The sequence below is a fragment of the uncultured Schumannella sp. genome (genome assembly GCF_905479755.1).
Classification (GTDB): Bacteria; Actinomycetota; Actinomycetes; order Actinomycetales; family Microbacteriaceae; genus DCRR01.
This window is the reverse complement of record NZ_CAJQNT010000023.1, coordinates 1-55,948: the sequence shown is the minus strand read 5'-3', so window position 1 is coordinate 55,948 and position 55,948 is coordinate 1. Positions and strand designations below refer to the sequence as shown.

At 68.4% G+C, this 55,948-nt stretch carries 55 protein-coding genes and 1 tRNA gene (1 of these 56 cut by a window edge); 16 read left to right on the top strand and 40 right to left on the bottom strand.

Features of this window, described 5'->3' with window-relative positions; genetic code table 11:
- From QZ258_RS07070 to QZ258_RS07060, 3 genes are all read right to left on the bottom strand, one after another.
- Positions 1 to 428, bottom strand: partial view of an MFS transporter gene (locus QZ258_RS07070; RefSeq protein ID WP_294180002.1) — the 5' portion only. It extends 958 nt beyond the left edge of the window; only the first 428 of its 1,386 coding nucleotides appear in the window; the start codon lies at positions 426 to 428; its stop codon lies off the left edge, out of view.
- Between the two features lie 47 nt (positions 429 to 475).
- The gene (locus QZ258_RS07065) at positions 476 to 1,510 is read right to left on the bottom strand and encodes an LLM class flavin-dependent oxidoreductase (RefSeq protein WP_294179980.1); all 1,035 of its coding nucleotides are present in this window, start codon (positions 1,508 to 1,510) and stop codon (positions 476 to 478) included.
- A gap of 104 nt (positions 1,511 to 1,614) precedes the next feature.
- Positions 1,615 to 1,812, bottom strand: a complete 198-nt coding sequence (locus QZ258_RS07060; protein WP_294179979.1) for a hypothetical protein — start codon at positions 1,810 to 1,812, stop codon at positions 1,615 to 1,617.
- Between the two features lie 103 nt (positions 1,813 to 1,915).
- Between QZ258_RS07060 and QZ258_RS07055 the strand changes: the two genes are divergently transcribed.
- Positions 1,916 to 2,941 carry an LLM class flavin-dependent oxidoreductase gene (locus QZ258_RS07055; RefSeq protein ID WP_294180001.1) on the top strand — a complete coding sequence of 342 codons (1,026 nt, stop codon included), beginning with the start codon at positions 1,916 to 1,918 and terminating at the stop codon, positions 2,939 to 2,941.
- Between the two features lie 18 nt (positions 2,942 to 2,959).
- Here the strand turns inward: QZ258_RS07055 and QZ258_RS07050 are convergent, their stop codons facing one another.
- From QZ258_RS07050 to QZ258_RS07040, 3 genes are read right to left on the bottom strand one after another with little or no spacing between them, the layout of a single operon-like run.
- The gene (locus QZ258_RS07050) at positions 2,960 to 3,616 is read right to left on the bottom strand and encodes an arsenate reductase ArsC (protein ID WP_294179978.1); all 657 of its coding nucleotides are present in this window, start codon (positions 3,614 to 3,616) and stop codon (positions 2,960 to 2,962) included.
- Positions 3,617 to 3,629: 13 nt separating this feature from the next.
- Positions 3,630 to 4,301, bottom strand: coding sequence for a MarR family transcriptional regulator (locus QZ258_RS07045; RefSeq protein WP_294179977.1), 672 nt, complete (start codon positions 4,299 to 4,301; stop codon positions 3,630 to 3,632).
- A 37-nt stretch (positions 4,302 to 4,338) separates the two neighbouring features.
- Positions 4,339 to 5,817 (bottom strand): carbohydrate-binding domain-containing protein, encoded by a 1,479-nt coding sequence (locus QZ258_RS07040; protein ID WP_294179976.1) that lies wholly within the window; start codon positions 5,815 to 5,817, stop codon positions 4,339 to 4,341.
- Positions 5,818 to 5,970: 153 nt separating this feature from the next.
- On the opposite strand from QZ258_RS07040, the gene QZ258_RS07035 reads away from it, so the two are divergent.
- Positions 5,971 to 6,930 carry a phosphodiester glycosidase family protein gene (locus tag QZ258_RS07035; RefSeq protein WP_294179975.1) on the top strand — a complete coding sequence of 320 codons (960 nt, stop codon included), beginning with the start codon at positions 5,971 to 5,973 and terminating at the stop codon, positions 6,928 to 6,930.
- Positions 6,930 to 8,012: a bifunctional glycosyltransferase family 2/GtrA family protein gene (locus tag QZ258_RS07030; protein WP_294179974.1), complete on the top strand. Its 1,083-nt coding sequence runs from the start codon at positions 6,930 to 6,932 to the stop codon at positions 8,010 to 8,012. The genes QZ258_RS07035 and QZ258_RS07030 overlap by 1 nt, the downstream gene beginning before the upstream one ends.
- A 314-nt stretch (positions 8,013 to 8,326) precedes the next feature.
- Here the strand turns inward: QZ258_RS07030 and QZ258_RS07025 are convergent, their stop codons facing one another.
- From QZ258_RS07025 to QZ258_RS07005, 5 genes are all read right to left on the bottom strand, one after another.
- Positions 8,327 to 8,941, bottom strand: a complete 615-nt coding sequence (locus QZ258_RS07025; protein ID WP_294179973.1) for a hypothetical protein — start codon at positions 8,939 to 8,941, stop codon at positions 8,327 to 8,329.
- A 341-nt stretch (positions 8,942 to 9,282) separates the two neighbouring features.
- Positions 9,283 to 10,242, bottom strand: coding sequence for a BsuBI/PstI family type II restriction endonuclease (locus QZ258_RS07020; protein ID WP_294179972.1), 960 nt, complete (start codon positions 10,240 to 10,242; stop codon positions 9,283 to 9,285).
- Positions 10,239 to 11,720, bottom strand: coding sequence for an Eco57I restriction-modification methylase domain-containing protein (locus QZ258_RS07015; protein WP_294179971.1), 1,482 nt, complete (start codon positions 11,718 to 11,720; stop codon positions 10,239 to 10,241). Before QZ258_RS07015 ends, QZ258_RS07020 begins: the two co-directional genes overlap by 4 nt.
- A 222-nt stretch (positions 11,721 to 11,942) precedes the next feature.
- Positions 11,943 to 12,167 carry a hypothetical protein gene (locus tag QZ258_RS07010; protein ID WP_294179970.1) on the bottom strand — a complete coding sequence of 75 codons (225 nt, stop codon included), beginning with the start codon at positions 12,165 to 12,167 and terminating at the stop codon, positions 11,943 to 11,945.
- Positions 12,168 to 12,242: 75 nt separating this feature from the next.
- Positions 12,243 to 12,315, bottom strand: a tRNA-Ala gene (locus QZ258_RS07005).
- A gap of 94 nt (positions 12,316 to 12,409) precedes the next feature.
- Here QZ258_RS07005 and QZ258_RS07000 point away from each other — a divergent pair.
- On the top strand, positions 12,410 to 12,967 hold the full coding sequence (locus tag QZ258_RS07000; protein ID WP_294179969.1) for an antibiotic biosynthesis monooxygenase: 558 nt from the start codon (positions 12,410 to 12,412) through the stop codon (positions 12,965 to 12,967).
- On the opposite strand, the gene rsfS is transcribed toward QZ258_RS07000, so the two are convergent.
- The 10 genes from rsfS to QZ258_RS06950 all read right to left on the bottom strand — a co-directional run bounded on the left by rsfS (position 12,927) and on the right by QZ258_RS06950 (position 20,713).
- Positions 12,927 to 13,313 (bottom strand): ribosome silencing factor, encoded by a 387-nt coding sequence (gene rsfS / locus QZ258_RS06995; RefSeq protein ID WP_294179968.1) that lies wholly within the window; start codon positions 13,311 to 13,313, stop codon positions 12,927 to 12,929. The genes QZ258_RS07000 and rsfS overlap by 41 nt on opposite strands.
- Positions 13,314 to 13,349: 36 nt before the next feature.
- Entirely contained in the window at positions 13,350 to 14,681 is a 1,332-nt protein-coding gene (locus tag QZ258_RS06990) for a hypothetical protein (protein WP_294179967.1), read from the bottom strand.
- Between the two features lie 152 nt (positions 14,682 to 14,833).
- Positions 14,834 to 15,448 (bottom strand): nicotinate-nucleotide adenylyltransferase, encoded by a 615-nt coding sequence (gene nadD / locus QZ258_RS06985; protein ID WP_294179966.1) that lies wholly within the window; start codon positions 15,446 to 15,448, stop codon positions 14,834 to 14,836.
- Positions 15,449 to 15,466: 18 nt separating this feature from the next.
- The gene (locus QZ258_RS06980) at positions 15,467 to 15,655 is read right to left on the bottom strand and encodes a hypothetical protein (RefSeq protein ID WP_294179965.1); all 189 of its coding nucleotides are present in this window, start codon (positions 15,653 to 15,655) and stop codon (positions 15,467 to 15,469) included.
- A 47-nt stretch (positions 15,656 to 15,702) separates the two neighbouring features.
- Complete coding sequence (locus QZ258_RS06975) at positions 15,703 to 17,022, bottom strand: glutamate-5-semialdehyde dehydrogenase (RefSeq protein WP_294180000.1); 1,320 nt, start codon at positions 17,020 to 17,022, stop codon at positions 15,703 to 15,705.
- A complete protein-coding gene (gene proB / locus QZ258_RS06970; RefSeq protein ID WP_294179964.1) occupies positions 17,019 to 17,804 on the bottom strand; it encodes a glutamate 5-kinase in 786 nt (261 codons plus the stop codon). Before proB ends, QZ258_RS06975 begins: the two co-directional genes overlap by 4 nt.
- On the bottom strand, positions 17,801 to 19,342 hold the full coding sequence (gene obgE, locus QZ258_RS06965; protein WP_294179963.1) for a GTPase ObgE: 1,542 nt from the start codon (positions 19,340 to 19,342) through the stop codon (positions 17,801 to 17,803). Before obgE ends, proB begins: the two co-directional genes overlap by 4 nt.
- Before the next feature lie 86 nt (positions 19,343 to 19,428).
- Positions 19,429 to 19,683, bottom strand: a complete 255-nt coding sequence (gene rpmA, locus QZ258_RS06960) for a 50S ribosomal protein L27 (protein WP_294179962.1) — start codon at positions 19,681 to 19,683, stop codon at positions 19,429 to 19,431.
- Between the two features lie 11 nt (positions 19,684 to 19,694).
- Positions 19,695 to 20,003 (bottom strand): 50S ribosomal protein L21, encoded by a 309-nt coding sequence (gene rplU / locus QZ258_RS06955; RefSeq protein WP_294179961.1) that lies wholly within the window; start codon positions 20,001 to 20,003, stop codon positions 19,695 to 19,697.
- A 131-nt stretch (positions 20,004 to 20,134) separates the two neighbouring features.
- Entirely contained in the window at positions 20,135 to 20,713 is a 579-nt protein-coding gene (locus QZ258_RS06950) for a hypothetical protein (protein ID WP_294179960.1), read from the bottom strand.
- Positions 20,714 to 20,758: 45 nt separating this feature from the next.
- Between QZ258_RS06950 and QZ258_RS06945 the strand changes: the two genes are divergently transcribed.
- The gene (locus QZ258_RS06945; RefSeq protein WP_294179959.1) at positions 20,759 to 21,043 is read left to right on the top strand and encodes a DUF4031 domain-containing protein; all 285 of its coding nucleotides are present in this window, start codon (positions 20,759 to 20,761) and stop codon (positions 21,041 to 21,043) included.
- 21 nt (positions 21,044 to 21,064) lie between these two features.
- On the opposite strand, the gene QZ258_RS06940 is transcribed toward QZ258_RS06945, so the two are convergent.
- The 4 genes from QZ258_RS06940 to QZ258_RS06925 form a co-directional block, all read right to left on the bottom strand.
- Positions 21,065 to 22,432 carry a hypothetical protein gene (locus QZ258_RS06940; protein WP_294179958.1) on the bottom strand — a complete coding sequence of 456 codons (1,368 nt, stop codon included), beginning with the start codon at positions 22,430 to 22,432 and terminating at the stop codon, positions 21,065 to 21,067.
- A complete protein-coding gene (locus tag QZ258_RS06935; RefSeq protein WP_294179957.1) occupies positions 22,404 to 23,222 on the bottom strand; it encodes a TIGR03943 family putative permease subunit in 819 nt (272 codons plus the stop codon). Before QZ258_RS06935 ends, QZ258_RS06940 begins: the two co-directional genes overlap by 29 nt.
- A gap of 19 nt (positions 23,223 to 23,241) precedes the next feature.
- Complete coding sequence (locus QZ258_RS06930) at positions 23,242 to 24,276, bottom strand: permease (RefSeq protein WP_294179956.1); 1,035 nt, start codon at positions 24,274 to 24,276, stop codon at positions 23,242 to 23,244.
- A 153-nt stretch (positions 24,277 to 24,429) separates the two neighbouring features.
- Entirely contained in the window at positions 24,430 to 26,814 is a 2,385-nt protein-coding gene (locus QZ258_RS06925; protein ID WP_294179955.1) for an Rne/Rng family ribonuclease, read from the bottom strand.
- 335 nt (positions 26,815 to 27,149) lie between these two features.
- Here QZ258_RS06925 and QZ258_RS06920 point away from each other — a divergent pair, with 335 nt between their 5' ends.
- The 3 genes from QZ258_RS06920 (at position 27,150) to QZ258_RS06910 (ending at position 29,460) form a co-directional block, all read left to right on the top strand.
- Positions 27,150 to 27,737: a vitamin K epoxide reductase family protein gene (locus tag QZ258_RS06920; protein WP_294179999.1), complete on the top strand. Its 588-nt coding sequence runs from the start codon at positions 27,150 to 27,152 to the stop codon at positions 27,735 to 27,737.
- Between the two features lie 86 nt (positions 27,738 to 27,823).
- Positions 27,824 to 28,693: a thioredoxin domain-containing protein gene (locus tag QZ258_RS06915; RefSeq protein ID WP_294179954.1), complete on the top strand. Its 870-nt coding sequence runs from the start codon at positions 27,824 to 27,826 to the stop codon at positions 28,691 to 28,693.
- Positions 28,693 to 29,460 carry a thioredoxin domain-containing protein gene (locus QZ258_RS06910; protein ID WP_294179953.1) on the top strand — a complete coding sequence of 256 codons (768 nt, stop codon included), beginning with the start codon at positions 28,693 to 28,695 and terminating at the stop codon, positions 29,458 to 29,460. The genes QZ258_RS06915 and QZ258_RS06910 overlap by 1 nt, the downstream gene beginning before the upstream one ends.
- A 19-nt stretch (positions 29,461 to 29,479) precedes the next feature.
- On the opposite strand, the gene ndk is transcribed toward QZ258_RS06910, so the two are convergent.
- The 4 genes from ndk to ileS form a co-directional block, all read right to left on the bottom strand.
- Positions 29,480 to 29,905, bottom strand: coding sequence for a nucleoside-diphosphate kinase (ndk, locus tag QZ258_RS06905; RefSeq protein WP_294179952.1), 426 nt, complete (start codon positions 29,903 to 29,905; stop codon positions 29,480 to 29,482).
- Entirely contained in the window at positions 29,902 to 30,270 is a 369-nt protein-coding gene (locus QZ258_RS06900) for a DUF4233 domain-containing protein (RefSeq protein WP_294179951.1), read from the bottom strand. Before QZ258_RS06900 ends, ndk begins: the two co-directional genes overlap by 4 nt.
- Before the next feature lie 110 nt (positions 30,271 to 30,380).
- Positions 30,381 to 31,685 carry a folylpolyglutamate synthase/dihydrofolate synthase family protein gene (locus tag QZ258_RS06895; RefSeq protein ID WP_294179998.1) on the bottom strand — a complete coding sequence of 435 codons (1,305 nt, stop codon included), beginning with the start codon at positions 31,683 to 31,685 and terminating at the stop codon, positions 30,381 to 30,383.
- 83 nt (positions 31,686 to 31,768) lie between these two features.
- Positions 31,769 to 34,948 (bottom strand): isoleucine--tRNA ligase, encoded by a 3,180-nt coding sequence (gene ileS / locus QZ258_RS06890; protein WP_294179950.1) that lies wholly within the window; start codon positions 34,946 to 34,948, stop codon positions 31,769 to 31,771.
- A 362-nt stretch (positions 34,949 to 35,310) separates the two neighbouring features.
- Between ileS and QZ258_RS06885 the strand changes: the two genes are divergently transcribed.
- Both QZ258_RS06885 and QZ258_RS06880 read left to right on the top strand, forming a co-directional pair.
- Positions 35,311 to 36,522 carry a phosphotransferase gene (locus QZ258_RS06885; protein WP_294179949.1) on the top strand — a complete coding sequence of 404 codons (1,212 nt, stop codon included), beginning with the start codon at positions 35,311 to 35,313 and terminating at the stop codon, positions 36,520 to 36,522.
- A gap of 55 nt (positions 36,523 to 36,577) precedes the next feature.
- Positions 36,578 to 36,967, top strand: coding sequence for a hypothetical protein (locus QZ258_RS06880; RefSeq protein WP_294179948.1), 390 nt, complete (start codon positions 36,578 to 36,580; stop codon positions 36,965 to 36,967).
- Between the two features lie 58 nt (positions 36,968 to 37,025).
- On the opposite strand, the gene QZ258_RS06875 is transcribed toward QZ258_RS06880, so the two are convergent.
- The 4 genes from QZ258_RS06875 to QZ258_RS06860 form a co-directional block, all read right to left on the bottom strand.
- On the bottom strand, positions 37,026 to 37,682 hold the full coding sequence (locus QZ258_RS06875; RefSeq protein WP_294179947.1) for a response regulator transcription factor: 657 nt from the start codon (positions 37,680 to 37,682) through the stop codon (positions 37,026 to 37,028).
- The gene (locus tag QZ258_RS06870) at positions 37,679 to 39,139 is read right to left on the bottom strand and encodes a HAMP domain-containing sensor histidine kinase (RefSeq protein WP_294179946.1); all 1,461 of its coding nucleotides are present in this window, start codon (positions 39,137 to 39,139) and stop codon (positions 37,679 to 37,681) included. The genes QZ258_RS06875 and QZ258_RS06870 overlap by 4 nt, the downstream gene beginning before the upstream one ends.
- A gap of 111 nt (positions 39,140 to 39,250) precedes the next feature.
- Complete coding sequence (locus QZ258_RS06865) at positions 39,251 to 40,237, bottom strand: DUF1648 domain-containing protein (protein ID WP_294179945.1); 987 nt, start codon at positions 40,235 to 40,237, stop codon at positions 39,251 to 39,253.
- A complete protein-coding gene (locus tag QZ258_RS06860; protein ID WP_294179944.1) occupies positions 40,234 to 40,587 on the bottom strand; it encodes a GntR family transcriptional regulator in 354 nt (117 codons plus the stop codon). Before QZ258_RS06860 ends, QZ258_RS06865 begins: the two co-directional genes overlap by 4 nt.
- A 155-nt stretch (positions 40,588 to 40,742) precedes the next feature.
- On the opposite strand from QZ258_RS06860, the gene QZ258_RS06855 reads away from it, so the two are divergent.
- Positions 40,743 to 42,038 (top strand): MFS transporter, encoded by a 1,296-nt coding sequence (locus QZ258_RS06855; RefSeq protein ID WP_294179943.1) that lies wholly within the window; start codon positions 40,743 to 40,745, stop codon positions 42,036 to 42,038.
- 94 nt (positions 42,039 to 42,132) lie between these two features.
- Positions 42,133 to 42,654, top strand: a complete 522-nt coding sequence (locus tag QZ258_RS06850; RefSeq protein ID WP_294179942.1) for a hypothetical protein — start codon at positions 42,133 to 42,135, stop codon at positions 42,652 to 42,654.
- A gap of 4 nt (positions 42,655 to 42,658) precedes the next feature.
- On the opposite strand, the gene QZ258_RS06845 is transcribed toward QZ258_RS06850, so the two are convergent.
- Positions 42,659 to 43,384: a flavodoxin family protein gene (locus QZ258_RS06845; RefSeq protein ID WP_294179941.1), complete on the bottom strand. Its 726-nt coding sequence runs from the start codon at positions 43,382 to 43,384 to the stop codon at positions 42,659 to 42,661.
- A 117-nt stretch (positions 43,385 to 43,501) separates the two neighbouring features.
- Here QZ258_RS06845 and valS point away from each other — a divergent pair, with 117 nt between their 5' ends.
- Genes valS through QZ258_RS06830 form a run of 3 tightly spaced genes read left to right on the top strand, consistent with a single transcriptional unit; the run spans position 43,502 to position 46,784 of the window.
- A complete protein-coding gene (gene valS, locus QZ258_RS06840; protein WP_294179940.1) occupies positions 43,502 to 46,108 on the top strand; it encodes a valine--tRNA ligase in 2,607 nt (868 codons plus the stop codon).
- Entirely contained in the window at positions 46,108 to 46,554 is a 447-nt protein-coding gene (locus tag QZ258_RS06835) for a GNAT family N-acetyltransferase (protein ID WP_294179939.1), read from the top strand. The genes valS and QZ258_RS06835 overlap by 1 nt, the downstream gene beginning before the upstream one ends.
- A complete protein-coding gene (locus QZ258_RS06830) occupies positions 46,554 to 46,784 on the top strand; it encodes a hypothetical protein (protein WP_294179938.1) in 231 nt (76 codons plus the stop codon). The genes QZ258_RS06835 and QZ258_RS06830 overlap by 1 nt, the downstream gene beginning before the upstream one ends.
- On the opposite strand, the gene QZ258_RS06825 is transcribed toward QZ258_RS06830, so the two are convergent.
- The 3 genes from QZ258_RS06825 to QZ258_RS06815 are packed head-to-tail and all read right to left on the bottom strand — an operon-like array spanning position 46,739 to position 48,881.
- Positions 46,739 to 47,983, bottom strand: a complete 1,245-nt coding sequence (locus QZ258_RS06825; protein WP_294179937.1) for a benzoate/H(+) symporter BenE family transporter — start codon at positions 47,981 to 47,983, stop codon at positions 46,739 to 46,741. The genes QZ258_RS06830 and QZ258_RS06825 overlap by 46 nt on opposite strands.
- Positions 47,984 to 48,012: 29 nt before the next feature.
- Positions 48,013 to 48,249, bottom strand: a complete 237-nt coding sequence (locus QZ258_RS06820; RefSeq protein WP_294179936.1) for a hypothetical protein — start codon at positions 48,247 to 48,249, stop codon at positions 48,013 to 48,015.
- A complete protein-coding gene (locus tag QZ258_RS06815; RefSeq protein WP_294179935.1) occupies positions 48,246 to 48,881 on the bottom strand; it encodes a transcriptional regulator in 636 nt (211 codons plus the stop codon). Before QZ258_RS06815 ends, QZ258_RS06820 begins: the two co-directional genes overlap by 4 nt.
- Before the next feature lie 97 nt (positions 48,882 to 48,978).
- On the opposite strand from QZ258_RS06815, the gene QZ258_RS06810 reads away from it, so the two are divergent.
- Entirely contained in the window at positions 48,979 to 50,979 is a 2,001-nt protein-coding gene (locus QZ258_RS06810) for a M3 family metallopeptidase (RefSeq protein ID WP_294179997.1), read from the top strand.
- On the opposite strand, the gene QZ258_RS06805 is transcribed toward QZ258_RS06810, so the two are convergent.
- The 3 genes from QZ258_RS06805 to QZ258_RS06795 all read right to left on the bottom strand — a co-directional run bounded on the left by QZ258_RS06805 (position 50,980) and on the right by QZ258_RS06795 (position 55,802).
- Positions 50,980 to 53,187: a TIM-barrel domain-containing protein gene (locus QZ258_RS06805; protein ID WP_294179934.1), complete on the bottom strand. Its 2,208-nt coding sequence runs from the start codon at positions 53,185 to 53,187 to the stop codon at positions 50,980 to 50,982.
- A complete protein-coding gene (locus tag QZ258_RS06800; protein WP_294179933.1) occupies positions 53,184 to 54,308 on the bottom strand; it encodes a glycoside hydrolase family 15 protein in 1,125 nt (374 codons plus the stop codon). The genes QZ258_RS06805 and QZ258_RS06800 overlap by 4 nt, the downstream gene beginning before the upstream one ends.
- A 255-nt stretch (positions 54,309 to 54,563) precedes the next feature.
- Complete coding sequence (locus QZ258_RS06795) at positions 54,564 to 55,802, bottom strand: sugar ABC transporter substrate-binding protein (protein WP_294179932.1); 1,239 nt, start codon at positions 55,800 to 55,802, stop codon at positions 54,564 to 54,566.
- Positions 55,803 to 55,948 lie beyond the last annotated feature (146 nt).

Here is a 55,948-nt window from a genome sequence, read left to right as displayed (position 1 = left end):
GCGCCGCTCGTCATCGCCGTCCAGACCCCGATCGCCCGACCTTGCGCCGCACCCCGGAAATTCGAGGTGATGAGCGCGAGTGAACTCGGCACGAGCAGCGCGCCGGCGACCCCCTGAAGGGCGCGGGCCACGATCAGCAGTTCCGCCGTGGGCGCCGCCGCGATCGCGACCGAGGTGACCCCGAATCCGATCAGGCCGATGCGGATGACGTGCAGCCGCCCGTAGAGATCGCTGATCGAGCCGGCGACCAGGATGAGGGCGCCGAGCGTGATCAGGTAGGCATCCACGACCCACTGCTGCGTCGCGATCCCGCCGCCGAGTTCGCGCACGATCGCGGGGAGCGCGACGTTCACGATCGTGCCGTCGAGGAACGCGACGAAACTGGCCAGGACGGCGATCGTGAGCACCAGGCGCTGCTCGCGGGTCATGGCGGTCACGCGCTCAGGCTAGCCCGTGCTCGAGTGCGATGCCGGGCTCAGTCATCGGCCAGCAGCGCGCGCACGCGCGGGATGACCTCGCGCCCATACAACTCGATGGCGGTCATCATGTGCTCGTGCGGCAGTGTGCCCGCCGAGTACTTGAGGTCGAAACGCTGGACGCCGAGCGTGCGCACGGTGCGCGCGATCTTTTGCGCCACCGTCTCGGGCGAGCCGAGGTGCAGGGCGCCGTCGACGATCTCGGCGTCGAAGCGGTCACGCGTGGTGGGCGGCCAGCCGCGTTCGGCCCCGATGCGGTCGACCATCACCTTGTGGTGGTCGTAGTACAGGTCGGCGGCCTCCTGATCGGTGGCGGCGATGAATCCGGGCGAGTGCACGGCGACGGGAAGCGTCTCGTGCCCGAACTGGGCGACCGCGCGATGGAAGAGATCCACGTAGGGGGCGAAACGCTCGGGTGCCCCGCCGATGATCGCCAGGGTCAGCGGGAGGCCGTGGCGTGCGGCTCGCACCACCGACTCGGGACTTCCCCCCACCCCGACCGAGGTGCGGATGCGCCCCGACTCGGTCTTCGGGTAGACCTGCTGGTGGATGAGCGGCGCGCGCGTCGTGCCGTTCCACGACACCTCTCCCTCGTCGAGCAGCTTGACCAGCAGCTCGAGCTTCTCTTCGAAGAGCACCTCGTACTGCGCGAGATCGAATCCGAACAGCGGGAACGACTCGGTGAACGAACCGCGACCGGCGATGATTTCGGCGCGGCCGTTCGAGATCGCGTCGAGGGTGGCGAACTTCTCGAACACGCGCACCGGGTCGTCGGAGCTCAGCACGGTGACCGCGGTGCCGAGCCGGATGCGTTCGGTGCGCGCCGCGATGGCGGCGAGCACGAGCTCGGGGGCCGAGATCGCGAAATCGTCGCGGTGGTGCTCCCCCACCCCGAAGAAGTCGACGCCGACCTGGTCGGCGAGCACACCCTGCTCGACGACGTTGCGGACGGCGACGGCGTCGTGCACCCGCGCGCCGTCGAGGTCGACCGTCACGTCACCGAAGGTGTCGAGTCCGAATTCCACGTCGTTCATGTCTCTGATCCCGCCCGAGTCGCCCACGTCGATGCACATGCATCGTTATGCCCAACGGTGACCAGGCTCGGAACATTCCCGAGCGATCGCCGCATCCGCCCCAGTCAGGCACCGATCTCGGTGAGCACCCAGAAGATCACGTACACCGGCCAGACGATCGCCTGGAGCAGGCCCAAGATCACACCCCAGAAGCTGCCGTTCGACTCGGAGACGAAGTAGATCGCGGCGCCGATGTAGGCCAGGAAGAAGACGAAGCCCCAGGGACCCGCCTGCTCGACCACTCGGCCTCGATTGCTGGCCACACTGCCCTCCTTCGGAGTTGGTGCTCCCAGGGTAGGCCCGAACGTCGGACGGTGGGGAGCACGATCGGGAATGCGAGTGCGCCCCGCGCGGGTTGTGTCTGACGTGAAGAGCATCGGATTCCTCTCGTTCGGGCACTGGTCGGCCTCCGCCGGATCGTTCGCGCGCAGCGCCGCGGACGTGCTGCATCAGTCGATCGACCTGGCGGTCGCGGCCGAGGAGCTGGGCGCCGATGGCGCCTACTTCCGGGTGCACCACTTCGCGCAGCAACTCGCCTCCCCGTTTCCGTTGCTCGCCGCGATCGGGGCACGCACCTCCCGGATCGAGATCGGCACCGGGGTCATCGATATGCGGTACGAGAACCCGTCGTACATGGCCGAGGATGCGGGCGCCGCCGACCTGATCTCGAACGGCCGCCTGCAGCTCGGGGTGAGCCGAGGCTCCCCCGAGCAGGTGATCGACGGCTCGCGCTACTTCGGCTACGCCGCCCCCGAGGGGTCGACCATGGCGGATGTGGCACGCGACAACACCGAGGTGTTCCTCAAGGTGATCGACGGGGCCCGCTTCGCCGAACCGAATCCGCGGCCGATGTTCCCCAACCCTCACCCCGGCCCGCTCGGCCTCGAACCCCAGTCCCCCGGCCTCCGGGATCGGATCTGGTGGGGCGCCGCCTCGGATTCCACCGCGATCTGGGCGGCGAAGCTCGGCATGAACCTGATGAGCTCCACTCTCAAGGAGGACGAATCGGGCGAGCCGCTGCACGTGCAGCAGCGCAAGCAGATCGAGGCCTACCGCGCGGCGTGGGCGGATGCCGGCCACGATCGCGAGCCGCGTGTCTCAGTGAGCCGCTCGATCTTCGCGCTTACCACCGACGAAGACCGCCGGTACTTCGTCGGCGGCGACCGCGACGCCGGCGACACCTTCGCGAATCTCGACGGGTTCAAAGCGGTGTTCGGGCGCAGCTACGCCGACGAACCGGACAAGCTCGTCGAGCAGCTCCGCGCCGACGAAGCGATCGCCGCCGCGGACACGCTCCTGCTCACGGTGCCGAACCAGTTGGGCGTCGACTACAACGCCCACGTACTCGAGTCAATCCTCACCGACGTGGCGCCGGGACTCGGCTGGCGCTGAGACGCTCGCGTCGACCACTCAGCGCACGAGCGTGATGGAAAGCTCGGAAAGCAGGTTGAGGACGCGACGCTCGATCTCGTCGCGCACCGGACGCACCTCCTCGGTGGACCAGCCGGCCGGGTCCGACAGCACCCACTCCTCGTAACGCTTGCCCGGGAAGATCGGACAGGCGTCCCCGCATCCCATCGTGATCACGACGTCGGCGGCACGCACGACCTCGTCGGTCCACGGCTTCGGGTACTCCCCGGAGATGTCGATGCCCTTCTCAGCCATCACCTCGATGGCGACCGGGTTCACGTTCTCGCCAGGCTCCGAACCACCCGACCAGCCGATGCCGCCCGCACCCGCGTAGTGCTCGAAGAACCCGAGCGCCATCTGGGAGCGTCCCGCGTTGTGCACGCAGAGGAACAGCACCGTCGGCGTGCCGTCGACGACGAGACCGTCGGCGCGGGCGAGGGCCCGTAGCCGTTGGCGGGCGAACTTCTCAGCCAGCACGGGCAGGTAGTTGGGTACCGTCGCCGTTTCGGCGAGCCGCTCGTGCGAACTGTGCAGGAACCGATCGATCGTCTCGAGGCCGAATGTGCCCTCAAACTCGCGCGCCAGACGCGTGGCCGAGCTCGTGAGCGCGGCATGCTGGTCGATGGTGACGGTCGCCCGCGGGTGCTGGATGGTCATGGTAGCTCTTTCTTCAGGCGGCAGTAAGCCGGGGCGCGAGGTCGCGGATGCGGCTCGCAAGATCGTCGAAGGCGTTGTCGAAGGCTTGGTCAGTTCCCACCCGCACGGGGTCCGGCACCGACCAATGCAGGGCCGGGATTCCGCTGAGTTCTTCATGCGCGTCGTCGCAGACAGCGATGACGAAGTCGTCGGGTGCGAGCACGTCGTCCACTGATCGCGGCGGGGTTGCGCCGATGGCGAGCCCGCGGCGCTCTCCCGCCGACACCGCGCGCGGGGCGACCCGGTCGGCCGGGTGTGTGCCCGCCGACGCGACCGGAATCTCGCTCGCCGAGTGCCACAATGCAGCCGCCAACTGCGAGCGGGCCGAGTTTCCGCGGCAGACGAACACCACACGCCGCACCGAGCGGTATTCGGTCGGCCCGAGGTTCTCGAGCGCACCCGGGACGAGTCGCACGTAGCTGCGCCGCCCGTCCGCCTCCGACTTGGAGCGGCGCACGATCCCCTCCTGCTCGAGCAGGTTCAGGTGGTGCGCGAGGAGGCTCGATGACAGCCCGAGGGCCGACTGGAGTTCGGTCGGTGACTGATCACCAAGGGTGAGCAGGTCGACAATGTGGAGCCGGTTGACGTCCGACAGTGCCGCGTGGCGGGCCGCGCGGCGCTGGAGGTCATTTCGCTCAGTTTTCATTGACTCAATGATGACTGAGGTATCGCGAGACGTCAAGTCACGGGCGCTGCCCGCCCCCGCCGCGGCTGTCGTCGAACTCGAGAATCTCATCGCCGACGACGGTGACCGCCACTGAGCCCGCCACCGTGACCGTGTAACTGACGCCGGCCTCGATGTGCGGTGAGGCGACGAAGATCGAGGCCGTCTCCTGCACGGTCGTGTACTCGACGACCACGGTGCCGTCGTCGGCGACCACCTGCACGATGTCTCCCACCTGCGCGGCAACGTTCGTCCAGACGAAGCTGCTGCCCGAGAAGTCGCCGGAGGTGTCCATGGCCGCCTCGGGCCCGGTGAAGGGCGAGGTTGCGATGACGGTGCCACCGGTCACCGCGGCATCGCCGTTGGAGTCGATCCCGTCCCCGCCCGCGAACACCGTGACGACTCCTCCGGAGATCAGGATCGCCGAGCCGTCGCCCTCACGCGCGCCGGCCGAGTCGCTCACCGAACCGTTGAGTCCGTCATCGGATGAGACGACGTCGACGGTGCCGCCCGCGATCGTGAGCGCGGCGCTCTCGAGTCCCTCGTAAGAATCGACCACATCGATGACCCCCTCGGCGACGAACAGGATCGTCTCGGCGTTCAGACCGTCACCGGCGGCGTCGATCGTAATCTCGCCACCCGTCACGACGATGTCGGTCGTCGCGTCGACGCCGTCATCTCCCGCCACGAGCTCGAGTGTGCCGCCGGCGAGCTGGATGTACCCGCGCAACTCCTCGTCCTCGTTGTCGCTTGTCAGTGCGTCGCCGCCCGCCGCGACGGAGAGGGTGCCGCCCTCGATCACGAGAGCGTCCTTTCCGCGCACCCCGTCCTCCACGGCGTCGATCGTCAGGTTGCCGCTGAGGATGACCAGGTCGTCCTCGCTCGTGATGCCGTCGTTGCCGTTGCCGGCGACGGTCAACGAGCCTTCGCCGGTGATCGTGAGGTCTGCCTCGCTGAAGAGGGCCGCGTTCACGTCGGCGTCGCTGGCGTAGGAGTCGGTATCGCTGAGGTAGTTGTCGCCGAGGAGCGAAATGACCACATCGTCCGCGCTCGCGACGGTGATCGCCGCGCTCGTGGTCGATGAGATCGTGGCGTCGTCGAGGATGATCGCGACGACCGCGTCGTCGGGTGCGGCGACGACGAGCTGGCCGTCCAACGCGCCGGTGACCAGGTAAGTGCCCGCGGTCGTGATCGTCACTGTGTCGCCGTCGGCCGTCGCCCCGGAGCCGTCCACCGCGGCGGAGTCGCCCTGCAGCGTGATCGTGGTCCCCGCCTCGGGATCCCACTCATCCGGGTTCACCGTCGTGGCGTTCTCGTTGGCGGCGAGGATCTCCTCGGCCGCCGCCACTGCGGCCGTCAGGACGGTCTCGGAGTTCGTCTCCTCGATCTCGACCGTGGTTGAGGTCGCCGTGTCGGCGACGGTGCAGCCGGTCAGCACGACCGCGCTCAAAAGAAGCGTGGATGCTGCGGCGGGGAGAAGGAAGCGTCGTGTGCGCATCGTCAATCCTTTCGATCGAGTACGCCCATCCAGCCCTCTCCTGCTATGCGATTCCTATGCCTTGGCTACGCGCTCGCTCACAGGCATCCACGCCTCGGGAGTTGCCCAGGCCTCGCATTCGGCGCTCATAGGGTCGGCGCCCACGGTGGCGTCATGAACCGAACGCGAACCCCCCGACGCCGCGTCCGCACGGCGGTCATCGCCTCCACAAGCGCTGTGGCGCTCGTCATCGGCGGTGGCTCCTGGTGGGCACTCGACCGTTTCGTGATTCCCCACGTCGAGATCGCGAGCGTCTCGGTGTACGAGGCCGAGAATTCCACCGTCGCCACCGCGTCGACCGACGACTCCGACGCCGTCACCACCGCGACGACGTTCACCTCCGACTACGCCGACATCGAGATCAGCGCGGTGACCACCGGGAGCGGCGATGAGACCGTGACCTACTACGTCGCGGATGTGGTGCTGAGCGACGCGACGGTGCTGCGGTCCGCGTTCGCCGAGGACACCTTCGGGGAGAACATCACCGAAACCACCTCGGGAATCGCGGAGGCCAACGACGCCATCTTCGCCATCAACGGCGACTACTACGGCTTCCGCGACACCGGGATCGTGATCCGCAACGAGGTCGCCTACCGCGATGAGGGGGCCCGCGATGGCCTCGCGTTCTCCCTCGACGGCAGCGTCGAGGTCTACGACGAAACGACCATCTCCGCCGAGGAGCTGCTCGCCGACGGCGTCTGGAACACGCTGAGCTTCGGCCCGGCGCTCGTGCAGGACGGCGCGATCCTCGACGGCATCGACGACGTCGAGGTCGACACCAACTTCGGCAACCACTCGATCCAGGGCGATCAGCCGCGCACCGCGATCGGTGTGATCGACGACAACCACCTCGTCTTCGTCGTGGTCGACGGCCGTCAGACCGGCTACAGCGCCGGCGTCGACATGATCGAGCTCGCCGAGATCATGCTCGAGCTCGGTGCGGAGACGGCCTACAACCTCGACGGCGGCGGGTCGTCGACCCTGTACTTCAACGGAGAGGTCGTGAACTCGCCGTCGAACGGCGGCGAACGCGGCACCTCCGACATCCTCTACATCGAAGGATCGGTGAACTGATGATCGTCCTCATTCCGGCCCTCGAACCAGACGCGCGACTGACCGAGCTCGTGCGGGAACTCGGCACCACCGCTCCCGACGTCCGGGTCGTGGTCGTCGACGACGGCAGCGGTCCTGCGTACACCGCGGTGTTCGAGTCGGTGCTCGACCTAGGCGCGGAGCTGCTCGCCTTCCCGCAGAACCGGGGGAAGGGCGTCACCCTCAAGGCGGGGCTGCGGCACGTGCTGGCCTTCCACCGCGGCCACGACGTGGTCACGGCGGATTCCGACGGCCAGCACACGGTCGAGGACATCCTGCGCGTGGCCTTCCGGCTCCGCGCGGAGAGCGACGCGCTGGTGCTCGGCGCGCGCGACTTCCACGGCGAGGTTCCGGCCCGCAGTCGGTTCGGCAATGCGGTCTCGGCCGCGGCATTCAAGGTGGCGGCCGGCTATGCCGTCACCGACACCCAGACCGGCCTGCGCGGACTCCCCGCGAGCGCGCTCGAGTGGCTTGCCCGGGTGCCCGGTGACCGTTTCGAGTACGAGCTCGAGGTGCTGCTCGGTGCCCGCGAGGCCGGCGTCCGGGTCGTCGAGGAACCGATCGCCACGATCTACCTCGAACACAACGCGTCATCGCACTTCCGTCCGATCCGGGACTCGGCCCGCGTACTGCGGCCGGTGCTGCGGTTCGGCGCCTCGTCGCTCGTCGCGTTCGCGATCGACACGGCCCTTCTCGCCCTCGTGTTCTGGCTCTCGGACTCGTTGATCGCCGCGGTGATCGTGGCGCGGCTGGTCAGCGGGACCGTCAATTTCGCGCTCAACCGCCGCGCGTTCAGCGCCCACCAGGTGCCGCTGCGCCATGCGGTGCCCCGGTACGTCGCGCTCGCGCTCGTGCTGCTCGCCGCGAACTACGTCTGGTTGGCCACACTCGTCGGCGCGGGACTGCCGCTGCTGGTCTCGAAGATCATCACGGAGGTGTCGCTCTACATCGTGAGCTTCGCCGTGCAGCGCTCGATCGTGTTCGCCCGGCGCGGGAGCGCCCCGTACGACAACGGCGCGCCGATTGTCGCCGCGGCTCTGATCTCGCCGCGGCGCGCCACATGAACAGCGGCCCGGCGACGGGGAGAAAAACTGAACTGGGGGCACTCCATCGAACGTTATGCGAAGAGGCGGCTGCGGGTCGAGCGGCTGGTTCACGCGTGGGATCAAGGGTCCGGCGGGGCCGTGGAGCCTGCGGGTAAGCCGGACGACCCGCTCATCGCAGCGTCGGTAGAGCCAAGGAGACGCACTCGAACAGCGCTGGCGAGTGAGGAGGTGGACGATATGCGCACAGCCGGAGCCGCCGGTATGAGCGTGACCGCACCGGCGCGCCGCGTCGGCGTTCACCGCGGCACGATCTGAGCGACGACGCGATCCAACTAATGGGGTTTCGGGACGAGGTGTCTGAGATGAAGATATCCAAGCGCGTAGTCTTGCATCTGCCGCGGGTACAGCGTCGCATCGTGATCCGGCGCGATTCGTGCATGGCCGAGGCGGTCCGCTGGCGTCGCAGCAAGAAGCTCATTGAGGAGAGGCATGCCCTCGGCCTTCAAAAGACTCACGGCAGTTCCAGGTCGTAAGAAGAGCCAGTCCGGTCCTGCAAGATCAATGCCAACGAACTTCGTCCAGCCCGCAGCGGTGAATGTGTCGATGATCTCTCGGTGCCCATTCGACTCGAGCCCCAGGATCACCTTGGTGTGAACTGGGTCTCCTTGGCGGGGCGCTGAAGTACCGACGTCTGGCATGCGCCTATGAATGGTGTTCCGGAAAGCCCGAATTGCCTGGAAGTAAAGATCGCCAGGTGTCCCGTCGTCCATGAGCTCCACTGCACGGGGTGCGATGAGACGGACTGAATCACGGAAGTCCCTGCGCTGCCACGCCATTGCCGGATAGCTGGTCTGGCCGTTGAGAAGCCCGTTGACGATCGCAATGGCGTCGAACGCTCCGACCATCTGGATGTACGTGAGGGTCGTTGCGTCGAGGAGTTCGTCCAATCGCTCAAGCGAGAAGTCGCTGTCCTCAGTTAGCCGCGCAAGCCGAGTGCTCCACACAATAACTCGGGCAACTCGTCGCAAGATCGAACTCGCCAGATTCGCAATCTCACTCTGTGCAGTGTTGTGGTGGTCAAGTCGGTGCCACAGACTCGTCCAATCCGGGATGATCGCGCGCGCGGCCGCGGCCGCAAGCCGCTCGTCACTCAGCGTTCGCAGGTCGAGTCCGTAGAGGGGATGCCCTTCTGACAGGTTCTCTAGTCGTTGTGGGTAAGGAGAGTGCAGGAACATCTCATCCCCGGCCTGGGTAGCTGAGTAGAATCGGTGCCCCTGCAATCGACATGTCAGTCGTATGGTCCGAGGAAGCGTTCGCCGTTGTAATGGATCATGTGGGTCGGGTGATCGGCACACCAGACTTCGGACTCCCAAGCGATCTTGTCGACGTACTTGCGGAACTCCGCACGATCGGGGAAGCAGGAGACGTAGACGAGTCCGGCCGTTGTCTCCGCGAACAGCTCAGCAAGTTCGGCTTGCCGTTTGGAGTCGACGGGGCCGTGGGAACTGGCGGCTTCGAGGAGCACAAGCCAGTTGCGGTCTGGCAGGTAGATGACGAGATCGGGCATCTTGCCGTGCTGGTCGACCGTCACGTTGAGCAATGCGAGGGTGTCACGTTCGAAGAGTGCCCACTTGTCGCCTGCATCGCCGATGTACAGCACGTGTCCACCTGGGGTGAAGCGAGGGCAGAAATCCTCAACCATCGCCTTCAGCAGGACGTTCTGGCCGCCCGGCGTCAGCGTGAACACCGACCCATCAGGGAGGGTAAGCGGGACACGGTTCATCTCGCGCGCCGCCGCGTACCGGGCCTTGAGCCCCGGCAACTCAGCGAGATACCGATCGACCGCGGACGGCCACTCGTCGGTGTCGTAGGCGCGCAGCACATCCAGCGCTTCAGCCGTGACCTGGTAGTTCCACTTCGGTGAATTGACGGGGCGCTGCGGCTGGTCTGGGTTCTGAACGACGAGCTGTGCTTCCACGAACTGATGCAACGTGAATCGCCGAACCGTCTCACGCGTGTTCGGCGCGTAGTCCTTGCCGTACTCGTCGCGGATAAAGTCCATGACCGCGCGCGTGCCTAGCATCGGGTTGGCGACTTCGGTCCAGGACTCGGACGGCGTAAGCCCGACGAGCGCCAACAGCACGAGCGCGGATCGCTCGTTGCTACGCTCGGCGTCCATGCCGAGTGACTCAAGAATTATCCGAGAATCCTCGACGCGCTCATGTGCCGCGCGGTTCAACTCGCTCATGCGGCGGTCAATTCCTTGACCAACGAGTCGACCTCGATCTGGGAGACGACCGGGTTGCGTCCGAGCTCGCGCAATACTGCGACGGCTGGAAACCGAAGGGTTCGCAGGTCAGTGGCATTGACTTGGGTGTGACCGGAGAAGGTGCGGAAGAATTTGTCGATGACTGACGAGTTGAGCCATACGGCGATTCCTCTGGCAAGGTCCTCGTCCATGCCGTGACTGCTGATGTGGAAGACATTTAGGTGATTTTCGAACGCTACCTTGCCCGGGATGTCCAATGGCGACCAGACCGATGCAACGATTCGTCGGCGTTCTTCCTTCGCGCTGAACCGCTTGACGACTGCGTACCAGCCCTCGGGCAGGAGCATCCCACGATCCTTGTCGTCGACCGGATGAAACCATTGTGGCTTGCGAATTTCTCGCGGCCAGACGACACTGCCGTCTCGGAGGTTGCCTGGGTAGATCAACGGCACAGCGTCGGGCTGCTCGACAGAACTGAGCGCATGGCGTGACCGGAAGTCGACCACGCGGCCGGTTGAGACCTGCACGCCGAGATCGTTCAGGGAACAAGGCTGGGAAAGCACAACCTCGGCGATGGCCGTGTCTTCGGCGTCGGTTGCAAGGCGGATGAATCGGTTCGGATCGTTGGGGAAGACGACCTGCTCGTATGCGACGGGACGGGTTGAGACATCGTCGGTGTGGTCACGGCTGACGGAGAGCTCCACAACGCCCGGGGTCGCGCCGCGCGTTCCAGCGAAGATCACGTTCTCCTGGAGGACGCCGGTTTCGGCGAATACCGTGGAACGGGAGTCGAAGACGTGTACTCGGTCGAGCGCGATGGAGTCGAGCAAGTGAGCACGAAACGCGCCAAAATACGGGCCGTTGAAGAACGAGCGGGGAGTGATCGCCACAACTTGCCCGCCGATCCTGAGCGCGGCGACAGACAAGGAGAGGAACGCCGCGTACAGGTTCGGCGCATCGACCCCGGCGGCACGCATGGCCGTCCGATGCACACTCGGTACCGCAAGCTTCCCGTACGGAGGGTTCTCGATCACGAGATCGAACTGGCCGTCGAGGTGAAGCGAAGCATCCAAGCCGACGGAGTCGAGAATGAAATCCGCTTCGACTGCCTTGGCGTGGACTCGGCCACGACCCGCTTGCTCACACGCCATCAGCGTCGCCCGGAGGCTCGGTAGGACGAGAGGGTCGCGCTCGACCGCGACGACCTCAATCGACAGCTCCGGCTGTTCTGCGAGGGCACGGCTGACGAGCGCGGCGGTAAGAACACCTGAGCCTGCACCCGGGTCGAGCACACGCAACGTCCCGCCTTCGGGAAGACGGGGAATTGAAGCGATCAGCTGGGCAGCGACGGCGGGCGTGAAGAACTGCCCGAGTTCGCTCTGGGTGCGCGCATCAAGCCCGCCGAGGGCGGCGACCCGCTCACTCTCGGCGACACTCAGCAGGTCCGCCATCAACATCGCCCCATCGTATCTGGGGCCACTGACGCGCCACGGAGAACACGCAGACCACGCGAGCAGTCCTACGATTGATCGCTGACCATGCGGTGTTCGAGCGCCTCATACAGACTGGTGGATTGTTGGCATAGCCTCTCGAACTTCTGCTGGCCCGAATCGTACTCCTTGCGGCTGTGGTCTTGCGCAAGGGCAGCGAATGTCGAGATCGTCCGGATCATTGCGTCCTCAGATGAACACCACGCAGGGGCGCGGGCGTTCCTCCACGACTCCCTGCGGCTGCGCACCGACGCCCACCACGCCTACGCGCACTCCGACGTCGCGAACCGGAGGCTCGCAAATCAGGCATTCCACACGCAACTGGAAGTCGCCGACGACGAGCAACTTCGCCCAGGTCTCGCCGAACTGTTCGCCAACCTCGCGAGCACGGCCGCGCGGGGCAAGGAAGCCCAACGGGACGCTTCGACCCGCTTCGCTCGCTCAGCGAGCGGAAACGGCGATGTCACGTGTCCCGTAAGGCACTTTGGGTGGATCTGAGGGGACTCGAACCCCTGACCCCCTGCATGCCATGCAGGTGCGCTACCAGCTGCGCCACAGACCCTGACTGCCCCGGAGGGCAACCCGTTTAGATTACTACATCCTGCGCCGCGTGCCGAACCAGCGCCCGCCGCGCACGCAACCGGCAGACTGGGGGGATGACGAGCGAGCCGATCACCATCTCGATCACCCGGAACGTCGATCCGGCGCGAGCCAAGGAGGTCGCCGCCTGGGCGCGGGCCGGCCAAGACCTCATTGCGGCAAGCCCGGGCTATCTCGGATCGGGGTGGATCCGCCCCGATCCGACCAGCCACGACTGGCACATGCTGTTCCGGTTCGCGGATGCGGAGAGCCTCGCCGCCTGGGAACGCTCGCCCGAGCGCGCCTGGTGGGTGGCCTCCGCCCAGGGGCTCGTCGCCGACGCGCGCGAGGAACGGCGAACCGGCATCGAAGGATGGTTCGACGAACCCGCGAGCGTCGAAGTGCTCACCACTCCCCCGACGGCGCCGCCGCGCTGGAAGCAGATGATCTCGATCTTCCTGGTGTTCTACCCGCTGAGCCTCGGCTCGAACGCGCTGCTCGGCTGGCTCATCCCGGACTGGGACCTGTGGGCTCGGGTGCTCATCGCGGTCGTGCTCGTGACGCCGGTGATGACTTACCTGGCCCTGCCGTTCGTCACGCGGGCGCTGCGCCCGTGGCTTCTTCGCGGTCGGTGAGCGGGATGACCGGGCAGTCTTTCCAGAGCCGCTCGAGCGAGTAGTACATCCGGTCTTCCTCATGGAAGACGTGCACGACGATGTCACCGAAGTCGAGGAGCACCCAGCGGCCCTCGGCCCGACCCTCGCGACGCAACGGCTTGACGCCGTTCTCGATGAGCTTGTCTTCGATCTCGCCCGCGATCGCGATGACGTTGCGCTCGTTGCGTCCGCTCGCGATCAGGAAGATGTCGGTCAGCGGCAGCGGACCCGAGACGTCGAGCGCCACCAGGTCGACCGCCTGTTTCGAGTCGGCCGCCGTCGCGGCGATGTCGAGCAGTTCACGGGCGCGGTCAGTGGCGGTCACAAGTTCCTTCGGAGAGTGGTGCGGGGTGACGGCGCGTCACAGTTGCCCAGACGCAACCGCGACGACGAAGATCGTCCCGACGAGCGCAGCCATGGAGGCTGCGGCGATGATCAAAATGGTGAGCCCACGATTGCTCGGCGGACGCTGGGTCGCCATGACCGTGCCGGTCGCCGTGTGGGTGCTGACTGCGCGCATCGCGCGAACCGGCTGCGAGTCGGTCATGGTGACCTGGTAGTCGCTGGGATCCAGCAGGTGATCGAGGTCGGCAGATTCGAGCTGGTCGGGATACGCCCCATGGGATGCGTAGCTCCGCGGCAACTGCACCGAACCGGTGATGAAGATCTCGCCGGTCTCGGAGAGAGCGCCGCCGAGTCCGGAGTCCATGGCGGGCGGAAGAATCAGAGCACTCGTCGTCAACGGGCTGTACCCGCCGACGCCACGGCCTCCTCCGGCCGCGGCTGATTGCTCGCTGTCGTCGCGTTCGGCCTGCGTGCTCCAATGACCGACCTGCGGTGAGGCGGTCGCGACGTCACGCGAGTTCGTGGGGTCGGCCAGCGGCGTCGGCGCGGGGAGCGTGCGCTCGATCGTCGGCTCGATCACCTCGTGGGCCGCCGGCTCGGGAACCGCAGCAGGCTGAGCGGGGGCGGCGGGCTGCACCGACTCCGCGGCGCGGACGGGAGCAGCGGATGCGGCGGGGGCCGCCGGGATCCACGGGGCGGGAGCAGCGGGCGGCGCCGCAGAAGCGGCCGGTTCGAAGGACGGAGCGGCGGCCGGCGTCACCGGCGCGCGCGGAGGCTCGACGGCAGGCGCGTCATGAGCGGCACGGCGACCGTGCGGGGTCGGCGGCTCGATGAGCGGAGGCGGTGCCGCGACCGGTGGCGGCGCGGCGGCCGAGCGGCGGTCGGCGACGAGAGCGTCCAGTTCGGCGTAGCTCGCCGTCCGGTCGCCCAGTTGCGGCTGCTGCGACGGCGCCTCGGCACCCTGCTGTTCCCGCAAGGCGCGGAGTTCGCGACGCGTGAGCGTGTGCTCGATCGGGTCGACATCGCTGGCACGCGGCGCCTCGACACTCGGCCGCTCGACCGGAGCGAAGGCGGCCGGACGCGGCGGCTGCGCCGCGAATGCCGCCGGTGCCAAGGGGTCGTGCGTTCGCGCGGCAGGAGCCCAGGGCTCGGCCGGCTCGGTGGGTTGCGGGGCGGCCGCCTGCCGACGCTCCGAGTAACGCTGCTCGGCCGGACGCTGCTCCGTGTGACGCTGTTCGGCCTGGCGCTGCGCCGCGTATCGCTGCTCGGCCTGGCGCTGCGCGGCATCCTGCTCGGCCTGTTTCTGTTCCGCCTGCTGAGCGCGCGCCGCGGCGCGCGACTGGGGCACGGGCTGAGCCGGTGCTTCGCTGCGGGGCGACGGCGGCGTCACGAACGAGGACACCGAAATCGCGGGGTCGACAACCGGGAGAGGGGGGCGTTCCGCCCGCTCGCTCTCTCGCGCCGCTCGCCGCGACTGCAGCGGTGGCTCGTGATAGGTCGTCATGTCGTACTCCGGTAGAGCTGGTACTTGGAGATGTACTGCACGACACCGTCTGGGACCAAGTACCAGACCGGGTCCCCCCGGCCTACTCGAGCCCGGCAGTCGGTCGATGAGATCGCCAGCGCGGGCACTTCAAGGGAGCTTACGCCCTGTTCTGGCAATCCGCGAACGTTCAGGCGGTGTCCTGGGCGAGATACCGCCACAAAATGGGCAAGCTCCCAGAGTTCGGCCTCGTCCTTCCATTCGAGGATCTGCGCCACCGCGTCGGCGCCCGAAATGAAGAAGAGCTCGGCATCCGGACGGGCCGCTCGGAGGTCACGCAAGGTGTCGATCGTGTAGGTCGGGCCGGCGCGATCGACATCGACACGGCTGACCGTGAAGCGCGGGTTGGAGGCGGTCGCAATGACCGTCATGAGGTAGCGGTGCTCGGCGGGCGAGACATCCGCCTTCATCCACGGCTGTCCCGTGGGCACGAAGACGACCTCATCGAGATCGAAGCGCGAGGCGACCTCGCTCGCGGCCACCAGGTGACCGTGGTGGATCGGATCGAAGGTGCCGCCCATGACCCCCAGCCGCACCCGCGATTCGGCGCGGTCCGGAGTCGGGGGCGTCACGATCGACAGGCGGTGCGCCTAGTGGTGACCGTGGTCGGCGGGCGCCGATCCGACCTTGTGGCTGTGGCGGTTCGCCACGTCTCGGTAGCTCCAGGTCACGAGGCCCAGAACGACGAAGATCGCCGCCGCGACTCCCGCGAAGGCGAGAGGGTGCATGATGATCGGCGCAAGCTCGTGCTCGGTCTCGGTCAACAGGGTGTACAGCATGGGGTCCTCTCCCGACGGCGTGGCGCCAGTCTATCGATCTGCGGCAATCAGCCGCGCACCTGGCCCGCGCCCCGAACGATCCATTTGGTGCTCGTGAGCTCCGGCAGTCCCATCGGTCCGCGCGCGTGCAGCTTCTGCGTGGAGATGCCCACCTCGGCGCCGAAGCCGAACTCGCCGCCGTCGGTGAACCGCGTCGAGGCGTTGACCATCACGACCGCCGAATCCACTTCGGCGAGGAAGCGCTCGGCGCGGGCGATGTCGTTGGTCACGATCGACTCGGTGTGGTGCGTCGAAAAACGGCGGATGTGCTCCAGCGCCTGGTCGAGGCCGTCGACCACCGCAACCGAGAGATCGAGACTCATGTGCTCGGTCGCGAAATCCTCCTCGGTCGCCGGCAGCGCGTCAGCGAAGATCGCCCGCGCCCGTTCGTCGGCATGGATCGTGACACCGTGCTCGCGCATCGCCGCCAGGACCGGAGGGAGCAGCCGCTCGGCGTCGCGCGCGTCGACCAGGAGGGTCTCCAGCGCGTTGCACACGCTCGGGCGGTGCACCTTGGCGTTGACCGCGAGCTCGAGCGCCATCCGCTCATCGGCACCGTGATCGAGGAACATGTGGACGATTCCGGCGCCGGTCTCGATCACGGGAACCGTTGACTCTCGAACCACGGTGTCGATCAGCTGCGCGCTGCCGCGCGGAATCAGCACGTCGACGAAGCCGCGCGCCTGCATCAGCTCGGTGGCGCCGTCGCGACCGAATTCGTCGATCGTCTGAACGGCGTCGGCGGGCAGGCCCGCGTCGGCGAGGGCCTCCTGCAGCAGCTCCACGAGCACGCGGTTCGTATTCTCGGCGGCGCTCCCGCCGCGCAGCACGACCGCGTTACCGCTCTTGAGGGCCAGCGCGGCGATGTCGATCGTGACGTTCGGGCGCGCCTCGTAGATCGCGCCGATCACGCCGAAGGGCACCCGCACCTGGCTGAGTTTGAGCCCGTTCGCAAGACTCGATCCGCGCACCACGCCCCCCACCGGATCCGGGAGCGCGACGATATCCCGCACCGCCGTCGCGAGCGCCGCGAGACGTGAGTCGTCGAGGCGCAGCCGATCCTGCAGCCCGGCGCTCAGACCGTTGTCGCGCCCGTTGGCGAGATCGAGCTCGTTCGCCGGGAGGATGCGCGCGGCGCCGTCTTCGACCGCCCGCGCGATCGCGAGGAGCCCGGCATCCTTCTCGGCGGTCGACGCGGTCGCGAGCACACGTGACGCGGTCCGCGCGGCCACCAGCTTTTCTTCGAGCGAACGGGCGGTGGTGAGCGTGTCGGGCATGTCGCAAGAATACTGCGCCGACGACGGACGCCGCCGGGGATGCGGGCTCAGGCGCGCGGTACGGCCTCGAACCAGGTTCCGAGTTCGACGCCCGACAGCGCCTCCCCCACGCGCGAGGTGGATGTCAGCAGGACGGGCGTCCCGCCCGCCGCGGCGAGCTTGGCGGCCGCGATCTTCGTCCCCGCTCCCCCGGTGCCCACGCCCGCGGCACCGATGTCGCCGAGCTCCACCCCGGCGAGGTCGTCGCCGTGCGCGACGAACGGGATCGGCCGCGCACCCGGCTCGTGGGGCGGCCGGGTGTAGAGCGCATCCACGTCGCTGAGCAGCACCAGCAGGTCGGCGCCGATGAGCTCCGAGACGAGCGCGGCGAGCCGGTCGTTGTCGCCGAATCGGATTTCGTGCGTCGCGACCGTGTCGTTCTCGTTGACGATCGGCAGGATGCGCAGATCGAGCAGACGTTCCATCGCACGCTGGGCGTTGCCGCGCGGCGTCGGGTGGTCGAGATCCCCGGCGGTCAGGAGCACCTGACCGGCGATGATCGGGAACCGGTCGAGGCTCGTCTGGTAGCGCCACATGAGCACGTTCTGCCCGACGGCGGCCGCGGCCTGTTGCGTCGCCAGATCGGTGGGCCGCGAATCCAACTCCAGGAACGGGATGCCGGTCGCGATGGCTCCCGACGAAACGAGAACGATCTCGCATCCGCGGCCGTGCGCGGCCGCGAGAGCATCGACAAGAGGAGTGATCTGTGCGGCGTTCACGCCGCTGATCGACGACGACCCCACCTTGACAACAATGCGCTTCGCGCCCAGCACGCTCGCGTGCGGTCCTGTCACCGCTCCTCCGCTTCCTCGCCATCATGGTGGTCGGATTCCCACTGCTCGGTCCAGACGCCGGCGGCGCGCTCGGCCTCGAGCTCGGCGCGGGCAGCGGCCTTGGCGTCCATCCGTTCGAAGTAGGCCTCGCGACGCTCGTTGCGCGTCAAGCGGCGGTTCTCGTCGAGACGCGCGTCGGTTCCACGCGGGCTTGTCATCAGTTCGGCCGCGGAGGTCAGCGTCGGTTCCCAATCGAACACGCGCGAGCTGTTCGCGCCGATGACGACGGCGGAACCGGGCGTCGCGCCGTGCGCGAACAGGGCGTCTTCGACTCCGAGTTTGGCGAGACGGTCCGCGAGGTAGCCGACCGCTTCGTCGTTCTCGAAGTCGGTCTGCGCAACCCAGCGTTCGGGCTTCGCGCCGAGAACGCGGTAGATCGTCTCGGTGCCGCCTTCCACCACGATCCGGAAGTCGGCCTCGTTGACCGCGCGCGGGCGCATGACGAGACGGGGCTTGGCAATGGCGGCGGCGGCCTTCGCGGCGCGATCCGCCTCGACCAGCTCCGCCAGCGCAAACGACAACTCCCGCAGGCCCTCGCGGCTAACCGCGGAGACCTCGAACACGCGGTAGCCGCGCTCCTCCAACTGCGGGCGCACGAACTCCGCGAGCTCGCGCGCGTCCGGCATGTCGATCTTGTTGAGGGCGATGAGCTGCGCACGCTCGAGCAACGGCACCTGACCGTCCGGAACCGGGTAGGCCGCCAGCTCAGCCAGAATGACGTCAAGGTCGGTGAGCGGGTCGCGGCCGGGTTCGAGGGTTCCGCAGTCGAGAACGTGCAGTAGCGCCGTACAGCGCTCGACGTGGCGCAAGAACTCGAGGCCGAGCCCCTTGCCCTCGCTGGCTCCTTCAATGAGGCCCGGAACGTCGGCGATCGTGTAGCGGAACTCCCCCGCCTCGACGACGCCGAGGTTCGGGTGGAGGGTGGTGAACGGGTAGTCGGCGATCTTCGGCTTGGCGGCGCTGAGTGCCGCGATCAGGCTCGACTTGCCGGCGCTCGGGTATCCGACGAGCGCCACGTCGGCCACCGTCTTGAGCTCGAGGACGGCGTCGCCCTCCCACCCGGGTGTGCCGAGAAGGGCAAAGCCGGGAGCCTTGCGCTTGGTGTTGGCGAGCGCCGCATTGCCGAGGCCGCCCTGACCGCCGGGAGCCACGATGAGTCGCATCCCGGGCTCGTCCAGGTCGGCGAGCTGCTCACCCTCCGCGGAGTACACGACGGTTCCGACCGGCACCGCCAGCTCGAGCGCATCGCCCTGGTAGCCGGAACGGTGGTCGCCCATGCCCGGGCCGCCGTTGGTGCTCGAACGGTGGGGTCCGCGGTGGTAGCTCAGGAGCGTGGTGACCTGCGGGTCGGCGACCAGCACGATGTCGCCGCCGTTGCCGCCATTGCCGCCGTCCGGCCCGGCGAGGGGCTTGAACTTCTCACGGCGCACCGACACGCATCCGTTGCCGCCGTTTCCGGCGCGCAGATGCAGCGTGACGCGGTCGACGAACGTCGTCATCGCTGCCTCCTCGGGTGTCAGGTTGTGAGCAAACGAAAAGGGCGGGCCGAAGCCCGCCCTGGTCGAGAATTGAGTCGTCGGGCGGGTTACGCCGCCGGGACGATGTTGACGACCTTGCGGCCGCCCTTGGTGCCGAACTGCACGGAGCCCGCCTCGAGCGCGAACAGCGTGTCGTCGCCACCGCGACCGACGCCGGCTCCCGGGTGGAAGTGCGTGCCGCGCTGACGAACGAGGATCTCGCCCGCCTTGACGACCTGGCCGCCGAAGCGCTTCACGCCGAGGTACTGGGGGTTCGAGTCGCGTCCGTTGCGGGTGGACGATGCGCCCTTTTTGTGTGCCATTGCTGCAGCCCTTACTTGATCCCGGTGATCTTCACGCGCGTGAGGTCCGCACGGAAGCCCTGGCGCTTCTTGTAGCCGGTCTTGTTCTTGAACTTCTGGATCGTGATCTTCGGGCCGCGCAGGTCGGCGACGACCTCGGCCGTGACCTTGACCTTGGCGAGCGCCTTGGCGTCGTGGGTGATCGTGTCACCGTCGACCAAGAGCACCGGCGCCAGCTCGATGTTGCCGTTCTTGTCGGCCTGAACACGGTCCAGGACGACGATCGAGCCGACCTCGACCTTCTCCTGCCGCCCACCGGCGCGCACAACTGCGTAAACCACGGAAAATCCTTACGTATGAGGGAAGTCTCGGTGTCGAACGCGACGCCGACGGCGGCGGACACCAAGGAGCAACGATACCCGAGAGTGGGCCGTCCGGTCAAACGCGGTCGGCCGTGTCGCTCACGTCGATTCTAGACGTCATCCAGGGCGCCAGCGAGTTCATTCTTCGGTGGGTGTCGCTGCTGCCATCCCCACAGCAGGACGGTCGCCAGAAGGACGATCGGCACGTCGAGGACGAAGCTGCGGAACGCGCCCGTCACCCCCTGCAAGATCGAGAACCACGCGGCGCGGAACGGCCCCCCGAGATCGGGGAACGAGTTGCCGAAGAAGGTCGCCCCGGCCAGTGCCCCCGCCACCTGCCCGACGACGACGACCGCGATGATCAGCAGCATGCCGATCGCGGTTGCCAGCGCGCCACGCGTGAGCACGTGCGCGAGGCGCAGCTCGGGCACGATCGGCGCAAGCTGCCACAGCGAGAAGAAGACGCCGATCGACAGCGGAAGCGCCCCCAACACGGAGCCCTGAAGCTGGCCCGTCCAGAGGTAGACGAGCGAATCGCCGGTCTGCCCCGGGACCCCGACGAGCGAAACGGAGCCGATGAACCCCAGGGCGAGACCCTGTGCCAGGAGCGCGGCGAACACCCCGGCCGCGACGAGGAGGGCCTGCAGAGCGCCGCGGCGTTGCAGCGCCCGCCGCATCGACTCTGACATCCCGTTTCCCGACATCGCGTCCGCCCTCGCGCCTATGATCTCCAGATGACCGTGCTGATTGACGAGCCTATCTGGCCTGCCCACGGCACGGTCTGGGCGCATCTCGTGAGCGACTCAAGCCTGGAGGAATTGCACGCCTTCGCCGCCGACGCCGGGATTCCCGCCCGCGGCTTCGATCATGATCACTACGACGTGCCCCGCGAACGGTGGGACGAGCTGGTTGCGCGCGGCGCCGAGCCGGTGACCGGGCGTGAGCTGTTGCGACGACTTCAGAAGGCCGGACTCCGGGTCACGCAGCGCGAGAAGGCCGAGCGGGCGCAACGCCGCTGACGCGACGGCGTCCGCGGGCCGTCACCACTGCGGGTCGACTCCGGCAAGCGTTTCCTGCACGGTCAGCGTGTCGAGATCGACCACGAGCGTCGGCCCCGTCGTGGGTTGGCCCGGCGAACCCTGGTTGAGCACGACGAAGAGATACTGACCCCCCGGAGACACGCGGAAGTCGGCGATCGCCTCGCCCGAGCCGCCCAGATCGATCAACGTCGAGGTCATGCCATCGTCGAGCGCGATGCCGGTCGTGAACCCGCCGGAGACGTCGGGCACCGCGACCTTCGCGACCCAGCGCTCCGCGTCGACCATGGCAACCGCGCCCAGATACGGTTCCACGCCGTCGATCAGCGACGAGGTGATCCGCGTGGACGCGCCGGTGGCGAGATCCACGAGCACCGGGCCAAACGCATCCGCGGCAACGAAACCGGAGCCGTCCGGCGTCATCCCGTAGACATCGAGGTACTGGCCCACCGGGACCAACGGGGTGAGCCCCGAGGGATCGCCGCGCAGCACCGACCCGTCGCGCGCCGCGATCAGGATGTCGGCCGTGCCGGGGATCGGAAACCAGGCGCGCGTCGCAATCGGCTCGCCGTCGAGTCCGAGCACCGCGGTCGGGGTCGGGTCGGCGGCCAGATCCGTCCGCATGAGGGTCAGGTCGAACGCCGGCAGCGGATCCGCCACCGCACTCGTCAAGGTGAACAACAGCGCCGTGCCGACCTGGCCGAGTTGCGCAATGCGCCCCTCCTCGGGCAGCACGAAGTCCTGGACTCCGGTTCCGTCGATCGCGTTGACGCTGAGTGCGCTGCGCTCGTCGTCGAGATCACGAACCAGCGCCACCACGTCATCAATGCGCACGAACTCGCGCACCCCGGTCGCCTCGATCAGCTGCTGCGGCGCTCCGGAGCCGACCCCGGTGCTGAACACCGAGACGGCCTCCCCCGTCGGCGAAGTCGTGACGGTTTCGACGGTCAGCGCACCGGTCTCGAAGGTCGCCTCGACGGACCCGCTGGCACCCCCGGCGACGCCGCGGACGCCTTCGATGGTGACGCGGTACTCGGTGGCCGCCCGAAGCGCGGTCGCAAAGCGGAGCACGACGCGCGACCCAGACGACTCGACGGTGAACTCCGCGACCGGCTCGAGCGTGATGTCGGACGCGGCAACCTCCGCGATCGGTCGCGAGAACGCGAGTTCGGCGACGCCGCCCGGCTGCGTGACGAGCGCCTCGGCGTTCGCGGTGACCGACTGGATGCGCGGGCCCTGCGTGCTCGAGAGTGCGGCGAGAGCGCCCGCCGCGAGCAGCAGCACCGCGAAGACGACAGCGACGCGCAGCCGAAAACGGCGGAGTTCGTGACGACGACGCCAGTCAGAAGAGATACGGCTGGTCAGGCTCATCGACGCCGGTCACCCCCGAAGGCTCGAGAACGATCGTGCCGACATCGAGGGTTCCACTCGTCGTGAACTCCCCCGTCACGTGCACCCAGTCGTCCGCCGCGAACTGGTTCTGCCAGCCGGGAAGCAGCACCGGCACGCCGAACGGCTGTGCATCCACCGCGCAGCACGTGATCGAGAACCGAGAGACGTAGAAGGCATCCGGTTCGTCCGGAATCGCCGTGATAAAGCCGATCACGTCGACCGGCTTGCCCTCGTAGAAGGCCGGGTCGGACGTCTGGCGCAGCAGCGTCGCCCAGTCGCGCACCGTGAACCCGGCAAACAGTTCGTCGGGAGCGGAGGCGGCCTCCGCCACCGCCGCCGCGTCGGCCTCCGGGTCGAGCGAGCCGGACTGCGACGTGATGTCGCGCTGGATCGCCGTCGCACTCGACAGCGTCGCGGGCGGCAGCACGATCATCGCGATCGCGAGACTCGCGCTCACCAGGATCGCCAGCACGCCCGCGATGCGGGCGAATCGCGAGTCGAGCGCGGCCGCGCCGTCGTGCGCGTGATCGTGCTCGTGCTCGGCCGCCAGCAGCGGCAGTCGCAGCCGCTCGTGCTCGTCCCGCGCCGCCCGCGCCGCCTCCGCCCGCCGACGCATCAGCGCGCTCGCCAGGGCCGCCACACACGCGACGATCGCGATCGAGGCCATCGCGATCGTGAACAGGTCGTAGCGGGGGTGGATGTAGAGCGCGAGTTGTCCCGTGCTCGCGAGCCACACCGTCAGCACCGAAACGACCAGGACGAGGAGCACGCCGCGCAGTCGCGTCAACTCAGACCACAAGGTCGACCCCCCATCCGATCGCCGCGCTCGACAACGCCACGATGCCGGTCACGATCAGGAGGGTGCGCACCGTGAACGTCGTGCGAAGCAGCGCGAGCATCTTGATGTCGACGAGCGCTCCGAAGATCAAGAACGCGACGATCGATCCCGGCATGAACGTGCTGGCGAACGGCAGGATGAAGAACGCATCCACGTTGGAGCAGACCGAGATCACCAGGGCGAGCGCCATGAGCGCGAGCACCGACCAGAGCGGGTCGGAGCCGAGCGCGATGAGCACCGACCGCGGCACCACCGTCTGAACCGCGCCGGCGACGATCGCGCCGACCGTCAACGCCGGCAGCAGCGTCGCCGACTCGCGAACGAACAGGTCAACGCTCTGCGACCAGCGCGAACTCGCCGGTCCCGCATCCGTCGCGCACTCGGCGTTGAATCGCGCCGTCAGAAGCGACGACGGATCCGGATGCCGGCTGAACAACCAGCCGAGGAGGTTCGCGATCACGAACCCGCCGAGCAGCCGCGCGACCAGGATGCCGTCGTCGAAGCCAAATGCCTGGTGCGTCGTCACGATCGTGATCGGGTTGATGATCGGAGCGGCGAACAGGAACGTCATCGACTCGCCGACGGTGAGACCGCGGACGACGAAGCCGCGAGCGAGCGGCACGTTGCCGCACTCGCAGACCGGCAGAAACATGCCCACCAGCGACAGCGCCGCACGCCGGAGCACGGGGGTGCGCGGCAGCACGCGCACGATCAGCCCTTCGGGCAGCCAGACCCGCACGACGACCGACAGGGCGATGCCGAGCACTACGAACGGCAGCGACTCGACGAGCAGGCTGGTGGCCAGGGTGATCAAGTCCTGCACCCGATCGGGCAGCACGCCCCGCGGAACCCACTCGGAGGTGACGATGCGGGCGGTCACGAGCGCGACGACGAGCGCGAGCGCCACCATGACGACGACCCCGCGTCGGTTCCGCGGGCGAGCCTCCGGAAGGGGTCGCGAGTCGACGCGGAGACGGGACGGCATTCGCACATTCTGTCAGGACCCGGCCGGGAGTTCGCAGAGGCCAGCGAGTCGCTCGCGCGATCCGCCCTCGGACTCGGAACCGGCGCCGCCTGAACGACCCCGCAACGCGAAAACGGGTGGACTCACGCCGTGTGAGCCCACCCGTTTGCGGAACTAGTTCGCGGGGCCGTCCTGCGGGGTGACGACCTCACCCTTCGACGAGGCGCGACGCGAACGGCGAGCGCGACCCGAGCCCGGGGCCGGAGGCTCCGGCAAGGCCTCGAGCACCGAACCGAGGATCTGCTCCGCGGCGTGCGGATCCATCCGACGCCCCGAGCGCGGCGACTTCTCGACCGGAAGATCCAGGACCTTCACGGCGGCGTTCGCGGCGGCCTCGGCGGCCTGCTCGATCTTCGTGATCGTGGGCGCCGCGGGAGTCTCCCCGTTGGCGGCCTTCGGCTCGTGCTCGTGCGCGACGGTGCTCTTGGCGACCTGCGCGATCGCATTGCGAACGTCTTCCGTCAGGGCGTGAGTGCCGTTCGATCCGCTGCTCTGCTTGGGGGCGTTGTTGTTGCCACCCGAATTGCCGGAACTGCCCGATCCACCGCGACCGCCGCGACGCCGCGACGACCCGCCCGAGTTCGAACCGCCCTGCGACGACGAATCGGAGCCACCGCGGTGCTTGAAGACCGGCTCGTGGTGCACGACAATGCCGCGACCGGCACAGGTCTCGCACGCCTCGCTGAAGGATTCGACAAGACCCAGACCCAGCTTCTTGCGGGTCATCTGGACCAGACCGAGCGAGGTGACCTCGGCGACCTGGTGCTTGGTCCGGTCCCGGCTCAAGCACTCGATCATGCGGCGCAGCACCAGATCGCGGTTCGACTCGAGCACCATGTCGATGAAGTCGACGACGATGATGCCGCCGATGTCGCGCAAGCGGAGTTGGCGCACGATCTCTTCGGCCGCCTCCAGGTTGTTCTTGGTGACCGTCTCTTCAAGGTTTCCGCCGGAGCCGACGAACTTGCCGGTGTTGACGTCGATGACCGTCATCGCTTCGGTGCGGTCCATCACGAGAGATCCGCCCGAGGGCAGCCACACCTTGCGCTCGAGAGCCTTCTCGATCTGCTCGGCAACGCGGTAGTGATCGAAGGAATCAACCTCGCCGACGTAGCGCTCGAGACGCCCGACCAGGTCAGGGGCGACCGCACCGAGGTACGTCGAGAGCGTCTCCATGGCGTCGTCGCCCTCGACGACGAGCTTGTGGAAGTCCTCATTGAAGACGTCGCGGACGATCTTGATCAACAGGTCGGGCTCGCTGTGCAGCAGTTGCGGGGCATTGCCCGATTCAACGGCCTTGGCGATGTGCGCCCACTGCGCGGTGAGCCGCTGCACGTCGAGGGTCAGCTGCTCCTCGGTTGCCCCCTCGGCCGCGGTGCGCACGATGACGCCCGCGTCGTCCGGGAGAACCTCCTTGAGGATCTTCTTCAGACGCGCGCGCTCGGTGTCGGGGAGCTTGCGGGAGATCCCATTCATCGACCCACCGGGGACGTAGACGAGGAAGCGGCCCGGAAGGCTCACCTGGCTCGTCAGTCGGGCACCCTTGTGGCCGACCGGGTCCTTGGTGACCTGCACGAGCACGCGATCGCCGGGCTTGAGCGCGAGCTCGATGCGGCGTGCCTGGTTCTTCGGCGCGGGTTCGCCCTCGGCGGCCGAGGCGGCCGCGGCGGCCTCCCAGTCGACCTCGCCGGAGTAGAGCACGGCGTTGCGACCGCGGCCGATGTCGACGAAGGCGGCCTCCATGCTCGGGAGCACGTTCTGCACGCGACCGAGGTACACGTTGCCGATCAGGCTCGCGTCTTGAGCGCGCGCCACGTAGTGCTCGACGAGCACGCCATCCTCGAGAACACCGATCTGGATGCGTCCGTACTTGCTGCGCACCACCATGACGCGGTCGACGCTTTCGCGACGCGCGAGGAACTCGGCCTCGGTGACCACGGGCCGGCGGCGACCGGCGTCGCGCCCGTCACGGCGACGCTGCTTTTTCGCCTCGAGACGCGTGGAGCCCTTGACGCGCTGCGGTTCGGTGATCTCCTCCTTCGGGCGCGGCTGGCGCACGCGCACCGTGGTGCCGGGAGCGTCATCACCTTCGCGCGGCGCGTCGCTGGAACGACGACGCGAACGACGACGGGGCGTCTCGCTGCTCGCCTCCTCGGCGGCGGGGCGCTCGGGCATCGGCGGCAGATCGGGAGCCTGGAACAGCAGCGCCGTGGTCGGCGCGGCCGCAGGTGCTGGCGCGCTCGTCGCCGACGAGTCCGCCGTCGCGGTCTCGGTCTTGGCTGCGGCCGACTTCTTCGCGGGCTGCTTCGCGGGCTGCTTGGTGGAAGCCTGCGCTGCCGGGGCGTCGTCCGTCGCGGGCGCCTCGGTTGCAGGCGCGTCCGCCGCGGGCAGCTCCGCCTTCTTCGACTTCAAAGGTCGCCAACGACGCGCCTTGGAGGCTTTTTCTGAACCGGCTTCGTTATTCGGGTTGTCATCCACCATCGCTGGTGTGCTCCTCATCCGGCGAAGTGGCCGCGCCACCTGCCGGGTACTCTCGAGCGAGACGCGAAATCGCGTGTCTCGCGAATCCTTTTCTGTTGGGAGCAGCGTCCGCGATCCGCGGGCCCGGCTGCTCGCGCGTCCTCTCACGACGCATATTCGGAACTGGCGATCCGACACGATGCCTGACGACGGTCGTCGGCACCTCGTGGCCCGGTATGCCCGGTATGCCCGGTAAGCCTTCTGTGGCGTTGAATGCGAGCGCGGCCCGCCTCAACTCGCTCAAATTATCGCACGTTGGGACGAAAGCCCCGCATTTGAGAGTTTGGGCTTGCAATAATCACCGGGTGACTGACATCGATGCGCCCACGCGCCGCCCCTGGATTCTCGCCGCATTTTTCATTCTCGCCGGACTGATCGGATGGTGGGCCGCGTTCCAGCTCACGGTCGAAAAGATCCACCTGCTCGAGAACCCGGCGGCCGAGCTCGGCTGCGATTTCTCGATTCTCGTGCAGTGCGGGGCGAACCTGTCCTCGTGGCAAGGCTCGGTCTTCGGCTTCCCGAACCCGCTTCTGGGCTTGGGCGGATTCGCCGCACCGATCGCGGTCGGCGTCGCCCTTCTTGCCGGGGCCCGCTTCGATCGCTGGTTCTGGATCGCCTTCCACGTCGGCGTCACCGGCGCCTTGGCCTTCGTCATCTGGCTGATCTCGCAGTCGATCTTTGCGCTGTTCACCCTGTGCCCGTGGTGCATGGTCGTCTGGAGCGTCACGATTCCGCTGTGGTGGTCGCTCACCTTCCGCAACCTCGCCGAGGGGGTCTACGGTTCGGCCCCGCGCCGCTTCGGCACGGCGATGCGCTCCTGGGTAGTGCCGATCACGATCGCGAGCTACGCCATCGTGGCGATCATCGCCCAGGTGCGCCTCGACGTCATCGCGTACCTGTAGGAGTGCCCCGCACGTTCAGGCATCCGCGCGCGCCCGCCGACTAGACTCACTCCGACCTTTCCGCCCCTACACTTCGAGGTTTTCCCGTGCCCCAAGAGCGACTCAGCAAGGACCAGCGCCGCGAAGCGGCGCGCGAAGCCGCGCGGCTTGCCCGCGCCAAGCAGAAGCGACGCGACTCAATCAACTCGGTGCTGGTGCGCGGCGGCGTGACACTCGGCATCGTCGCGGTTGTCGCGATCGTCGGACTTGTCATCTTCAACTCGGTGAAGCCCGCGGGGCCCGGCCCGCTCAACATGGCCAGCGACGGCATCGTCCTGGCCGGCGCCGAGATGGAGGCCGTCCCCACGGCCGCGATCCCGGCCGACGGTGAGCCGACCGCCACCGACACCTCGGAGCTCGATGTCGACTTGAACATCGTCATGCACGTCGACTACCTCTGCCCGGTGTGCGGCGCCTTCGAGGATGCCAATGCCGAGCTGATCGAGAGCCTCGTCACGACCGGCCAGGCCTCCATCGAGGTACACCCGGTCTCGATCCTCGACCGCGCATCCTCGGGCACCCGCTACTCCTCGCGCGCCGCCAACGCGGTCGCCTGCGTCGCCGAGAACGAGCCCGACTCGTTCTGGGACGCGCACGCGACCCTCTTCGCGAACCAGCCCGCGGAAGGCACGTCCGGTCTCAACAACTCCGAGATCATCGGCCTCTTCGAGGGCGCCGGGATCACCTCGGAAGCGGTGGCGAGCTGCATCAACGAAGAGACCTTCAAGTCGTGGGTGACCACCGCCACCGATCGTGCCATCAACGACCCGGAGCTCGTGAACCCCGCGAGCGGCTTCTTCGGGACGCCGACCGTCTTCGTCAATGGTGAGCGCTACACGGGCAGCGTAAGCGACTCGGCCGCGTTCGCGACCTTCCTCGCGAGCCTCCTCCCGGTCGAGACGGAAACCACCGAGTAATGACCGAGCCGGTCGACACCACCCCGGGCCCGCGCCCGACGCCGCCGTGGGTGGTGCCGACCGTCGTCGGCACCCTGCTCGCGCTCGCGATCCTCGTGATCGTCGCCGTGATCTTCGCCCTGCGCGAGGGGCCGGCGGCGATCGAAACCCTCGACATCGAGGCCCCGACGAGCATGACCGCCGACGGCGGCATCCGCTTCGAGGGGGTCGATGGCGCGATCGCCGTGGCCGACCCGGCCGACGAAGCGTCGGCGACCGTGGTTGAGCTCTACGTCGACTGGTCGTGCCCGGTGTGTCGCGACTTCGAGGGCGCCTACTCCGAGGAGCTCACGAGCCGCGTCGCCACGGGTGACCTCGAGCTCGAGGTGCACCCCATCGCGATTCTTGACCGCGCCTTCCTCGACAGCGAGTATTCGAGTCGCGCCGCCAACGCCGCCGCGTGCGTCGCCGAGCACACGCCGGACGCGTTCCTCGACGTTCAGTACGGCTTCTTCGCCGCGCAGCCTGACGAAGGAACCGTCGGCTACAACGACGCGCAGCTCATCGAGTTGCTCGAAATTGTCGGAGTGACCGACGCTGCGGTCGTCAGCTGCGTCGAGAACGGCGACTTCCGCGAGTGGGTCGCCGCGATCACCGTCAGCACGGTGGCTCGTGCCGACCTCGCGAACGACGACGGCGGCTTCGGAACCCCGACCGTGGTCATCGACGGGATGCGCTGGAATCCCGCGACCGACGGCGACCTGCTGGCGCTGCTCGACGCACGCTGAGCGCCGAGCAGCGCGCGGCTCAGCTGAACCAGAGCGCCAGTTCGCGCGCCGCCGTCTCGGGAGCGTCACTGCCGTGCACGAGGTTCTGCTGAACCTTGAGGCCCCAGTCGCGACCGAGGTCGCCGCGGATCGTGCCGGGCGCCGCCAGGGTCGGGTCGGTCGTGCCGGCGAGCGAACGGAAACCCTCGATGACGCGGTTGCCTGCCACCCGGATCGCCACGACCGGGCCCGACTGCATGAACTCGATGAGCGGCTCGTAGAACGGCTTGCCCTCGTGCTCGGCGTAGTGCGCGGCGAGCAGCTCGCGGTCGGGCGTCAGCATGCGAAGGTCGACCACCTGGTAGCCCTTCGCCTCGATGCGGCGCAAGATCTCGCCGGTCAGGTTCCGCGCGACGCCATCGGGCTTGACGAGGACGAGGGTCTCTTGCACGGTTTCACTGCTCACGTTGCTTCTCCTTCAGAGGTGGGGATCTCGGGATGGGTGGCCAGGTAGTCGGCGCGCGCCTTTTCGATCGCGCGCGCCCGCAGGAAGGCCCACAGCCAGATGCCCGCAAAGACCGCGCCGAGCGCGAACAGCACGGGGGAAACGAATCCGGTGGCGATCAGGGCGACCTGCAGGACGGCGCCCGCGACGACGCCCGCGCGGAAGCGCTGGAGGCCTGCCACGACGACGAGGACGACGAGGAACGCACCGCCGCCGGCGAAGGCCACGACGGGTTCGAGCCAGCGCAGGCCGAAGGCGACGAGCGTCACGAAGAACATCAAGAACGCTTCGAGGCTGAGGACGATCGTGAGGAGGGCCTCGGTCACGCCGCGGGAGCGGCGGGGTCTCGATACGCGCTGCGCGCTACTCGACCGGCTGTTAGCCGGCGGCGCGCTACTCGACCGGCTGTTGTCCGGCTGCGCGCTACTCGGCGCGCTCATTTCCAGGCTCCCGTCTCGGCGAGCTCGATCGCTTCGCCGACGAGCGTGATCGAGCCCGCGACGACGACCGCGCGACGCGGCGACTCGCTCGCCCAGCCGCGGGCCGCATCCAGCGCTCCGCCGAGTTCCGCATGCGTCGTGACCCCGTCGCGACCCACGACGGCGACGACACGCGAGGCGAGGTCCTCTACCGAGATCGCGCGATCGGAGTGCGAGCGCGTCACGAAGAAGCGCATCGAAGCCGGGGAGAGCTCCTCGACGATGCCGTGCACGTCCTTGTCGCCGAGCACGCCGAGCACGATGCCGAACTCGTCAAAATCGAAATACTCCCGCAGCGCCGCCGCCAGCGCGGCGGCACCGTGCGGATTGTGCGCCGCATCGACGAGGACGGTGGGTTCGACGCCGACCAGCTGCAGCCGACCCGGCGACGTCACCGTGCCAAGCCCCTCGGCGAGCACGTCAGCATCCAGCGCGACCGTCGCATCCCCCAGGAACGACTCGACCGCCGCGATCGCGAGTGCCGCGTTCTGCGCCTGGTGGTCCCCGTAGAGCGGGAGAAAGAGGTCGGCGTACTCGGCGGCGCGTCCGCGCACGCTCACCAGCTGACCGCCGACGGCGACCGTCGTGGAGGTCACCGCGAAGTCGCGGCGCTCGACCGCGAGCGTCGCCTCGAATCGCTCGCTCGCCTCGAGCAACTCGTCCAACGCCTCGATCGGTTGCATCGCGCTCACGACCGAGGCCGACGGCTTGATGATGCCGGCCTTGGTACGCGCGATCTCGGCGATGGTGTCACCCAGGCGGTTCTGGTGGTCCAACGCGATCGGGGTGAACACCGCGACCTGACCGTCGGCGACGTTCGTGGAGTCCCACTCGCCGCCCATTCCGACCTCGAGCACCATCACGTCGACGGGGGCGTCGGCGAAGATCGCGAAGGCGAGCGCGGTGAGCGCCTCGAAGTAGGTGAGCGGTTCTTCGCCCGCGGTGACCAGTTCCGCATCCACCATCACCAGGTAGGGGGCGATGTCGGCCCAGTTGCGCACCAAGGCCTCGTTCGACACCGGACGGCCGTCGATCACGATGCGCTCGTTGACCCGGACCAGGTGCGGGCTCGTCAGCAGCCCCGTGCGCAGGCCCGTCGCGCGCAGAATCGACTCGATCATACGCACCGTCGAGGTCTTGCCGTTCGTGCCGGTGACATGAATGACCGGGGCCGCGCGATGCGGATCACCGAGCAGTTCGACCGCGCGACGCGTCGGCTCGAGCCGCGGCTGCGGGTTCGCCTCGCCGATGCGACCGAGCAGCTCGCGGTAGACCTCCGCGGCATCGTCGGCGAACTCGTCGTCGAACTCGTCGGCCGCGGCGGCTTCGTTGCTGGTGTCGTCGCTCACGCGCGCTCCACTCCGATCGAGATCGTGGACCCGTCGCCGACGGCAATGGTTCCGTCTCCAGCCTGGTTGGTCCGGACGGTGGTGGCAAGCGTCTCGGCGGCGATCAGCTCTCGATGCGCCGTGATCGCCTCGAACGCGGCCGCGTCGGCGCCGAGGGTCAAGGTGATGCGGTCGCTGACCTCGAGTCCGGCGTCCTTGCGGGCCTGCTGCACCGCCCGCACGACGTCACGCGCCAGGCCTTCCGCCGCGAGTTCGGCGGTGACGGTCGTGTCGAGCAGGGCGAAGCCGCCCGAGGGAAGAAACGCGATCGCGTTGGAGGCATCGGCGACCTCGAGTTCGAGTTCGAACTCCCCCTCGATGAGCGGGATTCCGTCGACAACGACCGTCTCGCTGTCGGTCGTCCAGACGCCCGCCTTGGCGGCGCGGATGATCTGCTGCACCTGCTTGCCGAGTCGCGGACCGGCGGCGCGGGCGTTGACGCTCAGGCGCCGGGTGATCCCGAAGTCGGCGAGGCTCGACTCGACAAGCGGCTCGAGCGTCACCTCCTTGACGTTCAGCTCGTCCGCGAGGATCTCCGTGAAGTCGGCCAGCCCCGCCGCGGCGTCGCTGACGACCGTGAGCCGGGCCAACGGCAAGCGCACGCGCAACTGGCGCGCCTTGCGCAGCGCCAGACCGGCGGAGGCGATCTCGCGCACGCGGTCCATGGTCTCGACAAGCGCCGCGTCCTCGGGGAACGCGCTCGCGTCGGGCCAGTCCTCCAGGTGCACGCTGCGGCCGCCGGTGAGCCCGCGCCAGATCTCCTCCGAGACCAGCGGGATGAGCGGGGCCGCCACGCGCGTGACCGTCTCGAGCACCGTGAAGAGGGTGTCGAACGCGGCGGTGTCGGTGCCGTCCCAGAACCGGTCGCGGCTGCGCCGCACATACCAGTTGGTCAGCACGTCGGCGAAGTCGCGCAGGCGCGCGGCCGCGAAGGGGCTGTCGAGCGCGTCGAGGTCGTTCGTGGTGTCGACGATGAGCTGGCGGGTCTTCGCGAGCAGGTAGCGATCGAGGACGTTCGTCGAGTCGGTGCGCCAGGCCGCGGTATACCCGTCATCGCCCGCAGAGTTGGCGTAGAGGGTGAAGAAGTAGTAGGTGCTCCAGAGCGGCAGCAGCAGCTCGCGCACCCCCGCGCGGATGCCCTCCTCCGTCACGATCAGGTTGCCGCCACGGATCACCGAACTCGACATCAGGAACCAGCGCATGGCGTCGGCCCCGTCTCGGTCGAAGACCTCCGAGACGTTCGGGTAGTTGCGCAGGCTCTTGGACATCTTCTGCCCGTCGTTGCCGAGCACGATGCCGTGGCTGATCACATTCTTGAACGCGGGACGGTCGAACAGCGCCGTGGCGAGCGTGTGCATCGTGTAGAACCAGCCGCGGGTCTGCCCGATGTACTCGACGATGAAGTCGGCCGGGTTGTGCGAGTCGAACCATTCGGCGTTCTCGAACGGGTAATGCACCTGGGCGAACGGCATCGAACCGGAGTCGAACCAGACATCGAGCACGTCCTCGATGCGCCGCATCGTGGACTGTCCGCTCGGGTCGTCGGGGTTCGGGCGGGTCAGCTCGTCGATGAACGGGCGGTGCAGGTCGGGCTCGCCGGCGGCGTTCCGCGGCAGCGTGCCGAAGTCGGCCTCGAGCTCGGCGAGCGAGCCGTAGACATCGACGCGGGGGAACTCGGGGTTGTCGCTCTTCCAGACCGGAATCGGGCTGCCCCAATACCGGTTACGGCTGATCGACCAGTCGCGCGCTCCCGCGACCCACTTGCCGAACTGGCCGTCCTTGACATTCTCGGGCACCCAGTTGATCTGCTGGTTGAGCTCGCCCATCCGGCCTTTGAACTCGGGCACACGCACGAACCAGCTCGACACCGCCTTGTAGATGAGCGGATTGCGGCAACGCCAGCAGTGCGGGTAACTGTGCTCGTAGCTCTTCAGCTGGAACAGGCGCCCCTCGGCGCGCAGCAGCTGCACGAGCGGCTTGTTCGCGTCGGACCACAATTGGCCCGCGACCGGCGCGACCTCGGGCAGGAATCGGCCACTGTCGGTCAGCGAGAGCACGACGGGGATGCCCGCGGCGGCACAGACGATCTGGTCGTCTTCACCGTAGGCGGGCGCCTGGTGCACGATGCCGGTTCCCTCGCCCGTGGCGACATAGTCCGCCACCAGAATCTGCCAGGCGTTCTCCATGCCGGGAACGTCGACGTAGAAGTCCCAGAGCCGGTCGTACTGCACGCCGTCGAGCTCGGCGCCGCGCACGGTGCGCTCGACCTCGATCTCGGCGGTGGAGTCATAACCGAGCTCTTTCGCGTAGGCCGAGACCGTGTCGGCGGCGAGCAGGTACTCGTGCGCGCCGTCAGCGCTGCGCACGAGCGCGTACTCGATCTCCGGACCGACGGCGAGCGCCGAGTTCGTGGGCAGGGTCCACGGGGTGGTCGTCCAGGCGAGCGCGTTGACGCCGGTGAGACCCAGCACCTCCGCCTTCTCCCCCACGAGCGGGAAGGTCACGGTCACGGACTGGTCTTGACGCATCTGGTAGACGTCGTCATCCATCCGCAGTTCGTGGTTCGACAGCGGGGTCTCGTCGTTCCAGCAGTACGGCAGCACACGGAAACCCTCGTAGGCGAGGCCCTTCTCGTGAAGCTGTTTGAAGGCACAGATCACGCTCTCCATGAAGCTCACGTCGAGCGTCTTGTAGTCGTTCTCGAAGTCGACCCAGCGCGCCTGGCGGGTGACGTACTCTTCCCACTCCCCCGTGTAGCGCAGCACCGACTCGCGCGCCTTCGCGTTGAAGGCCTCGACGCCCATCGCGTCGATCTCGTCCTTGGTGGTGATGCCGAGCTGCCGCATCGCCTCAAGCTCGGCGGGCAGGCCGTGCGTGTCCCAGCCGAAGCGGCGGTGCACCTGCTTGCCGCGCATCGTCTGATAGCGCGGGAACAGGTCCTTCGCGTAGCCGGTCAGCAGGTGTCCGTAGTGCGGCAGGCCGTTGGCGAACGGCGGGCCGTCGTAGAAGACCCACTCGTCGCAGCCCTCACGCTGGTCGACGGAGGCGCGGAAGGTGTCGTCACCCTTCCAGAAGGCGAGGATGCCCTGCTCGATGGCCGGAAAGTCCGGGGAGGCGGGGATCGCGGGGTACGGCATCTGGTCCTCAACTCGTGGCGGGTCGATCTCTCCACGAGGACGGCGCCCATTCGAGACGAACAGGAACCGCGGTACCACCTCGCTTGCGGGGGCGCGTCGTGGTCTCGATACGCGGCTTCGCCGCGACTCGACCGGCGAAACGCCTCCGCCGCTCTTTGCTCGCTGTGACGGGCTGACCCGCCGGGTTCTACTGACGCCGAAACGCGTTCTTCCCGGAACTCCCCGGTGATGGCCGGATCAAAGTCGCTCCCACCATCGTACTGGTTCGACCGACCTCAGCGCTCCGTGAGACGCCTCTCATCTGCACGCGCGCGACGCCGCGGGTGCCGCAGAATGGGGCGATGGGAGGGCACGGAGATTCAGTGAGCACCGCGCCCGATGCCGACGCTCTCATCGCCGTCTTCGACCACCTCGGCTCGACGGTGTCGAAGGTCGAGCTGCTCTCCCTTGACACCGGGACGCGCGGTGACCTGCGCGGATACCGCGTCCTCGCTCAGAGCTCCGACGGCACCGGCTCAACCCACTTCGTGTACGTCGAACCCGCCGATCCCGCCGCCGCCGCTCCGCCCGGGGTGGTGCGCGTTGCGGATGACGGCGGCGAGACGCTCGACGTGTGGGAGTTTCCCCACGATGCGTCGCTGCCAACGCTCGCCGCGGCCGGCCACCCCGACGGGGCTCGGGTACTGCTCGCGAGAATGGGCCTCGACCCGGGACCCAGAACCGAGGTGCGAACACTGTCGTACCGACCGCACCGCCGGGCGGCTGTCCGCGTGCGCTCGGGAGAGGTCACGGTCTACCTCAAAGTGGTTCCGCCCGGGGCGGCCGAGGCGATCGCCGCACGCCACGACCGCTGGCTCGGCCACGGCATCCGAGTTCCCGCGTCGCTCGGCTGGTCCGCCGAGGGACTGATCGCCCTGGCACCACTCGTCGGAGCGCCCGTGGCGGATCTGCTTCCGCGGCTCACGGATCTGGACCACCTCGTCTCGCTGCTCGACGACCTGCGGTCTCGCATCGCGAGCGCTCCGGAGCAGGCGCCGGCTCGCCGCTCCCTCGCTTCGCGCTCGGGGTGGTACCGCGATCGTCTGAGCAGCCGTCACGCCGCGCTTGCGGGACGGCTCGCCCGTCTCAGTGCCTCGATCGCCACGACGATCGCCGACACCCCACCGCAGCTGACGACCATCCACGGCGACCTCCACCTCGGCCAAGTCGTCATGGATCCCGACGGGGCTGCCCTCGGTGTGCTCGACCTGGATACCGGAGGTGTCGGCGATCCGGCCGACGATGACGGCGGGATCTGGGCTCACCTGGTGTCGACCGCATATCGCGGCGCATCGTCGGACGACGCCCCCCGGCGCGACGCCGCGCTGGCGCTTCTGCCCATGCTGCATCCCCGCCGAGTGGGCGGTCCACGAGCGCAGCGCGCCGTGGCCGTCGCCGCGACGCATCTCCTCGGTCACGCGCTGTCCGGTGCGATCCCGATCAGCGACGCCGTGGACATCGCCGAACACCTGCTTGACGCACCAGATGAGATGCCTCTCATCCCCCTCTCTTCGTCTTCTCACCTCGAGGCGTGAGAGTCAGAGATGTCGCGGCACCGGTCGCGTCCGTCACATCACAGGGGGAAATCTCATGAACAGCACACGCAAGTGGACAGTCGTCGGCGCCGCGTCAGTTCTCGGTCTCGGCGTCGCGGCCCTCAACGCCGTCAGCGCAGCCAATGCCGTGAACTTCGTCACCACCGGAGTCGCGTCGAGCCTCATCGGCATCAGCGCCGACGACGTGCGGCCGACGTCTGACATTCCCAGTACCTTGTCCGCCGTCTCCGTTCCGACCCCGACCGAGACGTCCACGCCGGACCCGGAACCGTCGGAGTCCCCGGTCTCAACCGCCTCGCCTGAGTCGCCGGTGAGCGCGGTCTCTGCGCTGAGCACCGCCTCGCCGGTCAGCCCCGCCTCGCCGATCAGCGTCGAGTCGCCGCAAAGCCCGGAGTCTCCGCAGAGCGCAGAGTCGAGCGACTGAGTCCGCCCCGGGAGCTCGTGAGGAACGCCGGCAGCCGAGTCGTTCCTCCCGAGCGCCCTCACGGGAGCCGGTATCCCATGCCCCGTACGGTTTCGATGACGTCGGCGCCGAGTTTGTTGCGCAGGTAGCGGACGTACACATCGACGACGTTGCTTCCGGGATCGAAGTCGAAGCCCCAAACGCGACTGAGCAGCTGCTCCCGGCTCAGCACCTGATCCGGATTCCGGAAGAACTCTTCGGCAAGCGCGAACTCGCGCGCCGACAACTCCACGCGCACTCCGGCACGCGTCGCACGTCGCGACCGCAGATCGAGCTCCAGGTCGCCGCGTCTGAGGACGGTTGCCTCGCGAGCCCCCGTGTCGCGTAACCGGGAGCGGATTCGCGCCAGCAATTCGTCGAATCGGAAGGGCTTCGCGACGTAGTCGTTTGCGCCCAGATCAAGCCCAGCGACCGTGTCAGCGACACCTGTTCGCGCGGTCAGCATGATGATCGGCGTGCGCACGTCGTCGGCGCGGAGCGCTCGAAGGACTTCGAGCCCGTCCAACTCGGGAAGGCCGATGTCCAAAAGGATGAGATCGAACTCATTCGACCGGCCCGCGTCGAGCGCCGCGCGCCCGTTCACGACGACGGTCGTCGTGTACCCGGCTGCGGCGAGGCCCTTGTCGACGAAGGTCGCGATCCGCACCTCGTCTTCGGCGATCAGTATCCTGCTCACAAAGTCACCTCCGTGACGTCGGGCTGAAGGATCAACGGCACCACCAGTGCGAATCTGGCGCCGCGCGGCGAGGAGTCGAGTGCGACCCGCCCTCCGTGCGCGTCAACGATCGCTCGGACGATCGGAAGGCCGAGGCCGGAACCCTCGACGCCTCGTCCGGCATCGGCGCGGCCGAACCGCTCGAAGATGCGCTCCTCGAATCCGCGGGGGACGCCGGCACCGAAATCGCGCACCCACATCTCGACGGTGTCGCCGACGATCCGACTCCCGAGCTCGATCCTGGTCCCCTGCGGCGAGTGCTTCGCCGCGTTGTCCGCGAGCTGAAGCCATGCCTGCGTGATGCGTGCGCGATCGATTCGAGCCGTCGCCGAGGCGACGGCGGTGAGCACCCACTCGTGTCCAGAGATCACCGACACCTTGGCGAAGACGTCGAGGGTGAGAGTGTCGATGTCGATGGGTTCGAGCACGCGCGCGTCACGCTCGATGTCGGCGAGAACCGCGAGCGCATCGAGGAGTTCGCTCATCCGGTCGAATTCGTCGATCGCGAGAGCGCGCACGGTGTCGACTTCCTCACGGTTTCTCGAATCGAGCAGTTCGAGGTGCCCGCGCACGATCGTGAGCGGTGTCTTCAGCTCATGCCGCACGTCATCGAGGAGACGGCGCTGCGTGCGCGTCGCCTCGGCCAGGCGATCGAGCATGTCGTTGATGGTTCGCGCGAGCTCGGAGACATCGTCGTCGCCGGTCACCGGAATCCGCTCCGCCGACTCCGTCGCCGTCATGCGCGACGCCGCGTCACGTAGACCACGCAGCGGTCGAAGCAGACGCCCCGCCACGAACCAACCGACGAGGGCGATCGCGGCCAGAGTCGCGGCCGCGACGACGGCGTAGATCCGGAAGGTGGAGTCGACGACGGCGAGCTCCGCGCTGACATCGATCGCCGCCACGAATGCGCCGATCGTCGAACTCTCGGCGATCGAGATCGGGACGACCACGTAGCGGATCGTGCGATCGGAGAACTCGGCGTCCCCCGTTCGCACCTCGCGCGAGGCGGCTTCCGCGGCCGCGAGCTCGATGAACCCCGCCCGATCATCGAGACGGAAGTCGAGTGCGATCCCGGGGATCACCGCGGCGGAGTCATCGATCAGGCCGACGGCGCTCTCGTTGCTCCCGGGAATCACCGTCCGGAAGACCGCATCGAGCACCGAGCGCATCGTCACCGAGGGGGACTCCGTCGTCTCGGGCGCCGCAGTCCGGAACTCATCGGGCTCGTCCGCGACGCCGACGGCCACGTCATCGATCTCGGCGACGATGAGGCGCACCGCGCTCACACGATCAAGCAGTCTCTGATCGATTTCGCCCAGGGCCTGCGTCCGCTCGAAGAGGTACGCGCTGCCTCCGGCGAAGGTCAGTCCCACGGCCGCGACGGCCAGGATCGCGGTGAGGATGCGGACTCGCACTGACCACGGCCGACTTCTCCGTGCGCGCGTGACCATGCCCCTCAGTATGACGAGTAGACGCCGCTCGAGCCGGGACGGTGAGAGGTCTCTCACCGTGAGTCGGGCTCGCCGTCAGGCCGCCGTGTGCAGGGTCGCGAGCACGCGCGCCGCCGTCTCGGTGTCCTCGCACGTGACGACGAAGGTGCGGCCTCCGCGTCGCTCGATCTGCAGGGCAGCCCCGCGCCGCAGAACGATGCCGAATCGGCCGTCGAGACCGAGGCGGATGCCGATGCCGCCGAACTCGGCGAGCGGATTCACCTGCACCACGGAGATCCTCTCGATCGTCTCGAGCGGAACCCGGAACCGCGGAAAGCCGACGCCCCCCGTGGCGGTGAGGCCGCGCTGATCCACCCGCACCGTGAAGTGCAGCGTCGCGAGCACCGCGAGCAGGAGCAGCACCGGGATGGCGAACAGCGCGGCGAGCGCGCCCCCGCTGGCGATGACAGCCGTTCCGACGGCGAGAGCCGCCAACAGCACCGCCGCGATGATCGCGAACGCGAGCGGTCTGCTGAGGCGGGTTCCGCCGACCCACGCGAGCCGCTCCCCCTCGCCGACGACCAACGGCGTCGCGACGTGCCCCGACTGCGTGTTCACCGGGGAGGCAGCGGGGAGCACGAACCACCCGGCTGATCCCGCGACGAGCGCGGCGGCGGCGCCGATCCCCATGACGGGAAGGATGTCTCCCGCATCCCAGGCGCTGAGCAGGCCGCGTTGCAGCCAGAGCGAGCCCACCCCGACCGTGACAATGAGCGTCGAGACGGCGAGCGCGACGGTCGCGAGCAGTTTGTGGACGAGGGTGAACTCGCCACGACCCCCGGCGGCGGCGAGCACTCCGTAGAGGAGCCCCGGGACGCCGATGCCGACCACGACGAGCAGAATCGGGATCGTCCAGAGCGGTCCGACACCGTCGACCCCGTCGAAGCCCCAGTGCGTGGCAACGGTGGTGGGAAGCTCCGGAGCCCACGCCGAGACGAGGACGAGCCCGATCGCGACCAGCACGAGGGGCACCCCCAGCGCGACGATGACGACACGGTACGAAGTCGCGGAACGAGCGGTCATGACGGGTATTCCTCTCGAATGAGCGAGACAAGGGTTTCGCGCCCGATCCCGGCGTCGCGCGCGGCGGCGACGAGATCGCGAACGGCGGGGGCGATGTCGGTGCGCGCGGAGGCGTGCGCCGTGATGACGGCTCCGCGTCCGCGCCGAAGCTCGACGGCACCCTCGTCGCGAAGCTCCTGGTAGGCGCGCAGCACGGTGTGGATGTTGATGTCCAGCGCGGTCGCGACCTCCCGGGCCGCCGGCAGACGATCGCCCTCGGAGAGTTCGCCGCGCGCAAGCGCCCCGCGCACCGACCCGGCGAGCTGCGCGAACAGCGGCACGGCCGAGGAGGGGTCGATCCGAAACAGCATGCCGTCAGCATATATTTCTATTACTAATAGAACAAATGGGGCGGCGTCCGGCGCGACGGCGTGCGCGGCACTACGCTTCAGGACTTGTGACCAACGAAACTCGTGGCAAAGTGCCCACCACGTCCCCGTCGGTCACGGACAGCCTTCGTGCCTCCGTGATCGCTCCCTCCGACCCCCGCACCGCGCGGAAAGCCCGCTGGGCCTCGCTCGTCGGGACCTCCCTGGAGTCGTACGACTTCTACCTCTTCGCCTACTTCTCGGCCTTCTTCGCCGGACCGCTGTTCTTCGAACCGCTCGGCCCCGTCGGAGCGAACCTCACCGCGCTCGCCACGATCGGCATCGCGTTCGTCGTGCGCCCACTCGGCGCCATCATCTTCGGCCACCTCGGCGACCGGCTCGGCCGCCGCACCACCCTGATCGTCACCGTGACGGTCATGGGCGTCGCCACCGGACTCATCGGCGTGCTGCCGACCTTCGACCAGGCCGGCTGGCTCGGCGCTCTCCTGCTTGTCACCTTGCGCGTCGCCCAGGGCGTCTCGCTCGGCGGCGAATGGGGCGGCGCCGTGCTCATCGCGACCGAGCACGAAAGCCGCGCGAAGCGCGCCTTTGCCGCCGCGATGCCACAACTCGGCTCCCCGATCGGTTCGATCCTCGCCGCCACCGCCTTCCTCTGGCTGACGCTCAGCCTGAGCGCCCCCGAGATCGTGGCGTGGGCGTGGCGGGTTCCGTTCCTGACGGCGATCCCGCTGCTCGCCGTCTCGCTGTACCTTCGCCTCGCCGTCACCGAGACCCCCGTCTTCGCGGCCGTGAAGGAGCGCGGGCTGCGCCCCAAGGTCCCGCTCGCCGCGCTCCTGCGCGCGCAGCCGTTGACGATCCTCGTCGCCATCGGCGTCGCCCTGCTCGGCATCGGGTCGTACTCGCTCATGAACACCTACACGCTCAACTACGGCGCGGGCGTCCTCGGCTACGACTACTACCAGCTGTTGATCGCCACCACCGCGGGCGGACTGCTGCAGCTGGTGACCATCCCGCTGTTCGGCTGGTGGGCCACCCGCATCGGCTCGGCACGCGTCGTCGCGATCGGTGCCCTCAGCACACTGCTCGTCGCGTTCCCGATCTACTACGTGCTGCAGTTCTCGAGTTTCGAGTTCCTCGTCGCGATGATGATCATCGGCGGCATTCTCCCCACCATGAGCTGGGCGGCCCTCGGCGGCATCTTCACCGAGCTGTTCCACGAGCGCTACCGCTACTCGGCGCTCAGCTTCGCCTATGCCCTCGCCGCGGTCGTCGCCGGATTCGTTCCGACCCTCACCGGGGCGCTCGGCGCGGCGACGGAACAGGCCTGGTGGCACCCGGGAGTGGTGCTCGCGGCCCTCGCCGCGATCACGCTCGTGAGCTCCCTCATCGCGCAGCGCATCCGGGTCGATCGTGACGAGGCCCCCGCTGCTTGAGGCGGGCCAGATCGGCGCCTAGAGTGACGCTCAGAACTCGTGGCGGGGCCCGTGCGCCCCGCCACGTTCGGGCGGACACCACGGGCGGACGACAATGACCACAGATGTCGAGGAACGGCGACGGCCTTCGCGGCTCGTCGTCGCGCTGCTAGCGCTCTCCGGCCTGCTCGTCGTCGCCGTCATCGTTCTGATCGTGGTGCTACTCTCCGGCGGCCAAGGCTCGAGCGCGCCGCTCGCGACCCCCACGCCCACCCCCACTCCCACGCCCTCGGCGAGCACCACCCCGAGCGCGACCCCGACCCCGACGGTCAGCGCCGAGCCGACGCTGCCGCCGTCCCCGATTCGCGGCTTCGAGAGCTCGACGACCGAAGTGAACTGCACCGCCGGGGGATCCGTCCCCCTCACCTTCACCTGGGACACGGCGGGAACGACGGTGTCATTCGGCATCGGTACCGAGACGGCGGACACCGAACCCTACGAAACGAACCTGTCGGCCGTGGGCACCATCACCGTCGACTACCAGTGCGGTCAGGTCAACGGGTGGCAGGAGTACTCGATTGCCGTCTTCCTCGGCTCCGAGGTCATCGCCCGCGACACGATCGTGGTCAGCGAATAACGACTCAGCGGTATTCGGGATTCGCCGAGAACCCCCAGCGCTCGCCCCGCGTCCACTGTTCCGGCAGATTGCCGAACGCGGGAATCCCTCCCGCATCCTTCAACATGCGGGCCAGGTGCAGCAGGTTCCAGGTCATGAACGTCGTATTGCGGTTCGTGAAGTCGTTCTGCGGGCCCCCCGAGCCCTCATCGAGGTAGCTCGGCCCCGGCCCGACCTCACCGATCCAGCCCGCATCGGCCGCCGGCGGAATCGTGTATCCGATGTGCTGCAGGCTGTACAGCGTCGACATCGCCGAATGCTTGACGCCGTCTTCGTTGCCGGTCACCACCAGGCCCGCCACCTTGCCGTAGTACACGTACTGCCCGTTGTCGGCGAGTTCCCCGCTCATCCCGTACAGCCGCTCGATGAACTTCCGCAACACCGAGGAGGGTTCGCCCAGCCAGATCGGGGTGCCGAGGACCAGGATGTCGGCTTCCTTGATCCGCGGCCAGAGGTCGACCCACTCGTCGAACTCCCAACCGTGCTCGCGCATGTCGGGGTAGACGCCCTCGGCGACGTCATGATCGGCGAGCCGGATCTGATCGACCGACACGCCCTGCGACTGCAGGAGCGCGATGCTGCGCTTCATCAGTGCGTGCGTGTTGCTGATCTCGGGACTGCGCTTCAGCGTGCAGTTGACGAACACGGCGTGCAGATCGTCATACCGAGCGGGAGGCGTGACGGCGGCCATGGGCTGACCGTACCCCTCAGGACGAGTCGGTAGACTGGGATCACACCTCACACTCAGGCACCTCGCCCCGGATTCGGGGCATTGACTCGGTGCCGCCGATATCGAACCGGAGTCCGCGTGAACGCCAGCGCCCCCATTCCCGACAAGCCCGCGCTCGAGGGCCTCGAAGCCAAGTGGGGCGAGACGTGGGAGGCCGACGGCACTCACCGGTTCGATCGCACCGCCGCGCTTGCCGCGGGCAAGGACGCGGTCTTCAGCGTCGACACGCCCCCGCCGACCGCCTCCGGCAGCCTGCACATCGGCCATGTCTTCAGCTACACGCACATGGACCTCGCGGCGCGCTTCCAGCGCATGAACGGCAAGCACCTGTTCTACCCGATGGGGTGGGACGACAACGGGCTGCCCACCGAGCGCCGGGTGCAGAACTACTACGGCGTGCGCTGCGACCCGACGCTGCCCTACGACCCCGACTTCACTCCCCCGCACGACGGCGGCGACGGCACCAGCACGAAGGCCGCCGACCAGCAGCCGATCAGCCGCCGCAACTTCGTCGAGCTCTGCGAACGGCTCACCGTCGAAGACGAGAAGCAGTTCGAAGACCTGTGGCGCACGCTCGGGCTGAGCGTCGACTGGTCGCTCACCTACCGCACGATCGACGAGCACTCGCGCGCCACCGCGCAGCGCGCGTTCTTGCGAAACCTCGCCCGCGGCGAGGCGTACCAGGCGGATGCCCCAACCCTGTGGGACGTGACCTTCCGCACCGCGGTCGCCCAGGCCGAGCTCGAAGACAAGGACCAGCCCGCGGCTTACCACCGCGTGTCGTTCCACAAGCCCGACGGCGGCACGGTCGAGATCGAGACCACTCGCCCGGAGCTGCTGCCGGCGTGCGTGGCTCTCGTGGCGCATCCCGATGACGAGCGCTACCAAGCTCTGTTCGGCACCACCGTGACGACGCCGGTCTTCGGCGTCGAGGTGCCCGTGGTCGCCCACCGCCTCGCCCAGCAGGACAAGGGCTCGGGAATCGCCATGATCTGCACCTTCGGCGACGTGACCGACGTCATCTGGTGGCGCGAACTGGATCTGCCGAACCGCACCGTGATCGGGCGCGACGGTCGGCTGATCGCCGAGGCGCCGGCCGAGGAGCTCTTCAGCGACGCCGGCCGCGCCGCCTACGCCGAACTCGCCGGCAAGACCGTCTTCAGCGCCAAAGCACGCATGGTCGAACTGCTCGCCGAATCGGGTGACCTGCACGGCGAACCGCGCAAGATCACCCACCCGGTGAAGTTCTTCGAGAAGGGCGACAAGCCGCTCGAGATCGTGTCGACCCGCCAGTGGTACATCTCCAACGGCGCGCGCGACGAGGCCCTCAAGGAGCGCCTGCTCGCCGCCGGGAAGAGCATCGACTTCCACCCCGACTTCATGCGCGTCCGCTACGAGAACTGGGTCGGCGGCCTCACCGGCGATTGGCTCATCTCGCGTCAGCGCTTCTTCGGTGTGCCGCTGCCGGTCTGGTACGAGCTCGACGCCGAGGGCGAGCGCGCAGGCGTGATCGTGCCGGACGAGGCCTCGCTTCCCGTCGACCCGTCGAGCGATGTTCCGGCCGGCTACACCGCCGATCAGCGCGGCGTGCCGGGCGGCTTCGAGGGCGAGCTCGACATCATGGACACCTGGGCGACCTCCAGCCTGACCCCGCAGATCGCGGGCGGCTGGGAACGCGATCCCGAGCTGTTCGACCTGGTCTTCCCCTACGCGCTGCGCTCGCAGGGCCAGGACATTATCCGCACCTGGTTGTTTTCGACGGTGCTGCGCGCCGAGCTCGAGCACGGCCAGGTGCCGTGGAAGAACGCCGGAATCTCCGGCTTCATCGTCGACCCCGACCGCAAGAAGATGTCGAAGTCGAAGGGCAACGTGGTCACCCCCGCGGGTCTGCTCGAGGAGCACGGCTCGGATGCGGTGCGCTACTGGGCGGCCAGCTCGCGCCTCGGCACCGACGCGGCGTTTGACCCGCAGAACCCGAAGCAGATGAAGATCGGGCGTCGCCTCGCGATCAAGGTGCTGAACGCCTCTAAGTTCGTGTACTCGTTCCCGCTGGATGCCGGTCGAGTAGGCCCGGAGTGCCGTATCGAGACCAGCGCCATCACCGAGCCGCTCGACCGCGACATGCTCGCCGGGCTCGCCGAGGTGGTGCGCCTGGCGACGAAGGCGTACGGCGAGTACGACCACGCGCGGGCCCTCGAGGTGACCGAGCAGTTCTTCTGGACCTTCTGCGACGACTACCTGGAGCTCGTCAAGGAGCGCGCGTACACCGGCGCCGGGGCACCCCAGGCGAGCGCGGTGGCGGCGCTCCGCCTCGCGATCGACGTGTTCTTGCGCCTGCTCGCCCCGGTGATCCCGTTCGCGACCGAAGAGGTGTGGCGCTGGACCCACGCGAGCTCAGTGCACGCTGCCGCCTGGCCGGAGGCTGCCGAACTGGCCGAATTCGGCACCGCGCGCGGCCTGCTGTCGGAGGTGAGCGCCGCGCTCATCGGCATCCGGCGCGCCAAGACCGACGCCAAGGCCTCGCAGAAGACCGAGGTCCTCTCGGCCGTGCTCGCGGGCCCGGCGATGCTGGCCGAGGCGGTCGACGATCTCCGTGCCGTCGGCCGCATCGCCGAGTTGACGCTCGTCGAGGCCGAGGAGGTCGCCGTGACCGAGATCGTGCTCGCGGAGCAGCCGGAGTCCTGATGTCGGTGCAGATCCGTGAGCTTGCGGCGCAGGACCTCCCCGCCTGGCGCGAACTGTTCCGCGCCTACGGGGTGTTCTACGAGACCGAGTTCTCGCAAGAACTGCTCGATCGGGTCGGCGGGATCCTCCTCACACCGGGGTCGGGCGTCGACGCGATCGTCGCCGAGGACGGCGGCACGCTCGTCGGATTAGCCCACTACCGGCGGCATCCGGACACCTTCACCGGCGGTTGGGACTGGTATCTCGACGATCTCTACGTCGACCCGGCAACCCGCGGCGCCGGCGTCGGCACGGCACTCATCGAGGCATTGACCGCGCTCGCGCACGAGGCGGGCGAACCGGGCACCCTGCGCTGGATCACGGCTGCCGACAACGAGACGGCGCAGCGGGTCTACGACCGGGTGGCCACCCGCACCACCTGGGTCACCTACGAGAAGAGATTCTGATGCAGCTCGGAACGCGCTGGAGCGTCGGCGCCACGGCACCCGCGACGCTTCCGTCCGCCGTCACCGCGGCAATCGCCGAGGTCGAGGCCGAGGTCGCCTCCTTCGACACGAGTGCGTGGCGCTGGACCCTCACCTGGTTGGAGGGCCGACCCGTCGTCGAGCTCGACGACGGCACGACGATTCGCTACGACCCGGTCTCGGATGCGGCGACCGTGTCGGCCGCCGACTGACGCGGGCGACGCGACAACACCAGCCACAGGTAGGCGAGCGCGCCCACGACGAGGCCCCAGAACGCGGAGCCGATTCCGACGATCGTGACGCCGGAGACGACCACGAGAAACGTCAACACGGCGACAACGCGGCGGGCGGGCTCGCGGAGCGCATCGGAGATCGACGACCCGAACGCGCCGAACAACGCGAGGCCCGCGACCGCCGTGATGAGGATCGGCGGGGCGACCGCAACAAGCGCGCTCGCCGCGCTCGCGCCGAAGGCGAGCACCAGGTAGGCGACGCCGCAGGTGAGGGTCGCGATCCAGCGGCGGCGCGCATCCGCATGTGCGTCGGGCCCCGCCATCATGGCGGCGGTGATCGCCGCGAGGTTCAGCACGTAGCCGCCGAACGGAGCCGTGACGGCCGAGGCGGCACCGGTGCCGAGCAGAATCGCTCGTGCGGGCGGCTCGTGGTAGCCGAAGGTGCGCAGCACGGCGAAGCCGGGAACGTTCTGCCCCGCCATCGTGACGAGGTACAGCGGAACGCCCAGGCTGACGATCACGAGCGGATCGAAGGAGGGGGCGACGAACTCCAAGGTGGGAGCCAGGGAGTACTCGCCGAATCCGCTCGCCCGCCCCGAGACCGCGATGGCCGTGATCGTGGCGATCACGGCGCCGGCGACGGCCCAGCGCGGCGCGAGCCGCGCGAGCAGCGCCCAGACCAGCACGGCGGGAAGCGCCAGCACCGGCATCTCCACGGCCGCCTGCACCGGTGCCAAACAGATCGGCACCAGGATCCCGGCGAGCATCGCGCTGCCGATCGCGGGGGGAATGCGCGTCATCGCACGCGCGAGCGCGGGCCAGGCGCCGGTGAGCAGCAACAGGGCGGCGCACACCAGAAAGGCCCCGATGGCGCTTCCGAAGTCGCCCGTGAGCCCGCCGGCCGCGATCATCACCGCGGCGCCCGGCGTCGACCAGGCGAAGGCCAACGGAAGCCGGAATGCGACGCTCATCACGATGCACAGCAGCCCCTGCCCGAGCGACAGGGCGAAGAGCCCCGAGGCCGCCTGCGCGGGAGTCGCGCCGACCGCCACGAGCCCGGCGATCACCAGCGTGAACGAACTGGCAAATCCGGTGACGGCGGCGATGACGCCCGCGGCGATCGGATGCCCGAGGTCGCTCATCCGCCGCGACGCGCCGGAGGGCGGAGCAGTCTGCATTCCCACAATGTAGCCTCCGCCCGCGTCGCTCAGCGCGGCCCGTGGTCGGCGGCCAGGAACAGCCCCTGCCGGCGCGTCGCCTCGAGCTGCAGCTCGGCGGCGCGGCGCGCGAGGATCTGGTCGCGCGTCGCCGGACGCACGTCGCGTCGCCCCCAGCTGACGAGCGCAACGCCGAGGCGCACGGCGAGGCGGCGCAGTCCCGGTCGGCGGACGCCGGACGTGCGCAGCACGACGGGGGCGAACACGGTGATCGGTTGGGTGGTCATGACCTCGGCTCCTTCGGCGCACGCAGGTTGTCGCTCTCGGTGAGCTCCGGGCTGGGAGCGCCGTCGACGACGGGGAACAGATTGAGTTGCAGCTGCACCGGACGCGAGCCCGGCACATCCTGATTGCGGTAGCGATCGGCGTACTCGGTGATCACGGTCGCGAGCGCATCGTTGAGGTCGGCGGTCTGCGCCGCGGTGAGGCGCAAATTGGTCGTGTTGAGCGTGCTCGCGTCGAGCCAGTCATGACCAAGGGAGTCCCCGCGCGACAGGAAGTCGCTGAGCAGTCGGCGTCGGTTGCGTTCCCATTCCCCGAGAAGCAGATCGGTTGCCGCGCGCTCGGGGGATTCCCGCTCGAAGCGAGTCGCGTCGAGCATGATCCCCCCGGGAACGCGCTCCCACCAGCGTTCGCGGGCGCTCCCCTTGCCTTCGACCTCTCGCACGAAGCCGTGCTTCTCCAGTTGGCGCAGGTGGTAGCTGGTGGCTCCGCTCGACTCGCCGAGGCGATCCGCCAATCCGCTCGCCGTCGCCGCACCATAGGTCGAGAGCGCATCGAGCAGCTGCACCCGCAGCGGATGCGCGAGCGCCTTGAGGTCGTTCACGTCCAGGGTGCGTGGGGTGCGATCGGTGGTCATATTGCAAAGATACCTTTGCAGAGTGTTCTTTGCAAGATTTTCTTTGCACCCGTTCGTCCTCCGCGTCTAGGCTGAGGAGGTGAGCAATCCGTTCCTGATGCCCAGCCTGCTTCCGTACGCGTTCCCGCCCTTCGCGGACATCCGGGACGAGCACTTCGAACCGGCCTTCGAACTCGGAATGGCCGCGCAGCTCGAAGAACTCGCCGCGATCACCGACATGGCCGAGCCCGCCACCTTCGCCAACACGCTCGAAGCGCTGGAGCGCAGCGGTCAGACGCTCTCGCGCGTCTCCCACGTCTTCTTCCACCTCAGCTCGTCGCACTCCAGCGACTTCACCAACGAACTCGAAGAGAAGCTCGCGCCGAAGCTCGCCGAACACCACGACGCGATCATGCTCGACCACGCGCTCTACGCCCGGATCACCGCGGTGCACGAAAGCGACGAACCTCTGACCGACGAACAGCGCTACCTCGTCGAGCGCTGGCACGTCGAGATGACGCAGGCCGGAGCGGGGCTCGACGAGACGGCCAAGACCCGACTGCGCGAACTCAACCAGAAGATCTCGACGCTCACCACGCGATTCGAGAAGGCGCTCCTTGCCGACACCAACGATCTCGCCGTGCACATCGAGGACGCGAGCGACCTCGACGGCCTCTCGGCGGGCGAGATCTCGGCGGCCGCCGAGGCCGCCAAGTCGCGCGGGCTCGAGGGCTACCTCCTCACCCTCATCCTGCCGACCGGCCAGCCGGCGCTCTCCGACCTCACGAGCCCCGAGACCCGCGCGCGGCTCCTGGAGGCCTCACGCGCGCGCGGCATCCGCGGGGGTGAGCACGACACGCGCGAGTTGGTGCTCCAGATTGTGCGATTGCGCGCCGAACGCGCCGTCCTGCTCGGGTTCGAGAACCACGCCGCGGCCGTCACCTCGGACGAGACCGCCGGCTCCCCCGCGGCCGTCGCCGACATGCTCACCCGGCTCGCCCCGGCCGCCGCGCGCAACGCGCAGGCCGAGCACGCCGCACTCGAACGCCAGGCGGGCGGCGAGGTCGGCGCGGCCGATTGGGCCTACTGGACCGAGAAGGAACGCCAGGAGCGCTACAACGTCGACACGGCCGCCCTCCGCCCCTGGTTCGAAGCCGAACGGGTGCTGCAGGACGGCGTGTTCTACGCCGCCACCCGGCTCTACGGAATCACCTTCCACGAACGCCGAGACCTGGCGAACTACCACCCCGACGCGCGCATCTTCGAGGTCAAAAACGAGGACGCCTCCCCCGTCGGGCTCTACGTTCTGGATCTCTACACGCGCGACAGCAAGCGCGGCGGGGCGTGGATGAACTCCCTCGTCTCGCAGAACTCGCTCCTCGGGCAGCCGGTCGTCGTGACCAACAACCTCAACGTGCCGAAGCCCGCCGAGGGCGAACCGACGCTCCTGACCTTCGACGAGGTTTCCACGCTCTTCCACGAATTCGGTCACGCCCTGCACGGGATGTTCGCGCGGGTCACGTACCCGAAACTCGCGGGCACCAACGTCTACCGCGACTTCGTCGAGTACCCGAGCCAGGTCAACGAGATGTGGATGCTCTGGCCCGAGGTCCTCGACAACTACGCCAAGCACTACGAGACCGGCGAGCCGATCGACGCGGGCGTCGTCGAGCGCTTGCACGCCTCGGAGCAGTTCAACGAAGGCTTCTCGACGAGCGAGTACCTGGCCGCGGCGATGCTCGACCAGGCCTGGCACACGCTGAGCCCCGAGGAGGCGAACGCCGTCACCGACGTCGCCGAGTTCGAGGCCACCGCCCTCGCCGCGGCCGGGCTCGACAATCCGGCGATCCCGCCGCGGTACTCGAGCACCTACTTCGCGCACATCTTCGCGGGCGGCTACGACGCCGGCTACTACTCCTATATCTGGAGCGAGGTGCTCGACGCCGACACGGTCGCGTGGTTCCACGAGAACAGCGGACTCACGCGCGCCAACGGCGAGACCTTCCGCCGTCTCGTGCTCGGCGTGGGCGGCTCGAAGGATCCGCTCGAGGCCTACCGTGAGTTCCGCGGCCGCGACGCCGTCATCGAGCCCTTGCTCGAGCGCCGCGGCCTCGGCTAATCACTCGGCCGCGAACACCTCGCGAAGACGATCCCACTCCGCCGCCCGCACGTACACGGGCAACTCGTCGATCGGCGTCGAACGCTCAACGACGCGACCGCCCGCGACGTCCATGCCGGTGAAGGCATCCACCCACTCGCCGGCGGGCAGGTACACCTCGGCGCGTTCGGAGCCCTCGTCGACGATCGGCGCGACCAGGATCGCGTCGCCCAGCATCCACTGCAGCGGGTGCTCCCGCACGGCGGGGTCGCTCGGCGCATCGAAGTAGAGCGGCCGCATGAGCGGTTCGCCCACCGACAGGGCGCGACGGGTCTCCTCGGCGAGATACGGCACGAGCTTGTCGCGCAGCTTCGCGAAGCGCCGGAACACCGGAATGACCTGCGCGTCGCCGGTCAGCTCGGCGATGTTCCACGGCGTGCGGTCGCGCGACGGCGTGCGGTGGTGGTTGAACTCGGAGTGGTATTGCATGATCGGCACGAAGGTCGCCGCCGCCGCCGAGCGCAAGTACAGTTCCGCGGTCGGGATGTCGCCGCTGAAGCCGGCGAGATCCCAGCCCCAGTAGACGATTCCGCTTGAGGCGGCGTTGAGGCCGGCGAACAGCGACCAGCGGAACGCCTCCCAGGTGGAGTTCTCGTCGCCCGCCCAGAACGCACCGTGCGCCTGGCTTCCGGTGTAGCCGGCGCGACTGAAGGTGACGGGCGCCTTGCCCGAGCGGCGGAGCAGGTCGCCGTAGGCCTTCGCGTAGTGGACGGGGAAGGTGTTGTTCTTCTCGTCACCTCGGCGGCCGTCGAGGTAGACCAGTTCGCGGCCCCAGGCGTGCTCGCCACCGTCGGTCTTGAAGCCATCGATGCCGACCTCCTCGACGAGGTAGCGGCGCTTCTCGGTCCACCATTCGGCCGCACGCGCGTCCGTCAGATCGGGCATCAGCCCGAGCGGGAACCACCAGCCGCGGTTCCGGTACGGCCGCAGCGAGCCGTCGGGTGCGGGCTCCTGAATCAGCACGCCGTCGCGGATCGCCGCCTCGGCGTCCGCCTTCAACTGCTCCGCGGGATGCGGACGCATCTTGAGCAAGGGAATCTGCCACAGGTGCAGCCGGATGTCGCGGCGATGCAGCTCGTCGGTCATCCCCTTCGGATCCGGCCACGCACCGTCGGCGGGGAACTCGAAGTCGGCCAAGCGCTTCGGCTCGGCGCCGTCGGCGACCGTCGAACGGGCGTCGCGCCAGGTTGTGAACGTGCTCTCGTCGCTCCAGGCCTCGATCACGACCGAGCCGACCGGCACGTCGTGGTCGCGGTGCGCATCCATCTGGCGCATCACCTCGGCCTGGGTGTTCCACTCGTTGCCGCTCGCCCAGAGCCGGAACACCCACGCGGGAAGCTCCTCGGCCTGGCCCGCCTCGGCCAGGAACGCCGCGAGAACCTCGCGCGGGGTTCCGTCGTAGAACGCGATCTCGAGCTCGCCGGTGGCGTCGGTCTCGACCTCGATCCAGAGCAGCGACGTGTCGGAGGCCCCGACGTCGAACCAGACGCGGCGGCTGGTGCGCACGTGGAAGCCCCAGCCTGCGCCGCCGACCACATGGGCGAACGGCATCGGCAGGTACGTCTTGCGCTCGGCACCCTGCGACTTGTACTGCTCGAAGACCACCGAATCGAGTTCGGTGCCGCGCTGGTCGAGCGCGTCGTAGCGTTCACCGAAACCGGCGACGCGCTCCCCCGGCGCGAGCGGCAGGGCGAATCGGATGCGGTGCACCGTCGTGCCGTCACCGAGCGTGCGCGCCGAGCCCGCCACCACCCGCGGCGTGCCGACCTCGCGAAGTGCGGTCGCGCCGTCGCTCCAGGCGCTCACCCGCGCCTCGAACCAGCGGGTGCGTTCGCCGGGGGCGGTGAAACGGTAGCGCAGCGTCTCGCCCTCGCGCAGGCCGTCGAGCTCGACTCGCCAGCCGCCGGAGCGGCGCGCCAGACGCGCCTGGGCGGAGGCCAGGTGACCGCCATCGACGACCTGCCCGCGGTCACGACGGGTGACCGATTCGAGGCGAATCGTCGGTTGCGCGACGCCGTCGCGCTCCCACTCGAGCGCGACCTCGGTGACGCCCGGCGAGGAGCGCACGCCGAGCTGGAGGGCCTCCCCCGCGACCGGGTCGACGGGGTGACGCTGGTCGGTGTCGACCGAGTACGGGTGGCCGGAGCCGAAGGGACGGTGGCGGATCACTGGTCAACAACTCCGAGTTCGAGGGCGAGACGAAGGTACATGGCGTACGACCACAGCAGCGGGTCGGCGCTCGTTCCCCACCGGTCGATCCATTCGGAGACCATCGTGGGGTCGTTCAGGTGGTCGGCGACCTGCTCGGGCATGGTGCCGCTCTCGCGCACCGTCCCGGCGGTCCAGCGCAAGAGCTCGACAGCACGGTCGCGCTCGCCGGCGCGAAGCCAGGCAAGCCCCTGAAAGCAGCTCAGCAGCGGCCACTGGCCTCCGCCGTAGTAGGTGTCTGCCACGAAGCGGTGCATGCCTCCGTCGACCACGAGTTGGCGGTCCAGCTCGGCGAGCGTCGCGGCACCGAGCGGGGTCGTCGCGTCGATCAGGTTGAGCGGGGCGATGAGCGAGGCGAGGCTCGCATCTACCGCGTCGCTGCCGACCCATTTGACGAGATGACCGTCGCGGATGCCTTCGGCGCGGATGAACCCGTCCACGGTCGCCGCGGTCTCCGCGGCCGTCGCCGCCGCGCTCGCGTCGAGCGTGGTCCAGGAGTCGACCGCGCGTAGCCCCGCGGCGATGCAGCCGAGCGTCGAGATGTGGTGCTGGTCGACGTGTTCTTCCCACCAGTCGTAGCAGGGGCGGTGCCATGAGCTCGCCAGGTAGTCGATCGTGAGTTCGACCGCAGGAAGCCACGGCGTCGGGTCGAGGTCGTGGCGCCGGACGTGCTCGGCGAGGGCCCACAACCACAGGCCGTAGCCGTCGAGCTGGAAGTCCCACCAGTCGTCGTCGCCCTCGCGGCCGTCGAGCGTGAACCGCGTCGGCAGCATGTCAGTGTCGCCGACGGGGGTTCCCGCATCCGCGGCCGCGACGATGCGCCGCACCTCGGCGGCGCGATCGGTCAGCATGCGCGCGCACCAGTCGAAGAACGACGACGCCGAATCGCGCTCGCCCACGGCGGACATCGCGTCGGCGATGAACGCTCCGTCGCGGAACCAGGAGTACCCGCGATAGGCCGAAAAGGTGGGGCTCGCGGGATAGGCGCCGCTCGCGTCCTGAAGGGACAGGATGAGAGCGCGTCCCTGCTCGGCGATCGCGGCCAACTGGTCGCGGTCGGCGAGAGCCGGGGCGTGAGTCATGACGGGGAGATCCTTTGGATCAGGTGGGCGGTCGAACACATTTCAGGTGGTGCGGGGTGCCGGTCGAGTAGCCGCCCCAGGCGGCGTATCGAGACGAGCGAGTGTGCCGGTCGAGTAGCCGCCCCAGGCGGCGTATCGAGACCCTGTGGAGCCTCGGTCTCGATACGCCGCTTCGCGGCTACTCGACCAGCGGGACTGGCTTCGCGGCTACTCGACCAGCGGGACTGGCAGTGCGGCTACTCGACCAGCGGGGTGCTAGCCGCCGATGACCGCGTTGATGCGCTCTTCGGCACTCGCGAGGGCCTCTTCGACCGTCTTGCGACCGGCCTGCGCCTCGATGAGCTCCTCGCCCATGATGTCCTGCATCTCAGCCTGGCCGTTGGCCACCACCGGGGGCAGTGCGATGCCGTCGAGCGAGTCGAACACGGCCTGACGGTTCGCCGGCGCGCCCTGCTCGAGGTAGGTCGCGAGCTTCGCGTCGTCCGAGATCGGCGGGAGCTCCCAGCCGGACTCGAGGCGGATGTCGACCATCGTGTCGGACGAGGTCATGAACTCGACCCACTTGCCGGCGGCCTCGACGTTCTCCGAGTTCGCGCTCACGCCAATGGCGTTGGAGAAGACGGCGCTGGCCTGCTGGGTGTTACCCGGCTCGACCGCGATGTCCCACTCGAACGGGACGTCGGCGAGGGCTCCGAAGATCCAGATTCCGCTGTGCAGCATGCCGAGCTTGCCCTCCTTGAAGAGGTTGGTGTCGAAATCGGCCGTGCCCTGGCCCTGCTCGATCGTCGGCATCACGGTGCCGCTCTTGCCCACGAGCCACTCGGCCGCCTCGATGCCCTCGGGCGAGTTGAACGCGACCGCGGTGCCGTCGGCGTTCAAGAACTCGCCGCCGTTCTGGGCAAGCGCCTTGTAGTACTCGTAGAAGCTCACCGGCTGGTGGTCGCCCCAGATGCCGGCGTCCTGGTCGGTGATCGCCTCGGCGGCGGCCTTCTCATCGGCCCAGGTCCAGTCCTGCGTCGGGTAGTCGAGGCCGGCAGCGTCGAAGAGCTCCGTGTTGAAGTAGAGCACGACGTCCGAGAACGAGCTCGGCAGCGCGTACTGCACACCGTCGGTGGCGTATGCCTCCAGCAGCGACGCCTTGTAGGCGCTCGCGTTGGCGACCTCGATCGGCGCGAGAACGCCGTTCGCCTGGTACTGCGCGTAGTTCGAGTACTCGATGTCGAAGACGTCGCTCTCGGTGCCGGCCGCAAGGTCGGTCTGCAGCGCGGTGCCGTAGTCGCCGTAGGGCAGCGTCGTGACCTCGACCGTGATGTTCGGGTTCTCGGCCTCGAAGGCGTCGACGATCGCCTGCAGGTTCTCTTCATTTCCGCCGTTCGAAATGAAGTTGGTGTACGTGATGGTGACAGGGCCGCTTTCGGGCTCCGCGCTGCATCCGCTCAGTGTCAATGCCGCGACGCCGGCGATGCCGACGGCGGTCATCAGGGTCTTCTTCATGATCTGCCTATCTCCTTCGATGGGATGTGATGTGGACGGGTGTGGGCGACCGAACTCATTTGAGTCCGGAGCTTGCGACGCCCTGAATGACGTACTTCTGGGCGAACAGATAGAGGGCAAGCATCGGGAGCACGCTGACCACCGAG

What these genes read in the sequence shown, in the direction of transcription:
- QZ258_RS07065 (WP_294179980.1), bottom strand. Translation starts at nt 1,510, where the DNA reads ATGAACGACGTGGAATTCGGACTCGACACCTTCGGTGACGTGACGGTC.
- QZ258_RS07050 (WP_294179978.1), bottom strand. Translation starts at nt 3,616, where the DNA reads ATGACCATCCAGCACCCGCGGGCGACCGTCACCATCGACCAGCATGCC.
- QZ258_RS07045 (WP_294179977.1), bottom strand. Translation starts at nt 4,301, where the DNA reads ATGAAAACTGAGCGAAATGACCTCCAGCGCCGCGCGGCCCGCCACGCG.
- QZ258_RS07040 (WP_294179976.1), bottom strand. Translation starts at nt 5,817, where the DNA reads ATGCGCACACGACGCTTCCTTCTCCCCGCCGCAGCATCCACGCTTCTT.
- QZ258_RS07035 (WP_294179975.1), top strand. Translation starts at nt 5,971, where the DNA reads ATGAACCGAACGCGAACCCCCCGACGCCGCGTCCGCACGGCGGTCATC.
- QZ258_RS07030 (WP_294179974.1), top strand. Translation starts at nt 6,930, where the DNA reads ATGATCGTCCTCATTCCGGCCCTCGAACCAGACGCGCGACTGACCGAG.
- QZ258_RS07020 (WP_294179972.1), bottom strand. Translation starts at nt 10,242, where the DNA reads ATGAGCGAGTTGAACCGCGCGGCACATGAGCGCGTCGAGGATTCTCGG.
- QZ258_RS07015 (WP_294179971.1), bottom strand. Translation starts at nt 11,720, where the DNA reads ATGTTGATGGCGGACCTGCTGAGTGTCGCCGAGAGTGAGCGGGTCGCC.
- QZ258_RS07000 (WP_294179969.1), top strand. Translation starts at nt 12,410, where the DNA reads ATGACGAGCGAGCCGATCACCATCTCGATCACCCGGAACGTCGATCCG.
- QZ258_RS06980 (WP_294179965.1), bottom strand. Translation starts at nt 15,655, where the DNA reads ATGCTGTACACCCTGTTGACCGAGACCGAGCACGAGCTTGCGCCGATC.
- obgE (WP_294179963.1), bottom strand. Translation starts at nt 19,342, where the DNA reads ATGACGACGTTCGTCGACCGCGTCACGCTGCATCTGCGCGCCGGAAAC.
- rpmA (WP_294179962.1), bottom strand. Translation starts at nt 19,683, where the DNA reads ATGGCACACAAAAAGGGCGCATCGTCCACCCGCAACGGACGCGACTCG.
- QZ258_RS06950 (WP_294179960.1), bottom strand. Translation starts at nt 20,713, where the DNA reads ATGTCAGAGTCGATGCGGCGGGCGCTGCAACGCCGCGGCGCTCTGCAG.
- QZ258_RS06945 (WP_294179959.1), top strand. Translation starts at nt 20,759, where the DNA reads ATGACCGTGCTGATTGACGAGCCTATCTGGCCTGCCCACGGCACGGTC.
- QZ258_RS06940 (WP_294179958.1), bottom strand. Translation starts at nt 22,432, where the DNA reads ATGAGCCTGACCAGCCGTATCTCTTCTGACTGGCGTCGTCGTCACGAA.
- QZ258_RS06930 (WP_294179956.1), bottom strand. Translation starts at nt 24,276, where the DNA reads ATGCCGTCCCGTCTCCGCGTCGACTCGCGACCCCTTCCGGAGGCTCGC.
- QZ258_RS06925 (WP_294179955.1), bottom strand. Translation starts at nt 26,814, where the DNA reads ATGAGGAGCACACCAGCGATGGTGGATGACAACCCGAATAACGAAGCC.
- QZ258_RS06910 (WP_294179953.1), top strand. Translation starts at nt 28,693, where the DNA reads ATGACCGAGCCGGTCGACACCACCCCGGGCCCGCGCCCGACGCCGCCG.
- ileS (WP_294179950.1), bottom strand. Translation starts at nt 34,948, where the DNA reads ATGCCGTACCCCGCGATCCCCGCCTCCCCGGACTTTCCGGCCATCGAG.
- QZ258_RS06880 (WP_294179948.1), top strand. Translation starts at nt 36,578, where the DNA reads ATGAACAGCACACGCAAGTGGACAGTCGTCGGCGCCGCGTCAGTTCTC.
- QZ258_RS06865 (WP_294179945.1), bottom strand. Translation starts at nt 40,237, where the DNA reads ATGACCGCTCGTTCCGCGACTTCGTACCGTGTCGTCATCGTCGCGCTG.
- QZ258_RS06860 (WP_294179944.1), bottom strand. Translation starts at nt 40,587, where the DNA reads ATGCTGTTTCGGATCGACCCCTCCTCGGCCGTGCCGCTGTTCGCGCAG.
- QZ258_RS06850 (WP_294179942.1), top strand. Translation starts at nt 42,133, where the DNA reads ATGACCACAGATGTCGAGGAACGGCGACGGCCTTCGCGGCTCGTCGTC.
- QZ258_RS06845 (WP_294179941.1), bottom strand. Translation starts at nt 43,384, where the DNA reads ATGGCCGCCGTCACGCCTCCCGCTCGGTATGACGATCTGCACGCCGTG.
- QZ258_RS06835 (WP_294179939.1), top strand. Translation starts at nt 46,108, where the DNA reads ATGTCGGTGCAGATCCGTGAGCTTGCGGCGCAGGACCTCCCCGCCTGG.
- QZ258_RS06830 (WP_294179938.1), top strand. Translation starts at nt 46,554, where the DNA reads ATGCAGCTCGGAACGCGCTGGAGCGTCGGCGCCACGGCACCCGCGACG.
- QZ258_RS06825 (WP_294179937.1), bottom strand. Translation starts at nt 47,983, where the DNA reads ATGCAGACTGCTCCGCCCTCCGGCGCGTCGCGGCGGATGAGCGACCTC.
- QZ258_RS06820 (WP_294179936.1), bottom strand. Translation starts at nt 48,249, where the DNA reads ATGACCACCCAACCGATCACCGTGTTCGCCCCCGTCGTGCTGCGCACG.
- QZ258_RS06815 (WP_294179935.1), bottom strand. Translation starts at nt 48,881, where the DNA reads ATGACCACCGATCGCACCCCACGCACCCTGGACGTGAACGACCTCAAG.
- QZ258_RS06810 (WP_294179997.1), top strand. Translation starts at nt 48,979, where the DNA reads ATGCCCAGCCTGCTTCCGTACGCGTTCCCGCCCTTCGCGGACATCCGG.
- QZ258_RS06800 (WP_294179933.1), bottom strand. Translation starts at nt 54,308, where the DNA reads ATGACTCACGCCCCGGCTCTCGCCGACCGCGACCAGTTGGCCGCGATC.
- QZ258_RS06795 (WP_294179932.1), bottom strand. Translation starts at nt 55,802, where the DNA reads ATGAAGAAGACCCTGATGACCGCCGTCGGCATCGCCGGCGTCGCGGCA.